Genomic DNA, 57,671 nt, shown 5'->3' on the forward strand with positions numbered 1-57,671 from the left:
GCTGGCCAGATAACGCTCCACCCCCTGACGCGTCGAGGGCAACACCGCCTCCAGGCGTTCAATGGCAAACTGACGCCCAAAACGCGGGTCGTCGCGCCAACGTCCCCACACCTCGACCGTCTCTCCGGGGCGCGTGGCCAGAATGTTGCCGACGATCGTCACCGGCATCACCCGCTCGGGCACGACCAGGTCGCAGACGGCAAACTCCCCGTCTTCGCTGGCGAAACGCACGCGCTTTAACTCGCCGCGCAGCCGCTCCAGCTCCTCCGAGTTGCCCCTCAAAACGCACCGCCACAGCAGCGATCATGCGATCGGCAGAAATGCGGGGTGAAAGAATTTTCCCCGGTGGCTGGAAGATCACTTGCTGGTACCATGTTTACTCACGTAACGGCGACGAGGTTCGCTGTCTGTCATTATTACGCCGTGAGCCATCCATGATGCTATCTCGTGCTGCATCGAGAGCACCGCAGGCTGCGTTGCAAAGCCTCGACGATGCTAAAGCATCGCCTGCGTCTGGCGCCTTGCCTGCTTTCGTCACGCTCGATCTCGCATCCATGGGCATCAGCTTCGGCTCACAGCGTAGTAAACGTTCGCGATGGTTCCGCAGTCCCCACACCTGAGTCAACCGCCTCGGTGTGGCGGCACATAAATTCTAAGGATTCTCATGAGTTCTGCATGGGCTCTAATCGAGGATCGCGGAGAGCTACTGTTTATTCGCCGCGCCTTCAAAGTGGGGCGAGGAGGCCAGTGGTGTCCTCCCGGGGGCACGATCTGGAGAAACGAATGGCCTGAGGTTGCCTGCGTCCGCGAGGCGTTTGAAGAGACCGGCCTTCGTGTCACCATTGAGCGCCCCATCGCCGTATTTGAGTCGGCGCATTATTTTGTCTGTCGGCTCAACGGCTCCCGCGATCAACTTAACCTTCGCGCCCGCGAGTGCATCGATTTTCGCTGGGTCTCCCCGACCGAGCTGTTGCGCATCGGCACCATTATGGACTTAAGGCGCATCATCCCCATCCTGGAATTGGGTGGCTTTCGCGTCCCCGATGTGCCCCGGGGGCTTGTGACGGCGATCCCCAAAAAGATCTACTGACAGGCGCTCCACCACCAACGCCGCGCTTTTTAAGCGCGGCGTTGGCGCTCTGGGCAGAGCTTTTTAAGCGCGGCGTTGGCGCTCTGGGCAGAGCTTCGGTACCGGCGCATCTCCCCGGCCGCTCAGAGCGCGCGCGGCAGAAGTTCAAGTGCAGCGCGCTCCTCCTCAGAGATCGCGCGCACCTCAAAGGTCTCATAGCCCAGCACCGCCCCCCCCTTAAGCGCCGTCTCCACCCGCCAGAGGCCATCGGGAATGTTCTTTTTGCGCGAATAAAAGCGCCATCCCTCGTCGCGTCCACCGTAGATGGTGATGGGAATGCGATCTGTGGTCACCCAGCCCTCTTCGGTGCGACGTCGCCAGCGATGCTCCAGGTTTGCGGTGGCCCGCGAAGGTGCTGATACCGCCACCACCACCGTCACCGGCTCGCCCTCAGCCCGGGAAACCACCCGCTCGCGTAGCCCCACACGCTCCAGCAAGGTGGGGCGCTCGCCAAGCACCTGGTAGCTCCCCCGGGTCTTCTCGAAGTTCAGCCCCACCACCGCGCCTTCCTGCACCAGGGGCACCGGCGGAATCAGCCCCAGCGGGTAAAGTACGGCCAGCACCAGCGCAAAACTCACTGTAGGCACCAGGGTGCGCCAGCCCCGCGCCCCCAGCATCCGGCGCGCTCCCAGCACCCACCCCATCCCCAGCACCAGGCTCAGGTAAAACCACAACGCGCGCACGCTCCCCAGGGCGTAAGGCAGGAGAAAGTTGAGCAGCATCACCGCGCTCACCCCGTAAATCCCCCACAACAACTCGAACTGCTGACGCGCGCGGCTGGAGAACTCGTTCCAGACCATGAAGCCAAAGAGCACCATCACGATGAGCATCGTGATCAACTGGCCGGCGCTACGGAAGTAAAGAACGACCAGCGCGCTGAAGAGGGCACCGAGCGCGAAGTGCAGCGCGAGGCTCGCCCCTTTGAGCACCTTGTCGTGGGTCGCGCGACCCAGCACCGCAAAGCACACGGGTATCAGCAGTACATAGACGCAGACCAGCGCCAGCGCGCGAAGATCGACCTCCCGACCCAGCGTCCAGGCATCGATGCCGAACCCGCCTACAAAGAGGCTCATCGGGGCCCAGCGCTGCACCGCATCGCTTTGCAGGGCCTGGCGCACAACTCCCAGGGGGCCAGCCGGCGCTGACGCGCCGACTGGCCCCTGCGGGTTCCCCTCACCTTCGTTCACTTCGTTCAACGCGTCCTGCTCGCTCAACCCTGGTTCATCCTCTTTGCGGACGCGCCGGCCACGGCCAACACGCCCGGCTCAGCAACGTGCCTTACAGCGATTTTTCTCGTGGGCACAGGCGCTGGCTCCCTTGCCTTTGCCTCGACCTCGACCACGTCCCCGCCCGGCACGGCCGGTCCGGCTCTCACGGCACTCATGAAAACGCGCCTGACAGCGATCTTTGCACACCTTCGGCGATTCCAAGCGCTGGTTACGACGACCTGTGTCGTCTTCAAGCACGATCGTCATGCATCCGGTCAATCCCAGCACACCGGCCACGAACATCGCCATCCACAATCGCTGCATCGCCGCTCCTTGTCTCTCCGAGGAGCTCAGCTCAGACGCTTAAGCTCCTCTTCCAACATGCCTACAAGCTCGTCCATCCGCTGCGTGACCGCACGCACCGTATCGGCCTGGCTCAAGTCGACACCGGCCTTCTGCAGTTGATTCATCGGGTGGTCATTTCCACCACTCGACAAAAGCTCCAGATAACGAGCCTGCGTGGCCTGACGCTCGGCTTCATCTTCGCTGAGCAGCCCGGCCACGATCTTCGCTGACGAAGCGTAACAGGTGGCGTACTGATAGACGTAGTACGGAGAGTTAAAGAAATGTGGAATGCGCGCCCAGGTCACCCGGTAGAGCTCGTCGATGGTGAGCGCGTCGCCGTAAAACGCCTTCATCTTCTCCATATAGAGCGCGTCGAGGCGCTCAGCGGTCATCGGCTCTCCGCGCTCCACCATGCGATGGGCTTCAAGCTCGTAGTCGGCAAAAAGCGCCTGAGAATAGAAGGTTCCGGCGATGCCGTTGATGGCCTGCTGCAGCAAGAACGCCCGCTTTTCGGGGTCGTCGGTCTGCTTGAGCAGGTAGTCGAGCAGCAGCGCTTCATTGGTCGTTGAGGCGACCTCCGCCACAAAGATCGTGTAGCTCGATGTTGCAAAGGGCTGCGCCTCACACGAGAGCACCGTGTGCAGGGTATGTCCCAGCTCATGGGTCAGCGTGAAGACGTCATCGAGCGTGTCGGTGTAGTTGAGCAGCATGTAGGGGTGCACCCCATACACCCCCGCCGAATACGCCCCGCTGCGCTTACCCTCGGTCTCGTACACATCGATCCACCCCCCACCGAGCGCCTCGCCAAGCAGGGTCTGATAGCGTTCGCCCAGAGGTGCCACCGACTCAATCAACGTGGAGCGCGCGCCCTCGTAGGTGTAGACCTCGTCGTTCTCCAGGAGCGGGATCGAGCCATCGTAGAGGTGGTACTCTTTGAGCCCCAGCACCTCTTTGCGCAGGCGATGGTAGCGGCGCAGCGGCTCGGAGCCCTCGCGCGCCGTCTCAATCAACGTCTCCAGCACCGAGACCGGCACGTTATCATCGTCAAGCGCCCCCTCAGCGGTGCTGCTGTAGTTGCGTGACTGGGCCTGGGCCCAGTCACGCTGGCAGAGGCTGTTGTAGAGCGAGGCAAAGGTGTTTCGTTTTGCCTCAAAGATCCCGTACATCGCCTCAAATGCCTTACGACGGTCGTCCTGATCGCGACGCGTATGCAGGAGGTTGGAGTACTCCCCGTAGCTCACCTTGACGTCGCTCCCATCGGAGAGCGTGATGGTGTTAAACACCACATCGGCCGTCGTCAGCGCGCGGTAAACCTCGGCCGGCGCCGAACGAAAACGACTCCCCAACGCGAGAATGCGCTCGCCACCCTCATCGAGCACATGCTCCTGGGCGCGGTAGAGCTCCATAATCGGGAAGCGATAGGGCGTAAGCGCCTCCTCATCGTCCAGCCACGTCTCCATCGTGCTCTGCTCGATCGTGAGCAGCTCCGGGGTAAACCAGGCCGAGCGCGAACCATACTCCGCGAAGAGCTGCTGCACCTGCTGCAAGCGTGCCTGCACATCATTATCGCGCTGGTCCAGGTCAAAGCTCAGCTGAGGGTAGCGGTAGAGCCTGTAGGACATCATCCCGATCGTGTCCTGGAGGCGGTAGGCCTCCAGAACGTGCTCGGCGCCCTGCGCAAGTTTGCCACGCAGCTCGACGAAGCGATCCATATGGGTGCGGATCTCCTTCATATCCGCCTCCCAGGCCTGCCAGCCGGCGTAGATGTCGTTGAGATTCCACTTAAAGCGCGCGTCGATCTGCTCACGATCGCGGGTCTTGGGGCGAGAGCCCTCAATGTCATCGTCGAAAAAGGTCGGGATCTTCAGCTCGCTCATCATCGCTCCACATGCGCTCATTCAAAGTTAAGTTAGACCGCCGCCATCGCGCCGGAACATCTCTCAGGGATATCAAAGGTCACCACTGATGTTGATGCCTACGTAATGGGTATGGCGTCCACCGTCGGTCAGCCATCTGGCGTACTGGTAACGCAGGGTCATCGGCAAGATCCACAGATAAAACTGCGCGTCGACGCTACCTCCGGCCGCTGAGTGAAGGTTACCATCATCGAGAATCGCCCCGCTGGCGAAAGCCTCCAGGTTGAGCTGCGAAAAGAAGGCCGAGGGCAACACCAGCGGACCGGAGATCACGCCCTGATCCACAATGAGCGGGTAGCGGTAGTTCATATCGCCGAGCACCGCGCGTGCTCCCGTCAAAGTCACCCCTTCAAATCCTCGCAGGGACTCCACAAATGCTACCTGAGGGGGCAGTCGATCGTCAGCAGGCAACGCGTCTTCGACCGAGGGCGAAGCAAAGAAAGGAAGCACACTCCCAAAACCACCCACGCGCAGCACGCCCTCCGAGGGGTCCACCCCCAGAAGCTGGCGGTAGCGCGCCGAGAAGCGCAGCCGATGTCGCTTCGAGAGCGGCAAAGGCGTGTGCAGCTCAAGTTGCGCACGCACATCGCCCAGGTCGAGATCGGAGCCCAGCGCCTCGCCATAATATGCCCCGGCACCGCTCAATCCGAAGAGCCACTGCGTACCGCCATAGGACGTGCCGCGCCCGGCCGCGTAGCCGGTCGCGAGGCGAGGACCAACAAGTTGACGCTCATCGCGGGGCGAGCCTTCACGATCGCTATGGTAACGAAGTCCGCTGAAACTGAGCGCAACCGGGATGTCATAAAAGCGTCGCTGCAACTGCAGGGAGACTTGCTCATTGAGCTGCTCCACACGCCGGAGATCGGTGCTACCGGGCTCAATCTGTTCGCCATAGACCTGACGATCGGAGCCCACAAAGATCGACCAGGTCAGCGGCGCGAGCTGAGTGTTCACATACGATGCGCTGCCAGCGAACCAGTCGTTCACCACATCGTAGGCCCCGCTCAGTGCCCAGTTATGAAAGCCGAGCGCATCGCGACCGCTCAACGCAAGCCCCAGCCGACCGTTGACCGGCGGCACATTCTGACGCTCCGCCTCGGGCAAGAGCGCGTTCACCGCGCCCAGCTGAACGATAGGAAGGCGAAGACGCGGCACAAAGAGCCCGTCAAACGCGCTGTAGGGTGCATCTCTGCGAATCGGTGCGGGCTCAAGCTCGCGATAACCGCGAACCTCCTCCGCTCCGGCTGCATCTTCCCAGGCCAGCGCACCACCGAGCCCTGTTGTCCTCGTACTTCGCGCGCGCTCAAGCGTCGGCGCCTCAATCCGATCCAATGACCAGCCCCAACCTTCCCGGTTCAAAAACCGAAGTCCTCCGGAAGCCCCCGGCCGCGCGCTCTGCGCGATGTAGGGAGCCTGGGTCAGCCGCACCGCCTCGCCATCAAGGGGCACCTCAAAGATATCCACTCGGTCGCCGTAGGCGGCCGACACCCACAACGTTGTCGCATCCACCCAGTACGCATCGTACACCGGGCTATGCGCCTCGCCCGTGCCCAGCGCCTGGAGCAACTCGCCGCTCTCAACGTCAAGAACACCCACCCGCCAGCGCTCATCTTCCATCAACGTCAGCGCGACCTTCTGCCCATCCGGCGAGACTCGCACATGCGCGACAAACGCCCCGGGCTCCAGTCGGAAAAGTTCGCGATCGTTCTCACCCACCAGATCGATGCGCTCAAACACCACCTGATCGCCCTCGGCGCGCGCCAGCAGGTAGGCGTCCTCACCAAGCAGATCGCCGCTGATGCCCATCACCTCATCGCGCACCACCTCAAGGCGACCGCTCTCCACATCCAGGCGCATCAACGAGCTTCGCGGGGCGTTTAGCCCCTGATGACGCACCAGCACGTAGAGCTTGCGACCATCATCGCTCAAGCGCAGCGCATCAACGCCGCTGCCGGCCACAATCGCGCGGCCAGGCAACACATCCGGAAGCTCGCGACGCAGCACACGCTCGCCAGAGGCCTCGTACACCTCAATGGCGGCACGCTCATCAAGCCCGCTGATGTAAGTCGCCCACCGCCCCGAAGAACTCACCTCCAGCTGAGCATTGCGCCCCAGCCAGCGCTCCCGCTGCTGCACCAGCGAGCGTTCGCGCGGCGGATGCTCCCTCCGCACCGCGTTGGCGAACTCCTCAAACAGACCGGGAAGCCCCGCGCCGTACACCCACCAGAATCGCGTCGTCACACCGGCCGGAAAGAGCCAGGAGCGCCCCTGAAGATCGAGGAGCTCCCAGAGCTTCTCCTCCCCGTAGCGCTCCACCAGAAAGGCCACAAAATGCGACCCCACCAGATAATGCCCGCCGTTGGCGACCTCCCGATCGAACACGCTGAGCCGCCCCCCATCAAGTCGGCCCTCATACATCCCCGCCAGAAAGACGTTTTCCCACAGGGGCGATCCATGGCGGCCCACATCATCGACGAGCTTGCTCTCGTAGTACGTCGCGATCCCCTCAAACACCCAGGAGTCCAGCCCACTATGCGGTGTCAGCCAGGTGCCGAACACACGGTTAAGCCCGCCGTAGAGCCCGTGCACCCGGGTCATATGCACCCAATGCACCATCTCATGGCACCCCACCGCGAGCATGCTCGGCGTAAATCCAAAGCCCGCAAACGCTCCGCTGGTCAGCGAGGTGGGCAAGAGCACGTGCGGATCGTTACCTGGCGAGAAGCTCACATAAGCATTGTTAAACTCCACTTCCGGCAAAAAGATCGGCACCCGCTCCCAGGGCCCCTCGCGTACCACCTTCGCGTTGAGCTCCTCCAGACACAGCTCAAGCTGCGCCGCAATGCGCTCGGTCTGCGCCTTGCGATGGGCCGGGTAATACAGGCTCAGGTTCTCGGTATCCATTCGCCGCATATCTTCGCGCGCAAACGACTGCTGCAGCTCCGGGCTAAAACGTGGCCCATTGCTCACCGCGCAGCCCCCCAGCACCAGCATCAGCACCATCACCCACGCTCGCAACACCCCTGGTCGCCAGCCCTTCTTCATCCACACACCATCCAACATCGCCTCTCACTCCCGCCCATCACCGTGCCGCCGCTTATCGCACGGTCAAATACCCTCGAATCAACGTTCGCTCCTCATCACTCAAGGGCGAGAGCGCCTCATGGGCCACCGCCTCATCAAGTGCTGCATCAAACACGGCCTCGCCCTCCAGCTCACGCGCTCCCGGCAGGCGGGCGATCGCTCGGAGCAGACGCTCGCGTCGCTCCGCCTCGATCTGGCGAAAGCTACGGTCGCGCATCAACAGCTCCATCTTTTGCGGGCTGGCCAGATATCGCTTGTTCTGTTCTTCGCGCATCTTTCTCCTTGTGCACGGCAATGGGTAGCGCAAATTTCGAGGTCGCCGACATGAAGCTGACGGCGGCGTAAAACCCTGTTAGCCTACCGTCGCCTCGCTCCGCTTAACTCACTTGAGGGATGTCAACGGAGTCGTCCCCATGAGCCGTCCTCTTAACTTGCTGGTCTACGGTCCCTGCCCCGAGCTCGATGGTCAACGCCTGAGCGTTGAGTTGATGCGTGCCGACCACGCAGACACGCGCAGTTCTCTGGAACTCAACCTCAAGCAGCAGCGCGTCGCATTGGTTGACGGCAGCCTCCCCGATGCGCTGGACCATATCAAGCTCCTTCGCACCCTTGCCCCGGGCTGCACGACGGTCTTGCTGGCCAATGCCGGCGCTCACCACCTGGTGCTCGAAGCGCTTCAGCTGGGACTGAGTGACTACCTGGTGCGCAGCGGCAACGCCGAGACAGACCGCGTCCTGCTAGAACATCTGCTCAAACGCACGTTTAACACCTGCCACATTCGCCGCCGTCTTCACGATGGCGAACGACGCTTCTGGACCCTCTTTGACTCCGCCCCGATCGGTATGCAGATCCTCGGGCTTCAGGGCCAATGCGAACACGCCAACACCGCACTTCAAGAGCTTCTGGGCTATAGCCTCGATGAACTTCGACGCATGCCTCTGGCCGAGCTCATGACCGACGATGAGGCCGACCTCTGGGGGGCACTGCTGGAGGAGCTTCGTCAGAGCCCCCGTGACCTCTACACCATCGAGCTCCGCCTGAAACACCGCGATGACGAGCCGCGCTACACCCGATTTACCCTGGCTCTGATGCGCGAGGAGAGCGGCGAACCCGCGCATATTCTGGCGATGATTGCCGACCTCACCGACAAAAAACGCATCCAGCAAAACCTCCAACACGCCGACAAGATGCAGGCCATGGGTCGACTCGCCGGCGGAGTAGCCCACGACTTCAACAACCTGCTCACCATCATCGGCAGCCACTGCTACATCATGCGTGACGCCCTGAGTGATACTGCGCGCGTTGAGTCAAGCATCGAAGCCATCCTGAGCGCCAGCGAGCGCGGCGGCGCACTCACCCGCCAGCTCCTGACCTTCGGTCGGCGCCATGTGCGCGAATCGAGCGTGCTTGACCTCAATGAGCTCCTTGATGAGATGCGCATGGTCCTGGAGAGCCTCTTCGGCTCCAGCATTCGCCTGACTCAGGAACTCTCCACCGATCTTCATGACATCGTGGCCGATCGCAGCCAGATCGAGCAGGTCATTATGAACCTGGCCATCAACGCTCGCGATGCCATGCCCCGCGGAGGCCGTTTCAGCATGCGAACGGCCAACCTGGAGATCTCCAAAGACGGCCGGGACAGCAGCATTCCTCGCGAACTTCGCCCCGGTCATTACGCTACTATTACCATCCGTGACTCCGGCCAGGGGATGCCGCCCGAGATCAAACATCAGATCTTTGAGCCTTTCTTTACCACCAAAGCGCTCGGACAGGGCACCGGCCTGGGACTCTCCACCGTCTACGGCGTGATCACCCAGGATGGTGGTCACATCAGCGTGGAGAGCGCTCCCGACCAGGGCACCACCTTCACCCTCTACCTGCCCGCCGCGCGTCAGGAGTCCACCACCCCGGCCCGCCTGCGACGCGCACGCCGCGCCACCCCCATCCCCGGCGATGAGACGATCCTTCTGGTCGAGGACGACGACGCGCTTCGCCAGCCCATCCGCATGTTGCTTGAGCGCAAGGGCTACCATGTGCTTGAAGCGGCCAACGCCGAAGAAGCTCTGGAGCTTAGCCGCACCTACGACGGCCCCGTCGATCTTCTCTTAAGCGACGTGATCATGCCCGGCCTCGACGGACTGGCCCTCTCCAAACGCATCACCTCCACCCGACCCGAGACCGCTGTCCTCCTCATGAGCGGATACACCGCCGACGCCCTGCTCGCCGCTGAGACCGGCGAGCTCCCGCGCCTGCTCCAGAAACCCTTCGGCATGGACACCCTCACCCACGCCATTCGCGCGCTCTTAAATGCCCCCTGACGCTCCGCAACGCCCTCAAATATAGCCCGCATAGCCCCTCCTTTGCGGCGACCACTCCACCGATGTTCAGACTGAACACAAGCGTAGGCGCGCACCAGAAGACGGCGAGTTATCCGGAGCATTTTTTTCAAAACACATGCTCTTCGAGAGGGCGAGCCAGGGCCCCCGCATGCCCCCCAACCCGACCGCATCCAGGGCAAAGTCCAGCAAGGAGGCAGGGATGAAGCTGTAGCAGCGCTACCGCGAATCCCTGACGACGCCGCTGGCTTTGGTCTGGGGCGGTCGGCTCGCGCGCGGGTGACTCTTAGCGCCCAGTTCCGTCTGCCCGACGTTGGCAGCCAACGCCGCATCAATCGCCTGGCGAATATCCTCGGCGCTCGTGAGGTCACTGAGTCGCTTACGCAACACCAGCTCTCCGGGCGTGCCGCGGTAGTACCAGAGCAGGTGCTTGCGGATTTCTTTGCAGGTGCGTCCCTCGCCGAAGCGCTCCAGATAAAGATCCACGTGACGCAAAAGCGTCGCGCGCTTGAGCTCGGGTGAGGGGGGCTCGGGAATGGGCTCCCCGCGCAAATCGGCGGCGATCTCCCGAAAGACCCAGGGGTTGCCCAACGCCCCGCGGGCCACCATCACCGCATCACAGCCGGTGGCCGAAAACATGCGCCGCGCGCTCACCCAGTCGCAGACATCGCCATTGCCGATCACCGGAATCCCCACCGCCTCTTTCACCGCGGCGATCACACTTAAGTCGGCATGCCCGTCGTACATCGCGCTGCGGGTACGCCCGTGAATCGTCAGAGCCGCCGCCCCACCGGCCTCCATCGCCCGGGCCACCTCCACTGCGCTGGTGTCCTCCCAGCCGGCGCGCATCTTACCGGTCACCGGCACATCCACCGCTTCGCTCATCGCGCTAAAGATCTCCTGCACTCGCCCCACATCCCGCAAGAGCGCCGCCCCGTGCCCGCTGGAGACCACCTTCTTCATCGGGCAGCCCATGTTCAGATCGACCACGTCCGCCCCCAGCTCCACCGCGATCTGCGCCGCCCGCGCCAGCTCCTCGGGACGTTTCCCGTAGATCTGCACACACACCGGCGACTCCCCCTCCACCAGATCCACCATCGACACCGCCATCGGCGCCCGGTGAATCAACCCCACCGCGCTCACCATCTCGGTGGCCACCATCCCCGCCCCCATATCCCGACACACCCGGCGAAATGGCGAGCTGGTCACCGCCGCCATCGGCGAGAGCACCACCGGCGGATCGAGCACCACCCCATGCCCCAGATCCAGCGGAGGGCGCTCCACCGGCCCCGGCACCTCACCGCCCCACCGCTTCGGCGTCAGTTTTTCAAAGGGAATTCCCATCGCTCACCTCGTCTTGGTTGCGTCACCCGGACTCGTCGCGCCTTATAGCGGCCCGCGCCCGCGAGGAAAAGCATACGCCACCCTCACCCGCACCCCACCCCAAACCCTCACGAACTCAAGAAACACCCCCGACCGCCGTACTTCACCCTTTCTTACCCAGGAATCGCACCTGTACCGCCGTACAACACCCTTTCTTACCCAGGAATCGCACCTGTACCGCCGTACAACACCCTTTCTTACCCAGGAATCGCACCTGTACCGCCGTCCGCAGCCTTTCCCCCCGCATTACCCCAGCTCCGAGTGTCCCAGGGCGGCGCCTGGCAAGGAGGCAGGGATGAAGCTGTAGCAACGCTACTGCGAATCCCTGACGACGCAGCCAGCGTCGTTCTGGGGCGCTCGGCACCCGAGTGTATTCAGGGCGGCGACTTAGCAAGGAGCCAGGATGAAGCTGTAGCAACGCTACTGCGAATCCCTGACGACGCAGCCAGCGTCGTTCTGGGGCGCTCGGCACCCGAGTGTATTCAGGGCGGCGACTTAGCAAGGAGGCAGGGATGAAGCTGTAGCAACGCTACTGCGAATCCGCAGCGACGCCGCCAGCGTCGTCCTGGGGGCGCTCGGCACTCAGGAGTTCTGAACGAACTCCCCCCGGAGTCTTGCCGGTCCAGCGTTTGATGGCGCGATTAAAGCTGGAGACCTGCTCGTAGCCCAGGCGCAGCGCGATGTCGGTAAACTCCAGCTGCGGGCTGGCGAGCATCTGGTGGGCGCGAACCTGCCGGACCTCATCGACCAACGCACGAAAGGAGGTGTTGGCCTGACGCAGGTGACGCTGCAGGTTGCGCGCGCTCATGCTCAGGCGACGCGCCACCTCCTCGAGCTGCAGCTGCGGAGCTCCCGGGGCCTCCCGGAGCATCCGACGCACGCGGGCGGCCACATAGGCCTCGCGCTCCAGCCCCACCGCCGCCGGCTCCTGCGCCCCGAGCGCTGCCAGATCCATCGAAATCAGCGACTCCCCCACTCCGAACCACAGCCGAATCAGCGCGTAGCGGTTGGCCACAGCCAGCTTGCGGTAGACCTGCGCGCTCTGGGCCGCCAGCGTCTCCAGGCTGGCCCCGAGCTCCTGGGCGATCGCGCCCTCGTCGCGCTCCCCGGCCAGCAGGCGTACCAACTGGCGCTCCTCCCGAGTCAACGCCTGCTGGCCGGGCAGCATCCCCAGCGAGCGCAGGTAACGCATCATCAAGGGGCGCACACCCTCGACCGCGGCCACCAACAACGCCGCATCGCCATAATCAAAGGGGCGCCCTCCCCGCTTGCGATCGATGCACAAAAAGAGCTCCGCGCTCTGGTAGGCCGGCATGATCACGGTGATCGCATCGGCGATGCCCAGCGCGTCGGCCAGACGCTTCGACGCCGAGTGCTCCCACTGCTGCGGGGTCACGCAGGCCGAATGCGGCACAGCCAGACAGCGCGACCCGGCCGGGACCATCTGCCGATTCACCGGGCAGCCCTCCACATCGGGCTCCGCCTCCTGCCAGGCGCGGAGGATCTGCAAGCGCCGCTCCATATCGTAGCCCGCCGAGCTAAAAAACACCGGCTCGACCGCCTCGCCATCCGCCGACCGACGCTGCGCATAACCCGCCATGCTCACGCCGTCGACCAGCTCCACCAGGCGCATGTTCACGTGCTCCCAGGCCCGCTCCAGGCTCACGCTGCTCAGCGCGTGAATCTCTCGCCAGAGCTCCGCCACTCGCCGCCACTGCTGATCACTTAAGTGTGCTCTCACTGCAATGCTCCCGTTTTTTGCCATGTCTGTGGGCCGGGAGTGTACGACCAATGGCTCTGAAGTTCACGCCCTTCTTACCTCCTTGAACCTCCCGGCGCCCGCCGCGCGCCTTTGGCGCACCGAGACAAAAAGTCTGCGCCTGCGGCAAAGACCCCGCGCGCCGCCCGGCGCTAACCTGCGCGCCGAAATGTCATGAAAGTTTGGGTGCGCGGAGGTGGGTCAATGCAATCGATGAGGACGAGATGAACCCTATGAAGAAGTGGTGGTGTGCGAGCGCGATGCTGTGGACGCTCGCGGCCTGCGGTGGTGATGACGGTCAGACGCCTCAACCGCCCGATGTGGGACCCGACGCCGAGGAGGGGATCGTGGCCTGTACGCCCGATCTCCAGCGGCTCAACGAGCCCACCGAATGCCTGAGCGACGACATGTGCCCCTGCGGCTCCTTCTGCTCGCTGGGCCTGTGCACCTACGAGTGCACCGCCGACGCCGACTGCGCCGAGGGTCAGGTCTGCGGGCGCTTCGGCACCTGCCGCGCCCCGGCCGAGGCCAACGCCATCCTGCCGGTGGCCTCCGCGCCCATCGGTAAGCTCAAGCCTCGCCAGGCCTCCCAGGTACCGGGCCCTGACGCCATCGTCGAGGTCCCGCTGATCGCCGAGACCTCGCTGGACCGCGCCCGCCTGAGCACCCGCGGCGGCGCGCAGGTGCGCTGCCCCGGCGAGGATGAGTTTGTCGACGCGTGCTCCCTCTCGGAGCTGGGCCTCCAAGCCGGGGACGAGCTCCGGGTGGCGGTGCGCGTGACCCACCCCGACGCCACCCCCGACGACGCGGTCGCCGAGCTCGTGGTGATCGCCGACAACTCCCGCTACAGCGTCTCCTTGCCCACGCTCACACAGCTCCCCGGGCACCTCTCCCAGGACGATATCGCCGCGATGGCGGCCCCCCTGCAAGGCCGCTACCGCGGCACCCTGCGCCTGGTCGACGCCGGCGCTCGCCAGGGCGAAACCCTGCGCAATACCGCGGTCATCCCCCTGACCATCGAAGTCAACGCCACCCTCTGGGAGAGCAGCGCCGGCGACGCGATCATTCAGATCGACGATCCTCTCAACGTGCTCAGCGCCGAGGCCGGTGTCATCGGCTCGCTCACCTACGACACGGCCACCGGCCGGGGTGCTGCCGCGCTGCCCATCACGCGCCTGCTCGAATCGACGGTGGCCGGACAGACCTCGGCCATCAACGTGGAGACCACCTCCGCCGAGTTCCTCACCACCGATGCCCCCCGCACCATCAGCCTGGCCATCCACCAGCAGTATATCGGTAGCGGCGCCACCGCTCCCACCGTCTCCTGGGCCCTGGACATGGTGCGCATCAACGACGTCACCGACCCCGCGCCCTCTCCTCAGGCCGACGCCACCCTGGGCTACAACCCGGCGGTGCGCCTGCTCCAGGACACCCCCTTTGAGGCCACCCTGCGCGAGATCGTAGAGCGAATCCCCACCGCCAATGGTCAGCCCACGTTTCAAACCAACATTCTTGCCCCCATCTTCACCGATGAGATGGGCTTCCCGGGCAACGCTGCTCTTCCCGGGATGTTTATCGATCAGGGATTCTCCTCAATCGTCTTCCAGGTCTTCTTCAGCTCTCTCTTTCTCGCGCCCAACCGCAACATCGGCTCCCCCTCCACCCAGGATCTGAGCATCACCCAGAACCGCTGGAACGCTCTGCTCGATGCCCACCCCGAGATCGACGCCAATGAGAGTCAGTCCCACGAGGTCTCCGGAGGCTCCTTCGATGAGAGCCTGAGCGGCAGCATCCCCTGTGAGCTCTCCAACATGGAGCTGACGTTTATGGAAAACGGCGTCACGCGCTCCAGCCCGACCTATGACGACGATTTCTGTGACACCCTGACCCGAGTCCTGGGCTGCCGGCTCGAAGATGTGGCCGTGGATTTCGATACGGGACAGCTTGATTTCACCGGCGGTGCCACAAACTCCGGCTACTTCCGGATGTCGGGCTCGGTCTCGCGCACCTGCCACTTCGCCTACACGCTCCCCTCGCCGGCTGAGACGCCCCTCTGCGCCACCCCGCCCCAGAACTACGACCAGTCCGACTGGACGCTCTTTGGCTTTGAAAACAGCCTCGACCCCGTCGCCGGCGATCTGAATTGCCGCGGCTCCGAGCTGGGCATGGCGTTTCCCATCGACCTCGACGAGGCGACCACCGGCAGCGCCATGCTGGAGGCCTGCCTCGATGAAACACTGGCCCTGGCCGGTGCCCCGGCCTCCCTCGACGGACTGGCCGATGGGGAGCTCTTCCACGCGGTGGTCGGCCCGGAGAGCGCCTGTGTCAACGTGCCGCGCGTGCTGATGGCGCTGGCGCTGCAATCCCGCGCGCTGCGCCTGGATTCCGACGTCATCGACTTCGCCATGGGCCCCGAAGGCCTGGCGCACGCCACCGCCGTCACCAATCGCCTGATGACGCGCTGGATTCAGCTTCACGCCTACTTCGCCAACGAAGCCGATCAACAGTCGGGTATGGCCGCCGCGCTCAGCGGAGGCACAAACCCGGTGGCTACCCCCTCCCCCGAAGGTCTTTACGAAGCCTCCCTTCAGGGCTGGGATCTGCTCTTCAGCCCGCATGTCATCGCGGCGTTGATGGAAACGAGCGGCGCCGCGCTCCAACAGCCTGACTACCGCGTGCATCGCTACGGCACCGAATTCGGCGCGGGCAGCGATCCGAGTGAGGCGGTGGCCAGCGCCATCCTCGATGCCCTGGCTCGCCAGGCCAAAGTCGGCCGCATCCTTCTCGAAGATCGCTACGGCGACACCGTCGAGCGCATCAACCAGCCCGTCGCCGACCTGCTGCCGCGCCTCGTCGTCGCGCAGGCCATTGCGGCCGACCTGCACCGCCGGGCCTACACCGCCAACCCTAACCTGCGCTGGAACAGCGCCTACATCGCCTCAGCCACCCGGGCCAGCGCGGCCACCACCGAGCTGCTGAACACCCGAAATGTGCTGCTCAAGGGCGACAACCCCCTGGGCATCGATGACGAAGACCTGCCCCTGTACTTCAACCCCGACGGGGCCTCCGGCCCCTCCGGACGCTTTGGCGCCATCAGCGACTTCCTCCTGGGCACCTCCATCGCCACCGACGCCTGGGCCCCGGTCGCCGTCGCCCAGGCCGAGGCCAGCCTGGCCGAGGCCCGCAACTCCTTTGTCGCGCAAAAAGATCGCGCCCTGCGTCAGGCCCATGACAACCGTGACTTCGCCCGCTGGATCGAGGACGTGCGCAATCGCTACGAAGCCACCCTGCGCGACTACTGCGGCCCCCTTGGCGAGAACTACCTGGGCGATCCGGACTTCGACCCGGAATCCTGCTTTATCGCCCCGGCCGACGAGTACCCGGCCTGCGCCATCGACTTCGATCAGTGGTACCGCTTCTGGACCGAGGACGATGTGATGGGACGCTTCTGCCTTCACACCGAGTACAACGCCAACACCCTGACCCAGGACGCCGGCTTCACCGACCTGAACGCCCGCACCTTCGCCCAGAGCTGCTTTGGCGAGAGCATCGACGAGGGGGAAAGCGCCTCGGTGGGAGCCTGCTCCGGCCAGGGCACCGTCTGCATGATCTGCGACCACGACACCTCGGTCACCGAACTCCCCTTAGAACGCGGCATTCTGGGGCTGACCACCCCCCGCTCCCTCGACGCCTTTATTGGCGACGGGCAAAACGACACCGACGCCTCCGGTGTCCGCCCGGTGATGGCCCACGCCATCAGCAGCTGCCGCGCCGACTTCCCCTCGATGAGGCTGGAAGTCCCCCTGCCCGAGAACCCCCTGGAGGAGCCCGACTGCCTCGTCGGCAGCCTTGGCGAGGCCAACCTGGAGATCGTCGCCGCCACCCGCGACCTGGAGCAGGCCCGCGAGGCCATCGCCGAGCATACCGACGCCTACGACATCGCCATGCGCTCCTGCTGGATCCTGGAGTCGGCCAACGCCCAGCTTCAGACCGCCCGCGAGAACCACCTGGCCAACATGCAGGGCCTGCGCGCAGCCAAGGCCATCTCCGACGGGATCGCCACCGCCGCCGCCGGCGTCAAAGACTGCGCCTCCACCGCCGCCAGCTCCGATAAGAGCAACCCTTTCTCGGCGATCGTCTCCGCCGGCACCATCGGCGCGGCCTGCACCGCCGGCGCCGTCGAAACCGTGGCCAACATCGTGTCCATCGGTCTGGAAACCGGCATGGAAAACGCCCAGCACGAACACGACAACCTGGTCGCCGGGCTGGAGGCCCAGGCCGAGTTTGAGATCTGCGCCAACGACGCCCGCATGGAGCTGGTGAGCCTGCGCACGGCCTCCATCGAGGTGGAGCGCGCCGTCTTCGATCTGCAGCGCGCCCACGCCACCCTCTTCGAGCTCACCCACGCCGCGCGCCGTGTCCACGAATCGGGCAACGCCTACTTAGAGCGCGTCGAAGGGGCCGAGATCCCTGACGCCTCCGGCGATGTGTGGGTCAACGAAAAGATCACGACCTACGCCCACGACTTCCAGCTCGCCAAACGCGCCGCCTACCTGGCGGTGCGCGCGGTCGAATACGAGTACCAGGCCTCGCTGGCCGTGCGGCAGGCCGTGTTTGAGGCCCAGACCCCCATGGAACTGCGCCAGAACGTGCTGGAGCCCCTCTGGGCCGACGCCAACACCCGCGGCATCAACGGCTCCATGCCCACCGAGCTCAACACCGTGGTCAGCCTGCGCGACGACATCCTCCAGCTCGGCGACGCCTCGCTCTGGCCCGAGAGCCTGGGGCCGCTCACCCCGGCCGAGCGCTTCCGCATCCTGCTGGCCGATGAGCGTTTCGCCGTCTACGAGGGCGCCACCTACCTGGGCCAGCGCCTCCCCTTTACCCTGGCCCCGCTCGGCGCGCTGGGCTTTGAAACCCGCGGCGTCCCCATCTTCTCGCAGAACGACTGCGCCGAGCGCCTCTGGGCCATCAACGCCTCGGTGCTTGGCCAGAACATCTACCAGGGCTCCGACACCCAGAACGTGCGCCTGGACCTGCTCAAGCGCAACACCTTCTTTAGCCAGTGGTGTGGCGTCCCGGCCGCCGGCCAGCCCCCCTTCCAGATGGCCACCGTCCAGCCCGCCCGCAACCTCTTCCGCGTGCCCGGCGTCGGCGCCGACTTTGGCCAGTCCCAGGGCGGCGGCCGCGGCGTCGAAGATTATAGCCGCGCCCGCATCCAGGCCTTCTTCAACGTCGATCGCGGCGAGTTTGAGGGTGCTGAATACGCCAGCGGCCAGACCGCCGAGCTGGCCGCCCGCGGCCTCTACGGCGACTACGCCCTCTTCATCCCCGCCGATGTCATCAGCCTTGAGGGCGGCAACGGTCTGAACTTCAACGGCATCGACGACATCCTGCTGCGTTTTGATTACGTGTCTGTCGCGCGCTGATCTCCCCGGGTAACTCCGGCACAAACAAGTGGCGAGCCCTTCGGGCTCGCCACTTTTTTTGTTCGGCTGGGCGACGCACCAGCCCTCCGGGCGCCCGACTGGCAAACACCCCTCAGAACGCTGTAACTTACGCGGCCGAGAGCCCCCTCCCCACTCCCATCTCCGGAGCCCCCCCATGATCACCGACCAGGACCGCCACCACCTCACCCGCTGCGTTGAACTGGCCACCGAGGCCCTCAACGAAGGCGATGCCCCCTTCGGCTCCTTGCTCGTGCACGAAGGAAAGGTGCTCCTGGAGGCCCGCAACCGCATCCAGACCCGCGACGACGCCACCCAACACCCCGAGTTCGAGATCGCCCGCTGGGCCGCCGCCCACCTCACCCCCGAGCAGCGCGCTCAGGCGGTGGTCTACACCTCTGGCGAGCACTGCCCGATGTGCGCTGCCGCCCACGGCTGGGTGGGGCTGGGCCGCATCGTCTACGCCAGCTCCACCGGCCAGCTCGTGCAGTGGCTCGACGAGCTCGGCGCCCCCGAGAACCCCCTGCACCCCCTCCCGATCACCGAGGTGATCAAAGACGCCCGGGTCGAAGGCCCCGTCGAGGGGCTCGACGCACAGGTCCGCGCGCTCCACGCGCGTCGCCACCGGGGATGAGGCCCGACGTACCTTCCCAGCCAGCGTCGGCCTGGGGCGCTCGACGACAGAACGGCGACTCAGACCCCTTAGCTCCCCTTATGTTTGCAACAGAACCGCGACTCAGACCCCTTACCTCCCCTTATGTTCGCAACAGATCGGCTACTCGGGCCCCTTAGCTGCCGTTCTGTTCGCAACAGATCGGCTACTCAGACCCCTTAGCTGGCGTTCTGTTCGCAACAGCTCGGCTACTCAGACCCCTTAGCTGGCGTTCTGTTCGCAACAGATCGGCTACTCAGGCCCCTTACCTGGCGTTCTGTTCGCGACAGATCGGCTACTCAGGCCCCTTGCTGCCCCTTTTAGCCAACCAAATCGCCAATGTTCCTTCTCCCCCCGCACACCACACACCGCCCTCACGAATCGACCCACCCCGCGCCCCTCCCAGGCCCCACAACCACACAACCACACAACCACATCGACCGCCTCCCAGGCGCACTCACAGAAAATGCCCCCCCCCCCCGAACTCACGCAAATCCGCAAATCCCAAATCCGACCCGGAGACCCACGTCACCCTTTATTCATGCGCTCTTCCGAGGAATGGCCGCCCCCGAACCCTCCTGCCATCCCTGCTTCACCCCAAAATTGCTCCCCCGCTCGTTTCGTACAGCCCGGCGCGCCTGCTACTCGCTTCAAAAAGAGGCTCACCAGGAGACTCCAGCCACTCCCGAACGCTGCCTACCTGGCAAACATCCGCCCCCCGATCCCCGCAGCCCTGCCCTGCAGCCAGAGCCCGGCCCACCTCAAATCGACGTATCGACCAGGACCAAACTTCCCCCGAATATTTAACCCAATGCTCGACTTACCTGCCCCCCCGCGACACTTCTACATATTAGCCGCAAGTCCCGGCTCACACAGGTCGGGGGCGTCGCAGCGGATCGGTGCGTGTCGCCTCAATCCGACCGTACCGCAGGGAAAGACCACCCCCTTCTTACCCGCGATCCAGCGCTCTCGTTGGCTGCCGTAGACACTGCGGAACTCACGCTCCCGCACAATTGCCGCGCGCAAAACCTCCGGATCCTTCGAGGCAAAACGCGGGCTGATACCACCTCGCGACTCCCGGGTGCGGGGCCGGCTCTTTGGGCTCGTCGCCAGCACTCGCTTAACGCCCACAAGCCGTCTTTTCTGACGACGGCGCTCTTCAGCCAGCTCATCCTCAGCGTCTTTAAGCAGCTTCTCGAAGTACGCGATGACCTCCTCAAGCGGCTTGTCCTCATAGCCCGGCGGAGGCTGCGGGGTGAACTCGATGAATTCGGGTAGGCGGTCGCTAAAAAAGGTATCCGGACGCGGCACCAGGATGGTCTGTCCCCAGTCACGCGGCAAGATCTTAAAGCCGGGCCACTCCTCGGCGCGCCCCACAAGCCCCGCCAGCACGGGATTGAGCCACACGTAGAGAAGTTTGCGCTCTTCGGCATCTCGGTCGAGCAGGACTGTGTCGCCGTACTGGCTCCCCTCCCAGAAGTGGTCCTTTCGTCCCAGATCCTGATTACGTGCCCGAGCGATGCAGCTCATCGCGTCGCGCATAAAGTCACTTCGGCGCCCCTTCTTATCGGTGACGATCAGGTGCAGATGGTTGGACATCACCATCGCCGCGTGCATCTCAATGCCGTTACTCCCGGCGTCGCGTGCGAAGCGATACGCCACAATGGCGTTGATGCGCTTATCGGGACGCATAAAGAAATATCGATCGTAGCAACGCCGCGTAAGCATAACGACCTGATCTGCGATCTGACGCCGAGGACGAGTCATGAGAGGCTCCAGGAGAGAGTGTAGACGTCTACCTGGTGATGTTATCGAGCGCCGACGAGAGGTTTTGCGTGCCGCAGCTAAAATCGATCGCGCGAATGCAGAAGATCCGGGTCGTTCTGGGATGACACAAATCGAGGATGGACCGCTTCATTACTTGTGTTTGTGCGTCTCTTGGTCACATGTGCGTCTCGCGGTCACATGTGCGTCTCGGTCACATGTGCGTCCGGTCGCTTGTACGTCCCGATCACGTTTGCGTCTGATGCGTCTCTGTGTTTGTGCGTCTCTCGGTTGTTTGTGCGGTTGTTTGTGCGTCTCTCGGTCGCAAGTGCGGTCGCGCATGTGCGGTCGTACGTTTCTCGATCACATGTGCGTCTCATGGTGTCTCACGATCGCATGTGCGTCTCAGCCGCATACGTCTCTTGTATGTCTCTCAGTCATCGATGGTTCCTCGCGCGTCTCTCGGACAGATTTCGAGCCACACGGCACACCGCAACGACGACCCCGACCTGCGCACTCCTACCCCATCAATACGCCCTCGGCCGCATAATCACTGCACTTCGCGTGTCTCTCGGACTGGTTTCGCGGTTTCGCGAGCGCTCGTACAGATTTCGCCCTCGGCCGCATAGTCACTGCACTTCGCGTGTCTCTCGGACTGGTTTCGTCCCTGGTTTCGTCCCTGGACTGGTTTCGTCCCTTCGCGCGTCTCCCGGACGAAATTTCGCCCGGTTTCGCGAGCGCTCGTACAGATTTCGCCCTCGGCCGCATAGTCACTGCACTTCGCGCGTCTCTCGGACAGATTTCGCACAGCGAGAATCATGAGCGACCGGCCGTCGCCGCCTTTTCCTGATGGCGAGAAGCGTATGTACCGCCGACGCCAGCGTCATCGCCCTGAATCTTTCGTAAACGCCCACACGAACCTCCCCACCCCCGCAAACCCCGGCGCCTCACAACCACCCAACCCCTTAACCACCTCACCACACGCTTACCCCCCACCTCCCAAAATCCCCCGACTAACCACACCACCCCTCCACCTGCATCGCCACCCACTCCGGATCATCGAGCGGCAACTCATGGCCGGCGGTTGGATGCACGTGCAGCGGCGCGCGCAGATGGCGCGCCAGCTGCCAGGCACAGCGCGGGTCAACCATCGCGTCCCCCCCGGCGCCCAGCACCAGTGCCGGCACTCGGAGCTCGCCGGGAGCTTTAAACGCAGCTGCGGCCAGGAGCTGTTTGAGGGCGTTGCGACGGCGAATCGGCGCATCCTCGGCGAAGCTGGCGGCCTGCCGGGCCACGATCTCGCGATCTTCGATCAGCGCCGAGGTGAAGCCGAGAATGCGGCGCTCCCGCTCCACCGGGTCCGGATCAACCATCGCGCGCACCATATCGGGTAGAATGCGGGCATTGAGACGCTGCAGCGGTCCGTTGAGGTTGCCGGCGCTGGAGTTGATGATGACCAGGCGAGCAAAATCGTCGGGATGAAGCTCCCCCCACTTCATGGTGACCATGCCGCCCAGCGAGACACCCAGCAGGCCCCAGCCACCCGGATGCTCCTCGCGCAGGGGCATCAGGCGCCGGCGCAGGTCGCCGACGATGCCCGCCACCGTCGTCGGGCTCTCGCGCTGACATTCGGTGCCCACCCCGGGCAGATCGAGCGTGTGCACGCGAGCACCGGGCACTTTTGCCTCAAAAATATCGACAAAAGGTCCCCAGTGGCGCTGCTCGCGGGCCAGCCCGCGCAGAATCAGCCAGTTCGTCGGACGTTCGCCTTCCTTACGCATCGCTCTTTTCCTCACTCTTCTTCGTGCGCTTTGCGCGTTTCGTCGTACCGCCCTTCGCCTTACTCGCCGCTCCCGATGCAGCCGTCTTCGATGACTTCGATGACTTCGATGACTTCGATGACTTCGATGACTTCGATGACTTCGATGACTTCGACGCGGCCGCCGCCTTCTGGCTGCTGGCCGCCTTGACCACCGGCCCGACGCCGGCCGCAGCCGGAAGATGCGTCAGCGTAAAGTCGTAGGCGTTCTTCCAGGCAAACTTCTCAAGAATCGTCTCCACCCCGATCTCGGCGATTCCGCGGGTATGCTTATGGGCCTCCAGCAGCCCCCGCAAAGCCTCGCCAAGCTGCGGCAGGTCCGCCGCGGTGGGACAGCTCTCAATGGGGTGAATAAACCCGTCAAAATCCGTTCCCAGACAGATCCGATCCCAGACCTTGAGCTTCTCCTTCTCGCTGTAACGATCGTCGAGCAGGATCACGTCGACCAGCGCAAACATCTGGCGCAGCACCACCTCCGGAACCACCTCGGCATCGAGCTTATCGCCGGGCTTCATGCCCAGAATACGACGGTCCATATTGATGCCGGCCAGCCCCTCGCTCTCAAAGATCGCACGCATATCTTCGTCGCTCAGGTTGATGCTCCAGGCATAGAAAGGCCCGCGGTGCCAGCGATCGTGCTCGCGCTCCTCCTCGGCGATCATCTGCGCCAGGGTGGGCACCCCGGCATAGCCCGAGTGGCTCATCACCACCGGAATCTTCGGGTAGCGCGCCCGGTAGGCCGCCGGCTGCGCATCGCGCCAGGCGTTATAGGGCTCGACCACCTGCGCATAATACGCCTTACGACTGCGCGCGCTCATATGCCGCACATCCAGGTGAATGCGTTTTCCGCCCCGATCGTTGAGCTCCTCATCCAGATCCAGCAGCGCCCGCACCACCGGCATCCCCCGCTCCGGGTCAAAACCCTGATTGAGCCGAAACTCCTGATCCATGATCCAGTCGGCGGCATCGACCAGGCTGTGGGCGTGGCCGCAGATCCCGTTGTCAAAGTGGTGTGCCAGCGTCAAAAAGAGCACCGGATGCTCCCAGTTTTTGAGCGCCTCAATACGCTCGAGCATCACGCTCAACTCCACCGGCTTCAGATCCCTTCCCACCGAAAAGACGTGCCCACCCTCAATGGTGAGCACCACCGCCAGATCATCCTCCCGGCGCTCCATCACCGCCTGCACATCCTCCACGCCGGCAACCACCCGATACGAGCCCTCCACGACCCGCGGCCCCTCACCGGTGGCAAACTCCGAGATATGACGCTCGCGATCGCCGCGTTTTAAAAAGTCGTACTCGAGCAGAAGCTCCTCCCAGTAATCGTAGGTGGAGCTGGAGAGGTGGGCGACGCGATCGGCGCCGTAGCCCATCACCGCCCGCTGCACGAGCTGGCGCAGCGGACCGCTGTTGCGCAAGAGTCCCAGCGCTTTCTGCGCCGCTCCGGAGACGTCACCCCGGGCCAGCTTCGAGAGCACCTGAGCAGGTCGCTCAAGGCGCAACCACGCGGCGACCTCATCCTTAAAGGGGCGCTCATCCCCGGAGCCGCTGCCGATGAAAAAGCCGCGCTCAATCGGCGTAAAGCTCGCAAAGATCAGGCGCACATCGCCGGCAATCATCCGCGAGAAGTTCGTCTGCACATAATCCGAGGCCCGCGCCCCGGCCAACTGGTGCTCCAGATGACTCTCAAGCTCCATCCAGGGATGAAACACCGAGGGGTCCTGCTCCTCAGGGGTGTTGCGCAGCCGATTAAAGGCGTAGAAGGTTGGGTGACAATGGATATCGGCAAATGCTAACGGTTTCATCGTGTCCTCAGAGCTCCCCAGATCAGCGTCCAGCGCGGCAGATAACGCCGGCGACGCTACACCAGCGCCCACGACGTTGACAACGGCCCCCCCTGCCAGAGCCGGTGCGGTGTCGCATACCGGCGCCGAAGCCCCGGCTCAGCCGCCCTCCGGCGAGGAGCTCCGGGCCAGCGCGCCCCAGCCTCACAGCCCCGATGAAAGCCAGGCCCTGGCGCTGCCTCCCCCCGGGGTGCATCGCCAGGTGGTGCGACATGGCGAGCGCCGCTTTGTGATCCTCGATCTTCCCCGGGTCGATGACGCCTCGCTTCACGCGCTGCGCGCTACCCTCCAGGATCTTCGCCCGCAGGCGCTGGCGGTGGAGCTCGACACCCAGCGCCTGGAGTGGATCGGCAACCAGGAGAGCTGGCAGGCCCTCAACCTCATCGACGTCCTCAAAGCCAGAAAAGGCACGCTGCTCAACGCGTACCTCGCGCTGCGCATCTTCCAGAAACGTTTTGGCTCTTTCGATGGCACCGAGCCCGGCGATGAGTTCCGCGTAGCCATGGAAGAGGCCGAGCGCAGCGAGGCACCGCTGCACCTGGTCGACCGCGATATGACCATCACCGGGCTGCGCGCCTGGCGGCGCTCACCGGTGTGGATGCGCCTGCTGCTCATCCTCACCATGACCTTCGGATCCTTCCGTCGCACCAAGGCTCGGCCCGCCTCCGAGCACCGCGACCGCGTCCAGCGCCGTTTAAAACGCCTGGAGCGCTCTCTGCCCGCAGCCAAAGCCGCCTTTGTCGACGAGCGCGACGCCCACCTGGCGTGCAGCATCGAGGCCATCGACGCCCCGGAGGTCGTCGCGGTGCTCAGCACCGTGCACGCCGACCGCGTCGCCACTCTGCTTCAAGCGGGCCCGCGCCCCGAGGCCTGCTCGGACGCCGTGCCTCCCAAAAGCCTCTTCTCCCGCATCTTCCCCTGGGTGATCAGCGCGGCGATCATCGCCACCTTCACTCTGGGCTTTGCCCTGGGCGACCCCTCCACGATACGCCAGGCCCTCTTGACCTGGTTTCTCGTCAACGGCGTCTGCACCGCCATCGCCACCAGCGCAGCGCTGGCTCACCCCTTGACGATCCTGGCCAGCTCGCTGAGCGCCCCCATCGTCTCGCTTAACCCGGCCGTCGGCGCCGGCATGGTCGGTGGCCTCGTGCAACTTCTCATCGCCCCCCCCAGCATCAAAGAGCTTGAGCAGGTCGGCGACGACATCGCGCGCCTCAAAGGGTGGTGGCAAAACCGCCTGGCCAAAATCGCCCTGGTCTTCATCCTGGCCAACCTCGGCAGCACCATCGGCACGGTGGTGGCTCTCCTGATGTTCCCCGACCTTTTCGGAAGTTGACCCCCCAGGTTCATCTTCACCCCGCATCCCCCCCTGCCGCACCTTTCTATGGCGCACTGCGTCAACAGATGTTGTGTCGCGCCCCTTGCGATGCAGCCTTTCCAACGAGTACGCTCGGCGCATCTGTATGAAGTGAAAACATTTTCGCTGGAGTTTTCTGTGTCCTCTCCCTCCCGCCGCTCCCTTCTCCCCGCGCTGATCATCGCCGCGCTCCTGGCCAGCACCCCGGCCTTCGCCCAGGACGCCCCCGCTTCACCCTCCGCCGACGCGCCGGCCTCCGACTCGCCGGCCTCCGACGCGCCGGCCTCCGACGTTCCGGCAGCCGACGTTCCGGCAGCCGACGACCTGGACGATGACGCGGCCCCCGACTCGACCGACTCCGCCGGGGAAGTCCCGGCCGAAGAACGCAGCGCCCCGGCTGAAGCCGAGGCCGAGCCCGACGACGCCCCCGAGCGCGATGACGTTCAGGGCAGCGAAGAGCCCGAGCAGCTCGCCGGCATCATCCCCGAGCCCGCCACGCTGCCTCCCGATGGCATCGACGCCCCCGGGATCATCGACGCCGAAGAAGACGCCGAAAAGAGCCGCGTTACCTACCAGGCCAACAGCGAGTACCGCGTGCGCTCGCTGCAAATCACCCCGATTGAGCTCAACGGTACCGCGGTGCGCGACATCGGCTGGACCGAGCAGCGCTTTCGCCTCGATGCCTCCACCGGCCTCCAGGGTGTGGGCTCGATCACCGTGCAGCTCGACGCCCTCGACGGTGTGCTCTTCGGCGACAACGGTCGCTTCCTGGGCAACCCCTCATCCAACTCCGGGGTCTCCCTGGCCACCAAACGCCCCAACCTCACCCGCTGGCAGATCGGCCTTCTGCCCGGCGGCGATCCCTTCGATCGCGAGAGCTACGGCCCGGTCCTCACAAGCGCCCCGCTCCTTGAGGTCAACTACCTCTACGCCGACGCCATGCTGCCCATCGGGCTTCTGCGCGTGGGCCGCCAGCCGCTGAACTACGGCGCCACGGTCAACGCCCACGACGGCGGCCGCCACAACCGCTGGGGGGTCAGCCAGTACTCCGACGGCGTCGACCGCATCCTTTTTGGCACCAAGCTCAACGAGATCGTCAACACGCTGCGCCACGGCGCCGATCACACCCCCGATACCTCACTGGATCGCGGCGTGATCCTGGGCATGTTTTACGACTTCATGAAGCACGACAACATCGCCCGCACCGACGACGATCTTCGTCAGATGGGCATCAACCTGCAGTGGCTCGTCGATGAGGCCGACTGGCTCGGGCTGGACTGGCAGGGCTTCCAGGCCTCGGCGACCTTTGTGCACCTGCGCAACGACCGCTTCAACAGCCGCATCTACGGCTTCCCCCTGGCCTTCCAGACCGGCGTGAACAACGTCGATCTTCGCCTGCAGTTCTCGCATCTTCGCGGCGAAACCACCGAGATCAGCGAAGGCTTCGCCGCCCTGACCAACGCCCGGGTGCAGACCCAGCAGATGCGTGGCTACGGCGGCCAGGGCGTCATCGACGTGCACCTCGGCCCGGTCACTCTGAGCCTGGAAGGCAATTACGCCAGCGGCGACGCCAACCCCCGCGCCGGCGACCCGATCACCTCCTTTAGCTTCGCGCGCGACCTCAACGTCGGCCTGCTCCTCTTCGAACACGTCCTGGCCTTCGAGTCCGCCCGCTCCGTCGGCGTCGGTCTCGAAAACCTCGCGGACGCCGACGTCGACAGCTTCCCGCTGACCGAGATCCAGAGCGATGGCCGCTTCTCCAACGCGATTGCGATCTTCCCGCAGATCTACGTCGATATGCTCAAGACCGCCGAGCATAACCTCTTTGCCCGCGCCGGCGTGCTGGCCGCCTGGTCGGCCACCCCCGAAGGCGCCGTCGACGCGGTGCAGACCGCCCTCAACGACGTCGGCGGTCCCATCGAAAACAGCGCCCTGAACTTCCACGGCGGCACCCCGGGGCGCTTTTATGGAACCGAAGTCGACCTTCAATTAGGCTATCGTCTGCGCGACAACTTCTTCTGGACCGTCGAAGGCGCCGTGCTCTTCCCCGGCGAGGCGCTGCATGATGAAAATGGCGACGCCGTCCGATCTTTTCTCGTGGAGAACCGTTTTGAGCTTCTTTTCTAAAAAAACCTCGTTCTTCGCTGGCGCTGCCATCGCGCTTACGTCGCTTTTGGGCGCCGGCTGCCAGGAGTACATCGCCCCGCCCGAGGCGCAGCTCAACCTGGGTGACAGCCGCGTGGCCGTGGCCGATGAGCCCCTGGTCTTCGAGTTCACCAAAGCCGTCGATCCGGAGACCGTCGGCGTGCGCCTGTGGCCGCGCGACCGCGGCCTGCGCCGGGTGCCCGCCTCCCCCGACGTCGAGCCCCTGGCCCCAACCTGCATGGCCTCCGAGGGCGAATGCGAGGCGCTGAGCATCGCCTTCAACGACGACGCCACCGCCGCGCTCATCACCATCGCGCCTGAGTTCGCCCGCCCCGGCTCCTCGCTCATCCTGGAGATCGTCGAGGGCTTGAGCGACCCCGACGGCTTTGATACCGGCGCGGGTTATCTCTACAACATCCAGTTCGGCGTCTCCGGCGGCGATCCCAACGCCAACATCGAGTTTCAGGACGGCATCTACATCCTCGGCGGCAGCCTCAGCGTCAGCGGGCTCAACGCCGTACTCACGCTCGTGAGTGACCTGCGCGTTCAGTCCGACGGCCGCTTCGCCCTGGCCGGTGCCAAAGGCGTCGTCGATGAGAGTCGCGCCGAAAAGACAAGCCTCGACCCCGAGGTCATCACCATCGCCGACGACGAGGAGAGCTGGGCCCTCTTTGCCCGCGGTCAGATCGTCGAGACGGACGGCACCCGCTTTCTGACCACCGAGAGCTTTGACGTCTCGGTGCCTGTGCTCGGCGTTGCCACTGTCGAGCTTAAAGACGTCGTGCTCTACGCCGACATCGTTAAAGATGAAAACGGCAACGACTTCTTCGACGGCACACTCACCTTCGGCGACTCCCAGGTGGTCTTCCCCAGCGCCAACGTCGACATTCCCGCCGGCCAGGCCGCCCTGGCCGGCGGCCTGGTCCCCGAAGAGCTCGTTCCCGAGGGCACCCCCGATATGTGCAACAACATCTGCGGCGCGGTCACCGCCGTCTGCGAACCCCCGGGCGGCTTCCCCGACCTCGACTTCTGCGAAGAAGTTCCGGCCGAAGACTAAATCCCCCGGCCTCCGAGCACCAAAAAAGGGACGCGCGATGCGCGTCCCTTTTTTCTTTTCATTTCAACACCTTAAATCACGACGGAGGTGATTAAAAAAACCTCATTTCTTCCACGACAACGCATCTTTGATCACCTCTCTGGAGCTCTCCAACTTCTCCAGAATCCCCATCGCCTTATCGCCGTACTTATCCATCAGCTGCATGATCAGATCATCATCTTCGGTGGCCTCGCCGCCCAGATCGGGCACCTTGCCATCGGGGCCGTACATGCCCTCCATGATCTTCTGCACGCTGAATTTGACCGCGCCCCGGAAGGGAATCTTGGCGATCATGCCGTACATCGCCGCCTGTCCCTCGCTCTTCAGCTCCGGGTGCGCGCGCACATGTTCCACCGCCTGCTGCAGGTCTTCCAGAAACGCCGGCACCGCCTGCAGATGGTTCGCCGTGACCGAGAGGTGAAAGCTGTTGGGGTTTTGCTGCCGATCGAGGTTCCAGCCCTTTGCGTTGAGCTGATCGACGACCGCGTAGATATCAACCTCCGGCCCATCGGCCGCCACACACACCATCGGCCCATCGGTGCTGCCGAGCACCTTGAGCCCCTCGATGCGCCGCACACCCGACTGCAGAGCCTCAACCGCCTCCATCGTCGTGCGCGTCAGCTTCAGATAACCATCCTCGCCCATCGCCTTCATCGCCGCCCAGGCTGCGGCGATCGGCCCGCCGGGGCGCGTCCCCGCCGCCGAAGGGGAGGGGTAGATGCCGCCGGGCCAGTCGGTGGAGATGTAGAACTGATGCTTCAGGTAGCTCATGTTGCGATAGAGCACCACCGAAGCCCCCTTCGCCGCGTACCCGTACTTATGCACGTCGGCCGAGATCGAGGTCACCCCGGGCACCCGGAAATCAAAGGGAGGCAGGTCGTAGCCGAGCTTCTCCATCCAGGGCAGAAAAAAGCCGCCAAAACAGGCATCGACATGAAAGGGAATGTCTTCCCGTTGCGCAAACGCCCCGATCTCCTCAATCGGATCGATCACCCCGTGGGCGTACTGCGGCGCCGACGCCGCAATCAGCGCCGTATTGCGATTGACCGCCCGCTTGAGCGCGTCGACGTCCACCCGAAAATCATCGCGCAGGGGCACATAGCGCACCTTGAGCCCGAAGTAGTGCGCCGCCTTCCCAAACGCCACATGGATCGACTCCGGCACCACAAGCTCGGGCTGCCCGTTAAAAATGAAGCGCTTTTTGCGAAAACGCTCGCGCGCCGCCTTCACCGCCATCAGGATCGACTCGGTACCTCCCGAGGTCATCGTGCCCACGACATCCCCATCACCATGAAGCATCTCGGCCGACATGCGCACGACCTCCGACTCCATGCGCCGCAGGCTCTTAAACACCATCGGGTTGAGCCCGTTCTCGCTAAAGAAGGTGTTATGCGCCTCTTTGAGAAAGTCGTAATGCTCCTCATCGGCGTAATACACCAGGCTCCAGGTGCGCCCCTCGCGCCAGTTTCCATCGGCGTCGCGAAGCTCGCGCATCTGCTCAAGCAGCATGTTCTTATCGAGTCCCTTCTCGGGGATGGTCAGGCTCTCACTCACGTCCGAACTCCGGGTCATAGCTCATCTAACTTTGAATGATAGGGCACCGGCCTCGTCTCGATAGGACGCGGTTTTCTGACCGATGCTTTTCTCGCGCGCTGGCAGGCCCTATACTCTGGGGGCTTTCACACGCTTAGGCAAGCGCGTCCTGCCTCCCGCTGCGGGGCCGGCGGGTTCCAACATGCCTCTTCACTTTTAAGGATCTTCGACGATGCGACACGCTCTCGGCACTGCTCTCCTTCTCACCTTGACCCTGGCAGCCTCCCTGGCCTCTGCCAACGACGAGAGGCTGGCCGCCGGCGAGATCCTGGTGGAAGCGCAGAACGTCAGCGGCAGCGATATCCCGCGGATGATCGTAACCGGCGTGATCGAGGCCTCGCCGGCCGAGGTCTGGAAGATCGTCAGCGACTGTGGCAGCTACAGCCGCACCATGCCGCGGATCAAAGAATCTCGGCAGATCTCACGCAATGGCGACACCGTGGTCTGCGAGACGGTCGTGGGGCTGCCCTTCCCGCTGAGCGATCTTCGCTCCACCACCACCGCTACCCACACCGTCGGTCCGGTGGAGTGGCGCCGTCAGTGGACGATGATCGAGGGCAACTACCGCTTCAACGAGGGCTACTGGAGCCTGAAGTCCTTTAACGGTCACGACAACCGCACCCTGGCGGTCTATTCGGTCTACGCCGCACCGGAGGGCTCGGTGCCCGACTGGATGCGCCGCCGCGCCCAGGAATCCTCCATGCCCGGTGTGATCGAGGCGGTGCGCGAAGCCGTCGCGAAATGATCGTTCTTTCGTAACGCTCAGGAGCTCTCACGCGCGTGGCGCAGGCGCTGGCGAAAACGCCATGTGTCGAGCCACTCGTCCAGACTCATCGGCCAGGGCTCGCGCAGCGCCAAAAAGATCAGCGCCGAGCCTATCAGGCCCCCGTTTTTCAGAAACGAGGTCAGCTCTACCTGCCGAGCCGTCGCGTCATCGATCGCCCAGAAGTTATGCATCACCAGCGTGATCGGCAGGAGCGCCATCACAATGCAGAGCACTCCGAGGAGCGGACGCAACCCCAGCGCCAGGCTCACCCCACCCATCACCAGAAGCGCACCGCTCAGCCCCACCGCCAGCGAGGGAAAAGGCACACCCTTGTCGGCCGCATAGCCACTCAACGCCTCCCAGGCTCCGAAGTGGTTGAGGCCCATGATCAGATAGAAAAACCCGGCGATCACCCGGCCCATCAAGAAGCTTCCTTTGCGCAGATCGCTCATGCAGCCTCCGATCTCTGGTGCAGCCTGGCGTCAAATCCTCCCCCCAAAGCTAAGCACCGCTCCGAGCGCCGGCGTTGGCGACCTCAGCTGCTCGGGCTCAACACTGGCGGTGCGTCCTGGTGCCACCACGCCACGTCCAGCGCGCCAAAGATCGGATAGCGCTCCTCCAACTCCACCAGAAGATCGAGATCGATGGCCCTGGAGGCGATCATCTCGCCAAGACGTTCGACATACGCCAGATGGCCGGCCTGCCGCTCCCGGGCGTAGGCGACGGTGGTGCCCGTCTTCATGATAAACGCCCAGTCGCTGGCCTGAGCTAAGAGCAGCTGCTGCCCCATCAAGCGCAGCGCGCGTCCCAGTTCAGGGTCGCCATCGAAGACGCCCTGCGCGGCATCGTTCACAAAGCCTATGACGCTGGCCTCCGCGTTGCGCAGGTGCCGATAGATCCAGGCATTCGAAGGGTCGAGCCAGACGCCAAAGTAAGACTCCTCACCCCAGGTAGAGATCCCGGGTGTGGCCTGCTGCTGCACCGGTTCTTCGGCCAGATAGTCCAGCGGGGAGACCAGCTGGAGTTCCGGATGGTGCGCAGCCTCGCGAAGTACCGCCTCCAGAAAGAGCGGCCCCTCAAACCACCAGTGCCCGAAGAGCTCCGCGTCATAGGAACAGGTCAAATGGGCGGGGCGCCTTCCCAACCTCTCAAAGAGCTCGCGCCCCTGCCCCTGGCGAGCATGCACGAAATGCGTCGCATGCTCCCGTGCGCGTTGTGCGGCAACGTCCGGCCGATAGAAGTCCTTATCGCCCAGGTCTACATCCCCCGTAATACGATGGTATTTCAGTCCGGTATGATGCCGGATGCCATCGGGATGAATGTACGGAGCGACCACCTCCATGGGCAGGTCGTAGCCCAGATCCCGATAAAACTCCCGATAGTCGTAATCTCCTGGATACCCCTCGCTTGCACTCCAGACCTGCGCGCTCGCCAGCTGATCTCGCCCGAAGAACGCGACCCCCGCCGGTGAGACCAGTGGCGCGTAGGTGCCGTAGACCGGAGGCGCATCGGCGGTGAGGATGCCCACATCTTCCAGGCACGCAAAGGCGATGCCTTCCTCGGCCAGCAGCCGATCGATACCCGGCGCGAAGGCGCACTCCGCGACCCAGATGCCGCGCGGCCGACATCCAAGATGCTGCTCAAACTCGGCGATACCCGCGCGAATCTGCGCGCGGCGACCGGCATCACTCTCCAGAAAAGGCAGAATCGGGTGGGTGCCCACACACGTCATCAACTCCAGGCGATGGCCCTGCGCGTGATGCTTAAACCTCGCAAGCACATCGCCACCGAGCTCATCGAGGTAATAAGCGCGCAGCTCGTCAAAGCGCGACTCATAGTAATCCGCCAGCTGGCGCGCATCAGGCGGCCTCTCGCTCTGCGCCCGATCGGCACGCGCCAGATCTCGCATCCGCTCAAGCTGCGCCACAAAGCGCTCGCGCAAAAGCCCGTCGGCCATCATCGCGATCAGCGGCGCGCTTAAACTCAGGGTCAGCTTTCCCCTAATCCCGTCGGCCTCCAGCCTGTCGAGGGCCTGCAAGAGGGGAAGATAGGTCTCGTGCATCGCCTCGTAGAACCACATCTCTTCGAGGTGGTAGGCGTGCTCTGGATGGCGAATAAAGGGCAGATGGGCGTGAAGCACCACGCTTAAGTAGGTCTTCATGCGTTCCCCCTGTGGAGCTCATCCCCTCGTTTCGTTTGCTCACTTCCATGGGTCGTCGAGCCCGGGCGCTCTCCGACTCCCGGAAGAAAACGCCCCAGCGTCGGGTGAGCATGTTCGGTGGGCTCCCAGCCCAGACCACGCTCGCTCAAACGCACCCGCACAAAACGCGGGGCGCCCTGGCCGGGCCCGCGCCCCGGAGCTTCGCTCACCTCCGAGCTTATATGAATATCGAAGCTGCCGTCCGGCCCCACCACACCGAGCTCGGCGCGGTAGCGCTCCCTCCCCTGGTCCACCCGCACAAATCGCCCTGAGAGCGCCTCCTCGATCCGCCAGCGCTCAAGCTCCTCATAGCGCTCGTCGGCATGGATACGCACCAGGCGCGCCCACGCTTCGCGCGGACGCACCTCCCCGACGAGCTCCCAGTACACATAGCCCACCTCCGGATCGCGCCACAGCAGCACCAGCTGTGTCTCTCCCCGTTGAGACATCCCATACCCTTCGTACGGCTGCTGCTCGCTTCCCATCGCGCTCCCGATGCCGGTGTCGCCCGCGTTCTAGGGCTCTTCGTCGTCGCCCTGCTCCTCCTGAATCGCCTCGTAGACCTCTTCGCGATAAATCGGAACGTCGCGCGGCGCGACGATGCCAATGCGAACCTGATTGCGGCGAATCTCTTTGACGACGATCTCGATCTCTTCCCCGATTCGAATCGACTCCCCGACCTTCCTGGTTAGGGTCAACATGGGCCCACTCCTTTCCATGAGTGATGATTGGGTGATCTCCGACGCACTATGCGCCCACTCCTCGATCGACGTTCCCTTCACCCGAGCCGGCCCTGACAAGACGTTTAGTCTGCGCACCATGATGGCCTTCGGCCAGCAAAAGATCGCAAAACCTGCCAGAGGGCTCTCAGAGCATAACGTTTACAGGCACTTCCAACATGCCCCGCTTGCTCCGGAGGGGAACCTCCCGATGCCGGTGTCGATCGCTTCCTTGCATGACTACCTGCACCTACATCGTGAACTCATAAGACAACAGGTTGGGGGACGGGTCAAAAAACTTAAAGATAAACTTTAAGAAAACATCTTTGAACCGCCTGTCGGCAGGACCATTCGCCCCTACCTCGCCCGTTGACGATGCCGAGTGTGCCTATCGTCACTCGGTTTCGGGTCAGGGGGAAGTTTTTCCCGAATCGGGTGGGCGATCTCAGCGTTCGTCGCTCAGATCCAGCCCCAGCGCCCGGGCCACCCGCCAGGCGTCGCGGGGCACGTCGGTGGCGAGGCTGGGCTCGGGCCGATAATCCATCAGCGCACGAAGCGCGGAGGTCAGCCTCTCAACATCGCGCTCCTGCGGCGCATCCTCCGCGGCGAGTGCCAGACGCAGCGCCTCATCGCTGACCTGCAGGCCACGAATACGCAGACGAGCGACATGATCGGCGGCAGCAATCTCGGGGAAATGCGTCGCGGCGACCACCCGATCGCCGGCGCGCTCCCGGGCCTCGATCACCGCCCGGGCAAAGCGCGCGCCTTCGGCCGGATGGGTGCCACGGCCCGGCTCATCAAGCAGCCAGAGCCGAGGCCCGGCCCCCTCCCAATGCGCCACGAGTCGTCGCACCTCTCGCCCAAAGGAGGACAACCCCTCCTCCTCAGCCGCACCTCCCTCCTCGCTGCCCACATAGATCAGCGCCTCCATCATCCCGAAGGTGCAACGCTCGGCGGGCACCGGCAACGCCGCCTGCGCGCAGAACTGAGAGAGTCCCACTAGCTTTAAGAGCGCAGACTTCCCCCCCATATTCGGACCGAGTACCACCGTCACCACGGCATCCAGCGACACATCGATGGGTTGAACCTCATCGCCGATCCGCTCGACCTGGCGAGGATCTCGCCCCTGCACCAGGTGCAGTGCCGTCCTCTCCGCACGCTCAGGCCAGCAGCCCCCGATCGCCTCGCGCAAACGCACCCGTGCCAACCCCTCATCAAAACGCGCCAGGGCATCGAGCGTTCCTTCAAGCAACGGGAGCACGTGCCGCAAAAGATCGCTCAGGCGAATTCGCAGCCGCTGCTCACAGACATCGACCGCCTCGCCAGCGCGGACCAGATCCGCCTCGGCCTCCACCACCGCCTCATCGACCAACTGCCAGGCCCCTCCCTGGTAGGCCAGGCGCTGATCGTCGAGGTTCACACCGGCCTCGGGTCGGTAGCGACCCCGCACATCAAAACGTCCGCCCCACCGCTCACAGATCTGAGCCTCGGCCACGTCTCGAACCTTACGAAGTTCACGCCCCGCGCGGCGATGCGCCTTTCGCGCACCGGCAAGCTCCCCGTCAAGCTGATCGCTCAAATGAAAACGCGCGCTGGGTTGGCTCTCAGGATGCATCGCCCCCATCGTCTCGCGCAGCACCTCACACCCCGGCTCACCGGTAGCAGGAAGACCATCGGCGCCTGCGGCAGCCTCCAGGATCGCCAGCGCGTGGTACAGGAAGCGTTTCACCTCAAAGAGCTCCGCATCACGCAGCGCCTCGCCAAGGTGCAGCCGACGAAGCGGCCGCTCCAGCGCCGGAAGCTCACGGAGCGCATCGTCGATCGGGCGTTGAACCTCGGGATGATCCTGATGCCAGAGGTCGAGCGTGCGCAGGCGCGCGACCTCCGCGTCCCAGAGCGCGGCCTCATCGCCGCGATAGATGTGCACCCGCACAGCACGCGCACGCCCCGCTTCACTTAAGGGACGCAATCTCCCGAGCATGTCGCGCGCGCCCACCACCTCCAGCGTCGTCGCGTCTCCAAAACGCCCCGTCACGCCGGGCTCCCCCTCCACCTTATATCGATCCTTCCACTCGCTCATCGGCCGGCCTCTTCTCGAAGACGGCTGCGACTATGCGCGAGCGCCCCGCATTTGGCAAAGCCGACGACCTCCCCCCCTTCTCCACAATGCTGCTCTCAGTCGGTGGTCGCCCCGCCCGGAAACACGATCGTGGAGTACGTCTCGTAGAAGCGGCGCTCAATCTCGGTGCGCGCCTCATAGAGCTCGGCCAACTCATCAAAGAGCAACGAGAGATACGCAAGGCGCACCGGGTGGTAGCGCTCTCGCGTGGCCGCCGGGAGCTCGTCCATAAAGTGGTCGAGCTGGTCGAGTACCTGCTCGGCGTAGCGCTTTAGCCCCTCGATTTCCTCGACCTCCGAGCCGAAAATACGCCGCACTCTCGGGTAAAGGTGCTCGCGCTCCCGATCGAAGGTCGCCTGCAATCGCTGGCGCAGCAGCAGCGCCCGCGGCACGATCTCGCGCAAGAGCGCGTGGACCTCACCCTCATCCTCTCGGGCGCGCTGCGCCTGCGCGATCGAGCCTCCGATCGCCTCCATCGCCGAGAAGACCTCCATATGGGTGTACGTAAGCTCCGAGAGCAGCCCCATTGCATACCTCCATGCGCGTCGCCGTTGACCGTCGTAACATGTTGAAAAACAACAACTTACTGACAACCATTCCTTGCACAGCCTGCCAAATATCAGCGCCCGGCGATCAAAAAAAAGCGGCACCCCTTCTCAGGGGTGCCGCTCAAGCGAATCGTCACACGACTCGTCTTATTTGGTCTTCTTCAGCTCGACCAGGATCTGCTTGACCACCGCTTTGAGCGTCTCGAAGACACCGGGTCCGTTGGGCGCAATCGCGCTGGCCTCAAAGTCGGGGTACTTGCCTTCAGGGTTCAGGTCAGCCCGCAGCTCTTCGAGCGGCATCGCCGTGGGCAGGTCGCGCTTGTTGTACTGGATCACAAAGGGGATCTTGTCGATGTCGTAGCCGTAGGCCACCAGGTTCTCTTTGAGATCCTCCATCGAGATGATGTTGGCCTCTTTACGAGCACGCTGGCTGTCAGCGACGAAGACCACACCGTCGGCGCCTTTCATAATCAGCTTACGGCTGGCGCTGTAGAAGAGCTGACCGGGCACCGAGTAGAGGTGCAGACGCGTTTTGAAGCCGCGAATCGCCGGCAGGCTCAGGGGCAGGAAGTCGAAGAAGAGCGTGCGTTCTTGCTTGGTCTCCAGACTTACCAGCTTTCCGCGCGCGTCCGGGTTGGTCCCCGAGTAGATGAACTTAATGTTCGTCGTCTTACCACAGAGCCCCGGCCCGTAGTAAACGATCTTGAGGATGATTTCCCGCTGGGCGTAATTGATGAACGACATAGGGACCTTCTCGTCACCGCGCGTGGCCAAGGCGTACGTACCCTGGGGCCGGGGCACGTTGCGTTAGCTGGTTCGAAGTCTCGAAATCGACATCGTCGAATAAACTCGCTGGAATGCCGCGATGAGTTATACCACGAGGCGAAATCGTGTCGAATTAAATTTTGAACATCCGCCACCCGACCTTTCGGCCCGGCGTCGAGCCTGCGTTGGTCTCCGCCAATCCTACCGGGCGAACACCTGCGAAAGCTCCCCAAAACCACATCAAAACGTCATCTGAAACAGGGTGCCTCAAGCGTGAAGACCTTATTAAAAGGCATCATTGAAGAGGCTATCGATATCGTCGTCGGTGATTTCGCCGAAGATATCCATATCTTTGTTACCGTCTTTGGCCTTCTCGGCGACCGCCGCGATAATGTCGGCCATCTCCGCGTAGGCTCGTTTTACTCGCAGACGCACAAGACCAAGGCTTGAGCGCTCATCGAAGATGACCACAAGAATCAGCGTGTCACCAATAACCGAGACATGCAGATGCTTGTTTTTTCCTTCGTGGAAGTGAACCGGAAACTCCTCCTCACCGAGCATCAGCGCCAGGCTGCCGGTGGCCGCCGTGGAGCCCGCAACCAGCGAGGCCAGACCGGTGGTGTCGATGCCAGTGGTCTCGCCCGTAGCGGTGACCAGCTGCCCGTCTTTGTCCACAATAAAGATGGCTTTTGCGAGGGCATCGCGCACAAGACGCTCACAGATCTCTGTGAGCTTCTGGTGCTCCTCTTCGTAAATCACCATCTGGGAACTGAGCATGGAGGTACTCCTCGGTTGCCTCCCTCAACGGAAGGGTCGAGTCGGCGTCAAACAGACTTTCAAGGGTCAAGCTAGCACAGTGACCCACCCCACGCAACGCCGGGGTTGGAGCATAGCGAAGGGGGGAAAACCCGCGCGCACACTACATTTCCCGCCTCTGCGAGAGCGCGCGAGAGAGCGTCACCCTGTCGGTATATTCAAGCTCTCCGCCAATCGGAACACCGCTGGCGATACGGCTGACTTTAAGCCCCAGAGGCTTGAGCAAACGCTGCAAATAAAGCGCCGTTGCCTCGCCGTCGACCGAGGGGCTGCAGGCCACGATCACCTCCTCGGGCTCCTCCATACCCTCGGGCGGGGTCTGCAGGCGAGTGAGCAGCTCGCGAAGGCGAATATCATCGGGCCCCACCCCGTCGAGCGGGCTGATAAGCCCGTGCAACACGTGGTAGAGCCCCCGAAAATCGCCCGTGCGCTCGATCGCTCGCAGATCCTGGGTGCGTTCCACCACACAGATCGTGGTGGTATCGCGCCGACGCTCGCGGCAGATCTCGCAGACATCGGCCTCGGTCAGATTGCAACAGACCTGACACAGGCCCACCCGCTCCTTGACCTCCACCAGCGCCTCGGCCAGCTCCCGGGCCATCTCCTCGCTCTCATTGAGCACGAAGAAGGCCAGGCGCGTCGCGGTACGCTCGCCAATGCCCGGCAACTTGCGAAATGCGTTGACCAGGCGAGTGATGGGATCGCGGGGCTTCATCGGGTGGGCCCGGGTCAAAAGAAGCTTAGAAGAGGCCGGGGATGTTGAGGCCGCCGGTGATCTTCTCGATCTCGGAGTTCATCATCTCGCCGGCCATCTCCATGGCCTGGTTGACAGCACCGAGCACCATCTCTTCGAGCACCTCAACATCGGAGGGATCGACGACGTCAGGGTTGATCTTGATCTGCAGGAGTTCCTGCTTGCCGTTCACCACGGCCGTGACCATGCCGCCGCCGGTGGACGCCTCAATGGTCTTGTTGCCGATCTCTTCCTGAACCTTGGTGATGCGCGATTGCATCTTCTGGGCCTGGCGGACCAGGCTGTTCATGCCGCCTTTCATCGCGAGTGCTCCTGGGTGGGCGCAACGTCATTGAATTGAGTGTGGTTCGCGCCGCCGCCGGGCGACGCGAGAGGTGAGTTATACGCACACACCCTCGAGTGCGCAACGCATCTTGGGGCACCGCCCCGGCTGCGGGCCATCAGCCAAGACCCAGCAGCGCCTCGGTGATGGCGTGCACGCCCAGCGAGAGGCAGCGCTCATCGACATCAAAGCGCGGGGTGTGCAGAGGATGCACCTCCTCGCTCTGCGGATCTTTGACGCCCAGGAAGAAGTACGCAGCCGGCACGCGGGTGGAGAAGGCCGCAAAGTCTTCGGCGCCAAGCTGGGGCAGATGCTGGACCATCACGCCCTCTCCCACCCGCTCTTCGATCAGACGCACCACGCGAGCCTCCAGCGCCGGGTCATTGGCCGTCAGACGCGCGCCGGGCACAAAGCGAACCGAGGCGCGCGCCCCCAGAGCGGCGGAGACGCCTTCCACGATCTGGCGCGCCGCGGCGCGCGCGCGCTCCATCGCCGGCGCCGAAAGACCACGAAGAATACCGGTCAACTCGGCGCGCTCAGCGATGATGTTATAAGAATTGCCCGCCTCCAACTTCCCGATCGAGAGCACCACCGCGTCGCGCGCATCGGTAATGCGGCTGACAACCTGCTGCAGCGCCACGATCACCTGAGCGGCCACGGCCACCGCGTCGACCCCTTCATGCGGATAGGCGCCGTGGCTCTTTTTGCCCTCGATCACAACTTCCACAAGCTCCGAGGCCGCCCACACCGGCCCTCCGGTGTACCCGATCTTGCCCACCTCCAGGGTGGGCATGCAGTGCAGCGCGAGAATGGCTTCAACCTCAGGCGCTTCGAGCACACCTTCCACAGCCATGCGTTCCGCACCAATCGGCTCACCTGTGGGCGATGCTTCTTCGGCGGGTTGAAAGATCATCTTCACCCTCCCCTTAAGCTCAGCGCGACGGTCCACAAGCTCACGCGCCACCCCCAGTCCCACCGTCGTGTGCACGTCATGGCCGCAGGCGTGCATCACCCCGGGACGCGTGCTGCAATACGTGCTCTGACGCAGCTCCTGAATAGGCAGCGCATCGATGTCGGCGCGAAACGCCCGTGTCGGCCCCTCAAGCTCCCCCTCGATCAGCGCGACAACCCCCGTCTCAGCCACCCGGGTGCTCTCCAGGCCCAGCTCCGCCAGGCGCTCTTCGATAAAGGCCGCGGTCTGATGCTCCTCAAACGAGAGCTCCGGATGGGCGTGAAGGTGGCGGCGCCACGCCACAAGCTCAGTGTCGAGGGTCAAAGAATCCTGGCTCATCGTGCACCTGCTCTGCCCGGTTCTCGGGCGTCGGAAAAGAGACGTCGATCACAACACGAAGCGCGACGTGCACAAAAATCGCCGCCGCGCTCGACAAACACGCCGGGAGTAGGGCAAATGCCCCCACCGCTGTCAAGATAGCCATCGCACCTGCGCGTACCACGCTCTCAAAGAGAGCTCGAGGGTGTCTTTTCTACCACCGCTGAAACCCCATCTTCTTCGACCATGAGCTGATGATGTCTTCTTCTCGCGCTTCGATCGTCTGGTTGTTGGTGGCACTCATGATCGTCTTCACCAGCGGCTGCGCCACCTCGTTGAGCAACCTCGCACCGGCCCACACCCTGGCCCCCGGCGAAGTTCAGATCACCGGCGTGGCTCAGGCCGATCTTTATACCGGAGTCTTTGACGGCAGCATCGACGCCGGGCGCGCGGTGGTCGACGCCGCCCGGCGCGATGAGGGGCCTATCAGCGAAGCGGAGCTGCGCACTCTGCTCGACGCCGTGCTCCTCTGGCAGCTCTTTTTACCCGGGGCCACCCCGGAGCTTGCGCTGCGCGTGGGTGTGAGCGATCGCCCCCTTAAAGGCCTCGACATGGGGCTTCGCTACAACGGCAACGTCGTCAAACCCGACGTGCGCCTGCAGCTCTGGGAGAGTCAGGGCGGCGATGTGGCCCTGACCGCCCACGCCGCCTACGGCTACCACCGCTCGGTGGCCAGCTCCGCGGTGGAGTGGTTGGTCATGACCGAGTTTAAACGCCACGACTTCGAAGCCGGCCTCTCCGCCGGCTGGCAGTACCACGACATCATCAAGCTCTACCTCTCGCCGCGCTACCTCTACAGCGACCTCTCAGCCACCCCTAACCTCCCCGACTGGCTCAAGGAACGCATCCCCGAGGAGTATCAGGATTACAACCCCTCGCGCTTCTTTGAGGACTCCGAGATGCACTACGTCGGCTTGAACTGGGGCGCGATGCTCGGCTACCGCTGGGTCTTCTTGCATATCGACATGACGATGATGCGTGTGCTCTTTCGCCCCACCGTGCTGGAGTCCTCCCGCAACTACGACAACTGGGTCTTTGCCCCCAGTGCGGGCCTCAGCGTACGTTTTTAAGGAGGTTCTCGCCCGCTCGGACGGGGGAGGGCCTTGCCCGCGATCGCGATCCCTGCGAAGAAAGGAGCAAGATCGGCGCGTCCCACGCGATAATGAGAGAAGCACCACGTTGCACCTCAGGTCGTGAGCGCGCGCCGACGGCGCCACACTCGCCAGCACCCGCTTAAGGGCGTGCCGGCCCTCCTCTCTCGAGCACCAGACTATGAACCTCCCGGCTCCCTTCGCGCCCATTGCGCCCTCGATCGACGCGGCGCTCCACGACGTCTTCGGTTTTGAGTCCTTTCGCACCGGCCAGCGCCGCGGCATTGAGGCGGTTGTCGAGGGTAATGACACGCTCATCGTGATGCCCACCGGCAGCGGCAAGAGCCTCTGTTATATGCTCCCGGGCTGCGTGCTCCCCGGGCTCACCCTGGCCGTCTCCCCACTCATCGCCCTGATGAAAGACCAGGCCGACGCGCTAGAATCCTTTAACATTCCAGCCACTTACATCAACTCCTCCTTGAGTTGGGATGAGCAGCGACAGCGCCTGGCAGCCATGCGCGCCGGTGCCTACAAAGTCGTGCTCGTCGCGCCAGAACGTTTTAAAAGCCAGGCCTTCCTCGACGCCCTCTCCGGCGTGCCCATCGGGCTCTTCGCCATTGATGAGGCGCACTGCATCAGCCAGTGGGGCCACGACTTCCGCCCGGATTACCTCAACCTCGGCGAGGTCCGCCAAAAGCTCGGCGCCCCGACCACTCTGGCGCTCACCGCGACGGCTACACCCGAGGTTCAGCGCGACATCGCCGCCCAGCTCGACTTCGATAATCACAGCGTCGTCGTCTCCGGTTTTGAGCGGCCCAACCTCTTCTTTGAGGTCTATCCGGCGCGAAGCCGACGCTCCAAATACGAGCGCATTGAGGCCCTGCTCGACCAGACCCCCGAGGGTAGCAAGGTCATCTACTGCGCCACCCGCAAGCAGGTCGAAGAGGTCGGGCGCAACCTTCGCGAGTCGGGCTATTATCCGGCGCTCTACCACGCCGGGCTCTCCGACCAGGAGCGCGACGAAGTCCAGGACGCCTTTATGGCCGGCGATGCCCCGCTGCTCATCGCCACCAACGCCTTTGGCATGGGCGTCGATAAGAGCGATGTGCGCGCGATCATCCACTTCAACATCCCCGGCAGCGTCGAGGCCTATTATCAGGAAGCCGGGCGCGCGGGCCGCGATGGGGAGCCGGCGCATTGCCTGCTGCTCTACAACCGCGCCGATCTGCGCATCCACGAGTTTTTCACCGAAAACTCCTTCCCGGATCGCAAGCTGGTGGAGCGGCTCTGGACGCTTTTGCAAAAGCACGGCGTGGGTATGCACACCCTCGACGCTGACATGCTCGCGGACCACCTCTCGCGCGCTGGCGACGATCGGGTGCACCCCTGGGCGGTAGGCTCGGCGCTGCGCCTGCTGGAGCGCGGCGGGCACCTGGCCTTTGGCCAGCGCGGCCCGGCCCCCTGGCTGGAAGTCTTCGACCAGGCCCGCACCCGCGATCTTCGTGTGGACTGGGACGCGCTCGATGCGCGACGCGGCGTCGATGAGAACCATCAAGAAGATATGGTGCGCTACGCCACCGGGCACACCTGCCGCCAGGTCTACCTGGTGCGCTACTTCAGCGACACCGCCAACGATATTGCCGAGTGCAAGCGTTGTGATCGCTGCTGCGGCCCTCCCTCCTACGCCCAGGCCGCCGGCCAGGTGCGCGCACCTATCATCGTACGCGAGCCAGCCCAGACCGTGCTGCGCAAGGTCTTAAGCGGCATCGCCCGCGCCCGCGGCAAATGGGGCGCCCACGTGATCGCCGCGATGTTGCGCGGCTCTCGCGCCAAAAAGATCACCGGCGCCGGCCTCGACCGGCTCTCCACCCACGGGATTCTTCGCGATCTTCGTCAGGATGATCTCGTGCGCCTGCTCGATGTCTGCTCCCAACTCGGGCTGACCACCCAGAACACCTACGGCTGCCTCTCTTTAACCGATGCAGGCACCGAGGTGATGATGGCGTCGGAGCCCCTCTCCGAGACCGTCGCCGATGTGTTGGCCCGTCATGTGCGCTCGGCCTCCGAGTTTGGCGAGCTCCCCCCGACCACACGCCCCTCCGAGAGCCGTCCCAGGCCGGCCTCCGGCGATGGCGAGCTTGGCGAGACCTACCTGCGTACCCTGATGCTGGTTCGTGAGGGCCATGATTATCGAGACATTGCAAAGGAGCGTGGGCTCACCCCCTCAAGCGTACTGCGCCATTTTATGACCCTGGCTCAACACGGCCACAGGCTCCCGCTCGACGAGCACGCCGACGGTCGCCTCCTGCCAGAGCTGCGCGAACTTGCCAGCGAGTGGTCTCCCGATGATAAGCTTGCTCCACTCAAAGAACGCCTCACCACTCCCTGCGACTACGATACGCTGAAGCTGAACCTCGCCATCGTACTTCAGGAGCGTTTTGAACACGACCAACCCCCCGAAGTCTCCTGAGAGCCTGCTTCACCGAGCGGTAAGGCACGCGCTCGCCCGTCAGGCCACGCCGATCGCGCCGGATCAGCGGGTGCTCGTCGTCATCCCCGACGCCACACGCCCTGTTGATCTTCCCGATGTGCTCGAGCCTCTGCTCACACATCTCAACAGCTTTGAGCCCGCGCATATCTCGGTGCTGGTCGCCCTGGGACTGCACCGCGCGCTGGCCCTCTCCGAGCTCCGGCCCCTCCTCGAGATCTGTCAGGCCGCCGGCGCCTCACTCACCCAGCACAACCCGCACCACCCGCGCCTCTCAATGCTCGGCGCCGACGTCGGTCTCGTTGCCGAGCCCCAGGCCGAGCCGTTGATCGGCTCGGCCCCCCCCGGTGCCGATCGCCCGCTGCCCGCGCTCCTCCACCCGATGCTCTTTCAACACGATCGCATCATCGTCGTCGGCACCGTTGAGCCGCACCAGTACGCCGGCTTCTCCGGGGGCATCAAAGCCCTGGCGATTGGCTGCGCCGGCGAAGAGACCATCGGCACCCTGCACGGCCTGGAGCTCTTACGTCACCCCGGCGTGCGCCTGGGGCGCATCGACGATAACCCCTTCCAGCAGGCCCTCTGGCGGGTGGCAAAGATGTCGGTTCCCGTCGACGCGCTACAGATTGTACCCGGCCACCCCGAGCCCCGTGCGCTTCTCTTCGGCCCGGTCCGCCCCACCTTTGAGGCCGCCTGCACCATCGCCCGTAAGGCGTTCTTCTACATCAGTGAGCCGCTGCCCTGGCTGCATCTGAAGTTGCCTCCAAGCAAATCGGACAACTTCTACCAGGCCTCGCGCGCGGCCACCTACGCCGCGCTCGTCGAGCACAGCGCCTTAATGCCCGGAGGCTGGATCGTACTGGAAGCCACCTGCCCCGAGGGCCTGGGACGCGGCGATGGTGAGCGCGCCTTCGCTCGCGCCCTGGCCCGCGGCCGCGACACCCTGCTCGCCGAGCTTCGCGGCGAGCTGCAATCGCCTGAGCCCGGCGTCGGCGGCCAGCAGCGCGCCTACGTGCTGGCCATGACTTTAGAGCGCAATCCCATCGCGCTTATCTCGCCACAACCTCTCCCGGAGCTCGACGCGGTAGGCATTCGCCAGTTCCGAAGCCTTCAGGAAGCCCACCGCGCCCTCAACCTTCCCCTGGTCACAGGTGTCTCGTTGCCCGACATCTTTACCGGACTGCCCATCCTCGACCATTGAGCCATTCTTAGCGCCGCCCCGGAACAATCCCTCGCCCACAAAAAAGCGTCCCCGCCCGAATCTCCGGCGAGGACGCTTTTTTGAGTTCTACGCCCGACCCTGGCTGGCCCACCCGTCGCGGGGCCAACATGCAGCAGGTCGGAAGTTGGCTCAGCTCGCGCTCTTCTGCTCGATGAGCTCCAACGCCTTCTCCAGCGTCATATCATCGGGGTTGGTGCCCTTGGGAAGCGAGGCGTTGACCTTGCCCAGCTTCACATAAGGCCCGTAGCGCCCGTCGAGCACGTTGATGGGCTTGCCACTATCCGGATCGGTGCCCAGCTCCTTGAGCACCTTACGGCTGCTTGCACGACGTCCCTTGGGCTGCGCCAGAAGCTCCAGCGCCTGCTCCAACGTCACCGTGAAGACCATCTCCTGCTCGGGCAGGTTGCGGTACTCCTTGAGGTGCTTGACGAAAGGCCCGTAGCGCCCGATGCCCGCCTCCACCGGCTCGCCGTCTTCGGGGTGCTTGCCCAACTCGCGCGGAAGATCGAGAAGCTGCGCGGCCTGCTCCAGGGTGACGTCTTCGGGATTCATGCCCTTGGGCACCGAAGCCGTCGGTGGCTTCTTGTTGTCTTCGGTGCGCTCACCCAGCTGGAAATACGGTCCGAAGCGACCATTCATCAAAAAGATCGGCTCGCCCTTCTCCGGGTGAAGTCCCAGCGACTCGGGGCCTTTCTCGCGCTTCTCCAGAAGCTCCAGGATCTTCTCGTAATCGAGGTCGGCCGGCGGAATGTCGTCGGGCACATCGACGGTCTTGGTTTCTCCTTCGACCTCGATCTGCACGTAGGGCCCGTAGCGCCCCACCTTCAGCGTGGCCGGGAAGTCTTCCAGGGTGACCTCGCGGGCCAGATCCGGCTCGATCTTCTCTTCACCCTCGTTGACCTTGTCGGCAAAGGCCCCTTCGCGGCGATAGAACTGGTGCAGGTACTCGACCTTGGAGCCCTTACCGGCGGCGATCTCATCGAGATCATCTTCCATGCGGGCCGTAAACTGCGTGTCGACCAGCTCCCCGAAGTGTTTCTCCAGAAACTCGGTGACGGCAAAGGCCATGTAGGTGGGCACCAGCGTGCGGCCCACCTTGCGACCGTACTTCTCGCCAGCGGTGATCTTGCTCATGATCGTGGCGTAGGTACTCGGACGGCCCACACCTTCTTCTTCGAGCACCTTAACCAGCGAGGCTTCGGTGAAGCGTGCCGGCGGCTTGGTCTCGTGACCGATGGCCTCAAGCTCGTTGCAGTCCACCTCACCCCCCTCTTTGAGGGCGGGAAGGAGCACTTCGCGATCTTCGAGGGCTGCTTCCGGATCATCGGCCCCTTCGACGTAGGCGCGCATGAAGCCCGCGAAGTCGATGCGGTTGCCGTTGGCGCGGAACACGTAGGTATGCTCGTCGTCGCTGACCTTCAGATCCACACGCACGCTGGTCTTTTTGGCGTCGGCCATCTGGCTGGCGACGGTACGCTTCCAGATCAGGTCGTAGAGCTTGCGATCCCGCCCTTTAAGGCCCGACTTATTCGGGTGCACGAAGGCGTCACCAGTGGGACGAATCGCCTCGTGCGCCTCCTGAGCGCCCTTGGCCTTCGAGGCGTAAACCCGAGGCTTATCGGCCACGTACTCCGCTCCGTAGAGCTCGCCGGCAGCCTTCCGCGCGGCGTTGAGCGCCTGCTGCGAAAGGTTCACCGAGTCGGTACGCATGTAGGTGATAAAACCGTTCTCGTAGAGTGACTGCGCAACCCGCATCGTATCGGAAGCCGACAGCCCCAGCTTACGGCTGGCCTCCTGCTGCAGCGTCGAGGTGATAAAGGGCGGCTTGGGCCGAGTGGTGTACGGGCGCTCGGTGATCTCGTTGACCGTCCAGGGGCGGCTGGCCAGCTGCTCGACCATCTTTTTGGCCTGCTTCTCATCAAGAAGCAGGACATTTTTGCCCTCGGTGATCTTGCCGGTGTTCTCATCGAAGTCCTTGCCGGTGGCAACCCGGGTGCCATCGACCTCATGAAGCACCGCATCAAAGGCGTTGCCCTTCTCGGCAAGCTGCGCTTTGAGATCCCAGTAGGAGCCCATGCGGAAACGACGACGCTCGCGCTCGCGCTCCACAAGAAGTCGCACGGCCACCGATTGCACGCGCCCGGCCGAGAGGCCGTACTTGATCTTTTTGCCGACCAGCAAGGAGAGCGGGTAGCCCACCAGGCGGTCGAGGATGCGGCGAGTCTCCTGGGCTTCCACCAGGTGATCATCGACCTCGCGGGTGTTCTCCAGAGCGCGCTCGATGGCCGACTTCGTGATCTCGTGAAAGACCATGCGATGGGTCGGACATTTGGGCTTGAGCTCTTCCAAAAGGTGCCAGCTGATCGCCTCTCCTTCACGGTCTTCGTCCGTTGCGAGGTAGAGGGCGTCGGCCTTCTTAAGCTCCGCCTTGAGCTCTTTGATGGCCTTCTTGGAGCGGGGATCTTTGACCACGTATACGGCGTCAAAGCCCTCGTCGATGTTCACGCCGAGGCTGGCCCAGGGCTCCTTTTTATACTTCGCCGGCATCTGGCCGGCGTTGTCCGGGAGGTCGCGGATGTGGCCCAGCGAGGCCTTCACCACAAACTCCTTCGGCAGGTATTTTTGAATGGTCTTCGCCTTGGAGGGCGACTCGACGATCACGAGTTTTGACATAGAAGGATTCCGCGCTTCGCTGTTCATGTATTCACAGGGCCCAACGGCTTCGAGGCTCAGATCTACGCGCTCATCACCAGGTGGCAAGGCGCATTCACTGCGCGCCCCATAAGTAGGGGCCTGTCCACCTTCACCCGTTGCCCGTGGGGGGCTTTCATAGAGAAGAGCCCGGGGGTTTGTCCAGCCTCACCGCCAACCGGGCCTGCAAAAGAGCCCCGCGTTGCCATGCAGCGCGGGGCTCCACACACTCGCCAGGTCTTTGCATCGAGCCTGACGCTTCGACCTACTCTTCGTCGATCTTCCCGGGAGAGTCGACCTCATCGCTGCCCGCATCATCGCCGGACTTCGGAGCGCCGGGACCTTTACCGGACTTCATCATCGTGTAGAAGTCGCGCATCTGCTTCTCGAGATCCTCGGCCGAGAGGTTGGAGAGATCCATCTTCTTGAGCTGCTCCTCGTCCATGTCGCCGAGCATGCTCTTGGGAAGATTTTTCATCAGCGTGGGGGCCTGCTTGATCGCCATCTCGAAGATGGGCTTAAACGCCCCGCGGATGTTGCCCGACTCATCAAAGAGCTGGTCGAGCATGCCCATGGGATTGCCTCCGGGCATCTTCGAACCGGCCTTGCCGCCCGGCCCGAAGGCATCGGCAAACGACGAGGGATCGAAGTCTTTGCCAAACATGTCAAAGATCGAGCTGTCCAGGGCGGGCATCTCCACCGAGTCGTAGGCCGGTCCCAGCAAGAACATCGGAAGCTCGGCCGGCGCGCTGGAGGCGCGCTCCAGATCTTCGCGGGCTGCCTCCTCCTCTCCGCTCATCTGCAACGCGGCGCCGCGCACCGCGTAGGCGTCGGGCAGGCTCGGATCGAGCATGACAGCGCGCTCGGCCGCCTTCATTCCGGCGCTGACCTTGCCCTCGGCCAGCTGCACATTGGCGAGCTGCACAAACGCAAAGGCTTCTTCCGGGTAGATGTTGGAAGCGCGCAGCGCATCTTCACGGGCCAGGCGATGCTCCCCGCGCGCCAGACGCAGGTGGCTGCGCATCAAGATCGCCTCCAGCGCCACATCGGTGCCCTCGCCGACGGCGATATCGAGCAGGATCAACGCCTCATCGACCTGGCCGCGCAGCATATGCAGGCGCGCCATCGCCAGGGCGTAGTCAGGATCGTCGGCGTCGAGTTCCCGGGCAGCCTTCAAGTCGCGCTCGGCCGCCTTCAGATCGCTCAAGCGCAGGTGCACCTCCCCGCGCAACGCCAGGATCTCGGCGTTCTCCGGATCAGCGGTGAGTGCGTGGGTGAGGTCGGCGCAGGCCTCCTCGTACTCCTCAAGCTCCACCGCCACCAACGCCCGACCCATCAGCATGCCCGGATCGCCCTCTTTACGCGCGATCGCCTCGTTGAAATACGCCTGCGCGGCCTCCGGCTCATCAAGCTGGTAACTCGCCCACCCGGCCACCGCCATCGTGGACGCGTCGCGCCAGCCGGCCTTCCACGCCCCCTGAGCGTCGGCCAGCGCGTCATCGACCTCTTCGAGATCGAGGTAGAGCTCGGCACGCCGGCTCAGCAGCCGACCGCGCAGAAGATCATCTTCGTTGCGCGCACCCGGCTCCTCTCCGCCCGGCCCCATCGTCTCAAGCATCGCGCTGAGCCGACCGATCGCCTGGTGCAGAGCGCCATCTTCAATCAGAGGCGAAAGCTCGGAGGTGAGCTGGGTCCACATCGCCTCATAGCTCGGACTGAGCTCCACGGGGGGTTGTTTTACGTCACTCATAATCACCGCGTCCCATCGACAGACGCCCGCTCTCCTCAAGAAAGCGGGCGTCGGTCGGATCGTCATGAATGTGGGCGGCGCGAGCGCGCCTGCGCCTCAAAAAAGCGCCTTATTTCGCCGCGCTGGCCTTCTCGAAGAGCTTCCGCAGGGGCTGCTCGCCCTGGAAGCCCATCATCACGTCGACGACGTCGTTGCCGCGCATCGCCACGACCATCGGGATGGAGCGCGCGTTGAACGCCTGCGCCAGCTCCGGCTCCTCATCGATGTTGATCTTGCCGACCTTGACCTGGCCCTCAAACTCGCCGGCGAGCTTGTCGATGACCGGGCTGAGCGCGCGGCAGGGACCGCACCAGGGCGCCCACAGGTCCACGATCACGGGTACGTCGGCGTTGACCACTTCGTCATTGAAGTTGTTCTTGTTGAAGTTATGCGTCGTCACGATGGACTCCTTCTTTAGCTCCGCGCGTATCGCGCGGCTTCATCAAACCTGGAGGTATGGCCGACCCGACACTCGAGCCTGCCGCTACCTTAGAGATTCAACACCGGCGGACAAAGTTTCAAATTCATCGCCGGCGATCGGTGTCACTCCCAGCCTTCGAGCGTGGTGCGGATATGCGCCAGAAACGCATCGGCGGTGGCCCCGTCGATCGTACGGTGGTCAAAAGACATGCAGAAGATCGCGGTGGGGCGCACCATAATGGCGTCGGTCTTCTGATCGACAACCACCCGCTTTTTGATGGCGCCGGTGCTGATGATCGCCGTCTGCGGCTGGTTGATAATCGGCACGCCGAACTCCGCACCAAAGATCCCATGGTTGGAGAGCGTAAACGTCCCCCCGCGGACCTCATCGGGCTTGAGGCGTTTTTTGCGCGCGCGCTCGGCCAGATCGTTGATGGAGCGCGCCACACCCAGCAGGCTGAGCTCATCGACGTTGCGTACCACCGGTACGATCAGCGAGGCCTCCAGCGCCACGGCCACACCCACGTTGATATCCCCGCGGTAGACGAGCTGGTCACCGTCGAGCGAGGCGTTGACCACGGGGAAGGCGCGCAGTGCGTCGGCCACCGCTTTGACCATAAACGCGGTGTAGGTGAGTTTGACGCCGCGCTCCTCAAACTCGGCCTTCATGCGCTTACGGGCTTTGAACACCGCCGAGAAGTCGATCTCGTGGATGGTGTGGGCGTGCGCGCTGGTAGCCCGCGAGCGGGTCATATGCTCGGCGATGGCCGCGCGTTGCGGCCCCAGCGGCTCGTAACGATCCCGGTCGCCCAGCGTGATGGGCGGGGCCGCTGGCGCCTGACGGGTCTGCTGCGCGGGCTGCGAGGCGATGGGTCCGGTCGAGCCGTTGGTCCCCTGGTGGGCTCCCGACTCGATAAAGGCCATGATGTCGGCTTTGGTCACCCGGCCGCTCATGCCGCTGCCCTCAATCGGCGAGAGATCGGCGATGCCGTGCTCCTGTGCGATGCGGCGCACAAGGGGGGTGGAGCGGGTGCGGCGAAGCTCCTCCCGCGACGGCACGCCGTTGCTGCTCGCGGCCGAGGTCGTGGTGGGAGCCGGCGAGGCAAGCGCGGTGGCGGAGCCACCGGAGCTCGCAGAAACCGCGCCGCTGCTGGCCGAAGCCGCCTTCGCCGGAGCCGACGCCGCCTCATGGGAGGCCGCGCTCACCTCACCGGCCTTCGCCTCGGTATCGAGCACGGCCACCACGGTGTTGATCTCCACGGTGTCGCCCACCTTCGCAAGGCGCTCCACCAACACGCCGGCCAGGGGGCTGGGCACCTCCGCGTCGACCTTATCGGTGGTGATCTCAAAGAGCGGCTCGTCGCGCTCCACAAAATCGCCGATCTCTTTGAGCCACGCGGTCACCGTCCCCTCGGTCACCGACTCTCCCATCTGCGGCATCACCACTTCGCTTCGCATCTCGCCATCCTCTCTTTCAGTCAGGAAACGTCTTGAATGAACTCTCAGCTCACATCTTCTCGCCAGTGGCGAGTTAGATGTGAATGGCGTGACCCATCGCCGCGTGCGCCGCCTCGGCCACCGCCTCGGCCAGCGTGGGGTGGGGGTGAATCGTCATCAAGAGCTCCTCGATGGTCGACTCCAACTCCATGGCCAGGGTGCCCTCGGTGATGAGCTCGGTGGCCTTCGGCCCGATGATATGCAGCCCCAGAAGTTCGTCGTACTTTTTGTCGGCCACGATCTTCACGAACCCTTCGGTCTTGTTGAGGATCGCCGCCTTGCCGATCGCGCTGAAGGGGAAGACACCCGTCTTCACGTCATAGCCCGCCTCTTTCGCCGCCTCTTCGCTCAGGCCCACCGAAGCGACCTCGGGGCTGCAGTAGGTGCACATGGGCACCAGGCGGTGGTTGATGGGACGCGGGTTTTTGCCGGCGATATGATCGACGGCCAGGATGCCTTCTTTGGAGGCCACGTGCGCAAGCCAGGCGGTGTTCACAATATCGCCGATGGCGTAGACGCCCGGCTCACCGGTGCGCAAAAACTCATCGACCTCGACCACACCACGATCGTTGATTTTGATCTTCGTGCCTTTCGCGCCGATATCCTGCGTGCGCGGGGCGCGCCCGGCGGCCACCAGCAGATGCGACGCCTCAATGGTCTGCGAGCTGGTTTTGTCGCCCTTTTTGGTCTCCACAACCAGCTTGACGCCCTTATCGTCGGCCTTGACGTCGGTGACCTTCGAGCTGGTCAGCACCGTCATGCCCTGCTTCTTAAAGGACTTCTCAGCCTCAGCGCAGACCTCGTGATCTTCGGAAGGAAGCACCCGCGGGGCCATCTCAATCAACGTGACTTTGGAGCCGTAGCGCAAAAACACGCTGGCAAACTCGGTGCCCACAGCCCCGGCGCCGATCACGACCAGGTGCTCCGGCACCTCCTCAAGCTCCAGAATCCCGTCGGAATCGAGCACCCGCGCCGGGCTCATATCGATGAAGGGAAGGTGGAAGCAGGTCGAGCCGGTGGCCAGAATCACGTTTTTGGTCGAGAGGGTCTGCGTCTTGCCGTCGGCGGCCTCTACGCTGACCTTGCCCTTGCCCGCCAGACGACCGTGGCCCAGGTGCACGTCGATCTTGTTTTTCTTCATCAGGTAGCTGACGCCGCCGGCGTTCTTCTTGACCACCTTCGCCTTGTACGCGTGCATCTTCGCCATATCGAGCGCCACATCGGAGGCCATCACCCCGATCTCGTCGCCCTTTTTGAGCGTCTCGAGCATGTCGGCGGTATGCAGCATGGCCTTGGTCGGAATGCAGCCACGCAGAAGACAGGTGCCCCCCAGGCGCTCGGTGGGCTCCCGCTCCACGATGGCCGTCTTCAGCCCGGATTGTGCGGCGTGAATGGCCGCAACATAGCCTCCCGGCCCCGATCCAATCACCACGACATCGTACTGACTCATGCCCGTCTCCTACGCCAGACGCCCCGGATTTGGGGGCGCTATCAAGGGTCGAAATTTCTCAGCTGCAACCGGCCCGTAACGTACTACGCCCCCCCTCCCTGTCAAGGTTGCCAAACGCTCCCAGGACGACGCTGGCTGTGTCGCTGCGTCGTCGCGGTAGCCCTGCTACACGCTCCTCCTTGCTCCTTGCCAGCCCCGCCCTGGATGCGTTTGGGTTGGGGGGTGTGCGCCCAGCGCGACGCTGGCAGTGTCGCTGCGGCGTCGCGGTAGCGCTGCTACACGCTCCTCCTTGCTCCTTGCCATCAGCCGCCCTGGATGCGTTTGGGTTGGGGGGTATGCGCCCAGGACGACGCTGGCTGTGTCGCTGTGTCGTCGCGGTAGCGCTGCTACACGCTCCTCCTTGCTCCTTGCCATCAGCCGCCCTGGACGCGTTTGGGTTGGGGGCGGTGCGAGTTGTGGTTGGGTGGTTAGGTGGTTGGGTGGTTGTGAGACGCCGAGGTTCGCGATGTGGGTCGATTCGTGAGGGCATAGGGAGGTTCACGGGTGCCGAGTCCGAGTTCGTCCCTAAGACCCACATCACCCGCATAAATACTGCCCCTGCACCGACCCACGGTCAGTCTCCACACGTAGCGCTGCTACAGCTCTTTCCCTGCCTTCTTGCCATCGGCCGTCCTGGACGCGTTTGGGTTGGGGGGCGTGCGAGTTGGGGTTGGGTGGTTGGGTGGTTGTGAGGCACCGAGGTTCGCGATGTGGGTCGATTCGTGAGGGCGTAGGGAGGTTCACGGGTGCCGAGTCCGAGTCCGTCCCTAAGACCCACATCACCCGCATAAACACTGCCCCTCCACCGACCCACGGTCAGTCTCCACACGGTCAGTCTCCACACGTAGCGCTGCTACAGCTCTTTCCCTGCCTTCTTGCCATCGGCCGCCCTGGATGCGTTTGGGTTGGGGGGTGTGCGAGTTGTGGTTGGGTGGTTGGGTGGTTGTGAGGCACCGAGGTTCGCGATGTGGGTCGATTCGAGTGCCCCCCCGGGCGGTTCACGGGTGCCGAGTCCGAGTCCGTCCCTAAGACCCACATCACCCGCATAAACACTGCCCCTGCACCGACCCACGGTCAGTCTCCACACGTAACGCTGCTACAACGTTATCTCTGCCTTCTTGCCATCGGCCGTCCTGGACGCGTTTGGGTTGGGAGGCGTGCGAGTTGTGGTTGGGTGGTTGGGTGGTTGTGAGGCACCGAGGTTCGCGATGTGGGTCGATTCGAGTGCCCCCCGGGCGGTTCGCGGGTGCCGAGTCCGAGTCCGTCCCTAAGACCCACATCACCCGCATAAACACTGCCCCTCCACCGACCCACGGTCAGCCTCCACGACGACCCACGGTCAGCCTCCACGACGACCCACGGTCAGCCTCCGCACCGCCAGAGACAAAAAAGCCCGGGCCTCTCGGCCCGGGCTTTTTCTCATGTCACGTGATCTCGGCGTTTTTTACAAAACGCCTTCTCAATCACGCGACGCTTTGGCTGCTTCACCCGGTGTCGATGCGTTTTTACGGCATCGACACCTTCTTATGAAGCGGCTCCGTCGAAGAAGACCTGCGTCATTTAAGACGTCATCGTTCTTTTTCGACCTGTCATATGAGACCTGCGTCCCTTAAGACGTCGACAGCCTCACACAACCTCTGGCGCTTTCGTTTCAACGTTTGCGTCACTTAAGACGTCGACACGTCAATCCGAACCCTTCAACCTCAGACGCTGCCAACTTAATAACACCATCTGAAGCCTGCGCCGCCACGAAGCGTCGTTCTCTCTTCGTGACTTAATATCAATGTGCGCACATATCTCCGACCACCAACTCTTTTCATCCTTTTCAGCCCGCAAACCTCCCCATGCCCTCACGAATCGACCCACACCGCGAACCACCGCGAACCACAACCACACAACCACACAACCACCCAACCACAACCCGCGAACCACCGCGAACCACAACCACACAACCACCTAACCACAACCCGCGAACCTCCCCACGCTCTCACGAATCACCCCACACCGCGAACCACCGCGAACCACAACCACACAACCACACAACCACCTAACCACAACCCGCGAATCTCCCCACGCCCTCACACATCGACCCGGAACGAGCCCGTCCCTAAGACCCACATCACCCGCATAAATACTGCTCCTCCACCGACCCACGGTCAGCCTCCACGACGACCCACGGTCAGCCTCCACACCGCCAGAGACAAAAAAGCCCGGGCCTCTCGGCCCGGGCTTTTTCTCATGTCACGTGATCTCGGCGTTTTTTACAAAACGCCTTCTCAATCACGCGACGCTTTTGGCTGCTTCACCCGATGTCGATGCGTTTTTAAGGCATCGACACCTTCGTATGAAGCGGCTCCGTCGAAGAAGACCTGCGTCATTTAAGACGTCATCGATCTTTTTCGACCTGTCATGCAAGACCTGCGTCACTTAAGACGTCAACAGCCTCACACAACCTCTGGCGCTTTCGTTTCAACGTTTGCGTCATTTAAGACGTCGACACGTCAATTCGAACCCTTCAACCCCAGATGCTGCTAACTTAACAACACCATCTGAAGCCTGCGCCGCCACGAAGCGTCGTCCTCTCTTCGTGACTTAATATCAATGTGCGCACATATCTCCGACCACCAACTCTTTTCATCCTTTTCAGCCCGAAAACCTCCCCACGTCCTCACGAATCGACCCACACCGCGAACCACCGCGCCACACAACAACCCAACCACACAACCACACAACCACAACCCGCAAACCTCCCCACGCCCTCACGAATCGACCCACACCGCGAACCCCCACGCCCCCTCAGCGCGGCTGAATCAGCTGCACTTCGCGCCCGGCCGCCCAGGCGTCGTAGTCCACCCTTACCTCGTCGTGCTCCACCACGCAGGGAAGCTCAACCCGGGCCCGGGCGCTGCCTACAAGCCTGAGATCTGCGGGAATCAGGGTGCTCAGGCTTCCCTGCTCCGGGGGCAACGTCGACGACGCCGGGCTGGCCTCCGAGGGGTTCAGACGCAGCGCGAAAGCTCCGGGCGATGTGCTGAAATCAAGGACGCCGGTCACGCGTCGCCCCTCCCGATGCCAGGTGGCCTCAAGGCCCGCTGCCTCATAGCGGCCCTCCACCAACACGGGGATCTCAAGGGTGGTGAGCCCCTCGTCTCCGGGGGCCTTCTGCCCCGGGCAGAGAAGCCCGGTCTGCTCCAGGCTCTGGCGCTCGCTGGCCAGCTGCACCACCAGCTCACCCAGACTCTCGGGCGAGGGGGCCTGGCCATCGCCCGGGAGCGCGTCGGACCACTGCACGATCAGACGGGCGCCGTTGACCAGCGCGATGCGTACCCCGGAGCGCTCATCGCCCAGAGGGCTTGAGCACCGGGTCCAGTCCCGGGATGCAGCGCGTGCGGCGTCGCTACGGGGAACCTGGCGAGCGTCGACGACCATGCTCTCCCGCGCGCGGACCGCGCTCCCCTCACAGGTCAACTCATAGTCAATCCGTCCGCTCAGACGCTCAAAGTTCCAGCTCTCTCGCCGCGCCACGCCCCGCTCGGCCATGAATTCCTGATGGTGCCTCTCGATGGGGCGCGCCTCGGGCACATCGTAGCTGAAGGAATCAAACACCACGTTCGACGCCGAGCCACTTGTGCGCTGCTCGGTGAGCTGACCGTGGGTCAGCTTGACCTCATGAACCACGCGCCCCTCCGGGCAGGGGCGCGCGATAAGACGCGCCTCGCGAGCCTGCAGATCGACACGGTAGACCTCCGAGAGCTCGCAGGTATCGCT

Annotated in this window: 39 protein-coding genes (2 of these 39 running past the window's edge); 11 read left to right on the forward strand and 28 right to left on the reverse strand. The window is 63.7% G+C overall.

The window, feature by feature from the left end; translation table 11 throughout:
* A protein-coding gene (recD2, locus tag EA187_RS06510) for an SF1B family DNA helicase RecD2 (protein ID WP_206524208.1) crosses the window boundary here: on the reverse strand, positions 1 to 282 show its beginning. It extends 1,902 nt beyond the left edge of the window; only the first 282 of its 2,184 coding nucleotides appear in the window; its start codon is at positions 280 to 282; its stop codon lies beyond the left edge, outside the window.
* Between the two features lie 382 nt (positions 283 to 664).
* Between recD2 and EA187_RS06515 the strand changes: the two genes are divergently transcribed.
* The gene (locus tag EA187_RS06515; RefSeq protein ID WP_115606632.1) at positions 665 to 1,090 is read left to right on the forward strand and encodes an NUDIX hydrolase; all 426 of its coding nucleotides are present in this window, start codon (positions 665 to 667) and stop codon (positions 1,088 to 1,090) included.
* Between the two features lie 122 nt (positions 1,091 to 1,212).
* On the opposite strand, the gene EA187_RS06520 is transcribed toward EA187_RS06515, so the two are convergent.
* The 4 genes from EA187_RS06520 to EA187_RS06535 form a co-directional block, all read right to left on the reverse strand.
* Positions 1,213 to 2,316, reverse strand: a complete 1,104-nt coding sequence (locus EA187_RS06520) for a DUF2914 domain-containing protein (protein ID WP_241250182.1) — start codon at positions 2,314 to 2,316, stop codon at positions 1,213 to 1,215.
* Positions 2,317 to 2,687: 371 nt separating this feature from the next.
* Complete coding sequence (gene pepF / locus EA187_RS06525) at positions 2,688 to 4,559, reverse strand: oligoendopeptidase F (RefSeq protein WP_127779636.1); 1,872 nt, start codon at positions 4,557 to 4,559, stop codon at positions 2,688 to 2,690.
* 72 nt (positions 4,560 to 4,631) lie between these two features.
* Positions 4,632 to 7,661, reverse strand: coding sequence for a M1 aminopeptidase family protein (locus tag EA187_RS06530; RefSeq protein ID WP_127779638.1), 3,030 nt, complete (start codon positions 7,659 to 7,661; stop codon positions 4,632 to 4,634).
* A gap of 34 nt (positions 7,662 to 7,695) precedes the next feature.
* Positions 7,696 to 7,956: a hypothetical protein gene (locus EA187_RS06535; RefSeq protein WP_127779640.1), complete on the reverse strand. Its 261-nt coding sequence runs from the start codon at positions 7,954 to 7,956 to the stop codon at positions 7,696 to 7,698.
* Positions 7,957 to 8,095: 139 nt separating this feature from the next.
* On the opposite strand from EA187_RS06535, the gene EA187_RS06540 reads away from it, so the two are divergent.
* A complete protein-coding gene (locus EA187_RS06540) occupies positions 8,096 to 10,000 on the forward strand; it encodes a response regulator (protein WP_127779642.1) in 1,905 nt (634 codons plus the stop codon).
* 237 nt (positions 10,001 to 10,237) lie between these two features.
* On the opposite strand, the gene dusB is transcribed toward EA187_RS06540, so the two are convergent.
* Positions 10,238 to 11,362 carry a tRNA dihydrouridine synthase DusB gene (gene dusB / locus EA187_RS06545; RefSeq protein ID WP_115606621.1) on the reverse strand — a complete coding sequence of 375 codons (1,125 nt, stop codon included), beginning with the start codon at positions 11,360 to 11,362 and terminating at the stop codon, positions 10,238 to 10,240.
* A 568-nt stretch (positions 11,363 to 11,930) separates the two neighbouring features.
* Positions 11,931 to 13,142: a helix-turn-helix domain-containing protein gene (locus EA187_RS06550; protein WP_127779643.1), complete on the reverse strand. Its 1,212-nt coding sequence runs from the start codon at positions 13,140 to 13,142 to the stop codon at positions 11,931 to 11,933.
* 242 nt (positions 13,143 to 13,384) lie between these two features.
* Here EA187_RS06550 and EA187_RS20930 point away from each other — a divergent pair, with 242 nt between their 5' ends.
* Complete coding sequence (locus EA187_RS20930; RefSeq protein ID WP_127779645.1) at positions 13,385 to 18,589, forward strand: dickkopf-related protein; 5,205 nt, start codon at positions 13,385 to 13,387, stop codon at positions 18,587 to 18,589.
* Between the two features lie 175 nt (positions 18,590 to 18,764).
* Positions 18,765 to 19,241: a nucleoside deaminase gene (locus EA187_RS06560; RefSeq protein WP_127779646.1), complete on the forward strand. Its 477-nt coding sequence runs from the start codon at positions 18,765 to 18,767 to the stop codon at positions 19,239 to 19,241.
* An 861-nt stretch (positions 19,242 to 20,102) separates the two neighbouring features.
* Here the strand turns inward: EA187_RS06560 and EA187_RS06565 are convergent.
* The 3 genes from EA187_RS06565 to EA187_RS06575 form a co-directional block, all read right to left on the reverse strand.
* On the reverse strand, positions 20,103 to 21,026 hold the full coding sequence (locus EA187_RS06565; protein WP_115606615.1) for a hypothetical protein: 924 nt from the start codon (positions 21,024 to 21,026) through the stop codon (positions 20,103 to 20,105).
* A gap of 1,010 nt (positions 21,027 to 22,036) precedes the next feature.
* Positions 22,037 to 22,804, reverse strand: a complete 768-nt coding sequence (locus tag EA187_RS06570) for an alpha/beta fold hydrolase (protein WP_115606613.1) — start codon at positions 22,802 to 22,804, stop codon at positions 22,037 to 22,039.
* The gene (locus tag EA187_RS06575) at positions 22,797 to 24,647 is read right to left on the reverse strand and encodes an amidohydrolase family protein (RefSeq protein WP_127779648.1); all 1,851 of its coding nucleotides are present in this window, start codon (positions 24,645 to 24,647) and stop codon (positions 22,797 to 22,799) included. The genes EA187_RS06570 and EA187_RS06575 overlap by 8 nt, the downstream gene beginning before the upstream one ends.
* 109 nt (positions 24,648 to 24,756) lie before the next feature.
* Between EA187_RS06575 and EA187_RS06580 the strand changes: the two genes are divergently transcribed.
* The 3 genes from EA187_RS06580 (at position 24,757) to EA187_RS06590 (ending at position 29,245) form a co-directional block, all read left to right on the forward strand.
* Positions 24,757 to 26,022, forward strand: coding sequence for a TraB family protein (locus EA187_RS06580; RefSeq protein WP_164856064.1), 1,266 nt, complete (start codon positions 24,757 to 24,759; stop codon positions 26,020 to 26,022).
* 159 nt (positions 26,023 to 26,181) lie between these two features.
* A complete protein-coding gene (locus EA187_RS06585) occupies positions 26,182 to 28,170 on the forward strand; it encodes a hypothetical protein (protein ID WP_127779651.1) in 1,989 nt (662 codons plus the stop codon).
* Positions 28,154 to 29,245: a hypothetical protein gene (locus EA187_RS06590; protein ID WP_127779653.1), complete on the forward strand. Its 1,092-nt coding sequence runs from the start codon at positions 28,154 to 28,156 to the stop codon at positions 29,243 to 29,245. The genes EA187_RS06585 and EA187_RS06590 overlap by 17 nt, the downstream gene beginning before the upstream one ends.
* A 102-nt stretch (positions 29,246 to 29,347) precedes the next feature.
* Here EA187_RS06590 and EA187_RS06595 read toward each other — a convergent pair whose 3' ends face one another.
* On the reverse strand, positions 29,348 to 30,838 hold the full coding sequence (locus EA187_RS06595) for a pyridoxal phosphate-dependent decarboxylase family protein (protein WP_206524209.1): 1,491 nt from the start codon (positions 30,836 to 30,838) through the stop codon (positions 29,348 to 29,350).
* 211 nt (positions 30,839 to 31,049) lie between these two features.
* On the opposite strand from EA187_RS06595, the gene EA187_RS06600 reads away from it, so the two are divergent.
* The gene (locus EA187_RS06600; RefSeq protein WP_115606604.1) at positions 31,050 to 31,622 is read left to right on the forward strand and encodes an SRPBCC family protein; all 573 of its coding nucleotides are present in this window, start codon (positions 31,050 to 31,052) and stop codon (positions 31,620 to 31,622) included.
* A 17-nt stretch (positions 31,623 to 31,639) separates the two neighbouring features.
* On the opposite strand, the gene EA187_RS06605 is transcribed toward EA187_RS06600, so the two are convergent.
* The 11 genes from EA187_RS06605 to EA187_RS06655 form a co-directional block, all read right to left on the reverse strand.
* Positions 31,640 to 32,095, reverse strand: coding sequence for a DoxX family protein (locus EA187_RS06605; RefSeq protein WP_115606603.1), 456 nt, complete (start codon positions 32,093 to 32,095; stop codon positions 31,640 to 31,642).
* 83 nt (positions 32,096 to 32,178) lie between these two features.
* On the reverse strand, positions 32,179 to 33,804 hold the full coding sequence (locus EA187_RS06610; RefSeq protein ID WP_115606601.1) for a glycoside hydrolase family 57 protein: 1,626 nt from the start codon (positions 33,802 to 33,804) through the stop codon (positions 32,179 to 32,181).
* Positions 33,801 to 34,292, reverse strand: a complete 492-nt coding sequence (locus EA187_RS06615; protein ID WP_164856065.1) for a DUF4912 domain-containing protein — start codon at positions 34,290 to 34,292, stop codon at positions 33,801 to 33,803. Before EA187_RS06615 ends, EA187_RS06610 begins: the two co-directional genes overlap by 4 nt.
* A 66-nt stretch (positions 34,293 to 34,358) precedes the next feature.
* Positions 34,359 to 34,544: a carbon storage regulator CsrA gene (gene csrA, locus EA187_RS06620; protein WP_115606598.1), complete on the reverse strand. Its 186-nt coding sequence runs from the start codon at positions 34,542 to 34,544 to the stop codon at positions 34,359 to 34,361.
* Between the two features lie 463 nt (positions 34,545 to 35,007).
* Complete coding sequence (locus EA187_RS06625) at positions 35,008 to 36,642, reverse strand: MutS-related protein (RefSeq protein ID WP_127779657.1); 1,635 nt, start codon at positions 36,640 to 36,642, stop codon at positions 35,008 to 35,010.
* 95 nt (positions 36,643 to 36,737) lie between these two features.
* Complete coding sequence (locus tag EA187_RS06630) at positions 36,738 to 37,208, reverse strand: hypothetical protein (protein ID WP_115606592.1); 471 nt, start codon at positions 37,206 to 37,208, stop codon at positions 36,738 to 36,740.
* A gap of 168 nt (positions 37,209 to 37,376) precedes the next feature.
* Positions 37,377 to 37,973 (reverse strand): GTP-binding protein, encoded by a 597-nt coding sequence (locus EA187_RS06635; RefSeq protein ID WP_111731164.1) that lies wholly within the window; start codon positions 37,971 to 37,973, stop codon positions 37,377 to 37,379.
* A 306-nt stretch (positions 37,974 to 38,279) separates the two neighbouring features.
* Positions 38,280 to 38,771 (reverse strand): roadblock/LC7 domain-containing protein, encoded by a 492-nt coding sequence (locus tag EA187_RS06640; protein WP_115606591.1) that lies wholly within the window; start codon positions 38,769 to 38,771, stop codon positions 38,280 to 38,282.
* A 142-nt stretch (positions 38,772 to 38,913) separates the two neighbouring features.
* On the reverse strand, positions 38,914 to 39,525 hold the full coding sequence (gene recR / locus EA187_RS06645) for a recombination mediator RecR (RefSeq protein ID WP_115606589.1): 612 nt from the start codon (positions 39,523 to 39,525) through the stop codon (positions 38,914 to 38,916).
* Between the two features lie 25 nt (positions 39,526 to 39,550).
* On the reverse strand, positions 39,551 to 39,865 hold the full coding sequence (locus EA187_RS06650) for a YbaB/EbfC family nucleoid-associated protein (RefSeq protein WP_115606588.1): 315 nt from the start codon (positions 39,863 to 39,865) through the stop codon (positions 39,551 to 39,553).
* A gap of 139 nt (positions 39,866 to 40,004) precedes the next feature.
* Positions 40,005 to 41,177 (reverse strand): M20 metallopeptidase family protein, encoded by a 1,173-nt coding sequence (locus EA187_RS06655; RefSeq protein ID WP_127779659.1) that lies wholly within the window; start codon positions 41,175 to 41,177, stop codon positions 40,005 to 40,007.
* A 236-nt stretch (positions 41,178 to 41,413) separates the two neighbouring features.
* On the opposite strand from EA187_RS06655, the gene EA187_RS06660 reads away from it, so the two are divergent.
* The 3 genes from EA187_RS06660 (at position 41,414) to EA187_RS06670 (ending at position 45,996) form a co-directional block, all read left to right on the forward strand.
* Positions 41,414 to 42,286, forward strand: coding sequence for a hypothetical protein (locus EA187_RS06660; RefSeq protein WP_127779661.1), 873 nt, complete (start codon positions 41,414 to 41,416; stop codon positions 42,284 to 42,286).
* A gap of 202 nt (positions 42,287 to 42,488) precedes the next feature.
* A complete protein-coding gene (locus tag EA187_RS06665; RefSeq protein ID WP_127779663.1) occupies positions 42,489 to 44,777 on the forward strand; it encodes a RecQ family ATP-dependent DNA helicase in 2,289 nt (762 codons plus the stop codon).
* Entirely contained in the window at positions 44,746 to 45,996 is a 1,251-nt protein-coding gene (locus tag EA187_RS06670) for a lactate racemase domain-containing protein (RefSeq protein ID WP_127779665.1), read from the forward strand. Before EA187_RS06665 ends, EA187_RS06670 begins: the two co-directional genes overlap by 32 nt.
* A 150-nt stretch (positions 45,997 to 46,146) precedes the next feature.
* Here the strand turns inward: EA187_RS06670 and topA are convergent, their stop codons facing one another.
* The 6 genes from topA to EA187_RS06700 form a co-directional block, all read right to left on the reverse strand.
* On the reverse strand, positions 46,147 to 48,690 hold the full coding sequence (gene topA / locus EA187_RS06675) for a type I DNA topoisomerase (protein WP_115606580.1): 2,544 nt from the start codon (positions 48,688 to 48,690) through the stop codon (positions 46,147 to 46,149).
* 283 nt (positions 48,691 to 48,973) lie between these two features.
* Positions 48,974 to 50,458 (reverse strand): tetratricopeptide repeat protein, encoded by a 1,485-nt coding sequence (locus tag EA187_RS06680; protein ID WP_164856066.1) that lies wholly within the window; start codon positions 50,456 to 50,458, stop codon positions 48,974 to 48,976.
* Between the two features lie 109 nt (positions 50,459 to 50,567).
* Positions 50,568 to 50,897, reverse strand: a complete 330-nt coding sequence (trxA, locus tag EA187_RS06685; protein WP_115606576.1) for a thioredoxin — start codon at positions 50,895 to 50,897, stop codon at positions 50,568 to 50,570.
* Positions 50,898 to 51,040: 143 nt separating this feature from the next.
* Positions 51,041 to 52,375 carry a dihydrolipoamide acetyltransferase family protein gene (locus EA187_RS06690; RefSeq protein ID WP_127779668.1) on the reverse strand — a complete coding sequence of 445 codons (1,335 nt, stop codon included), beginning with the start codon at positions 52,373 to 52,375 and terminating at the stop codon, positions 51,041 to 51,043.
* 73 nt (positions 52,376 to 52,448) lie between these two features.
* Positions 52,449 to 53,864 carry a dihydrolipoyl dehydrogenase gene (gene lpdA / locus EA187_RS06695; protein WP_127779670.1) on the reverse strand — a complete coding sequence of 472 codons (1,416 nt, stop codon included), beginning with the start codon at positions 53,862 to 53,864 and terminating at the stop codon, positions 52,449 to 52,451.
* Between the two features lie 2,835 nt (positions 53,865 to 56,699).
* A protein-coding gene (locus EA187_RS06700) for a hypothetical protein (RefSeq protein WP_127779672.1) crosses the window boundary here: on the reverse strand, positions 56,700 to 57,671 show its 3' portion. Its footprint extends 327 nt past the window's final position; 972 of the gene's 1,299 nt are visible here — the last part of the coding sequence; its start codon lies beyond the right edge, outside the window; its stop codon occupies positions 56,700 to 56,702.

Source organism: Lujinxingia sediminis (assembly GCF_004005565.1).
Lineage (GTDB): Bacteria > Myxococcota_A > Bradymonadia > Bradymonadales > Bradymonadaceae > Lujinxingia > Lujinxingia sediminis.

Coding starts and splice junctions, on each gene's coding strand:
- EA187_RS06575 (WP_127779648.1), bottom strand. CDS start 24,647: ATGAAACCGTTAGCATTTGCCGATATCCATTGTCACCCAACCTTCTAC.
- csrA (WP_115606598.1), bottom strand. CDS start 34,544: ATGTTGACCCTAACCAGGAAGGTCGGGGAGTCGATTCGAATCGGGGAA.
- EA187_RS06560 (WP_127779646.1), top strand. CDS start 18,765: ATGATCACCGACCAGGACCGCCACCACCTCACCCGCTGCGTTGAACTG.
- EA187_RS06640 (WP_115606591.1), bottom strand. CDS start 38,771: ATGCTCAGTTCCCAGATGGTGATTTACGAAGAGGAGCACCAGAAGCTC.
- recR (WP_115606589.1), bottom strand. CDS start 39,525: ATGAAGCCCCGCGATCCCATCACTCGCCTGGTCAACGCATTTCGCAAG.
- EA187_RS06605 (WP_115606603.1), bottom strand. CDS start 32,095: ATGAGCGATCTGCGCAAAGGAAGCTTCTTGATGGGCCGGGTGATCGCC.
- lpdA (WP_127779670.1), bottom strand. CDS start 53,864: ATGAGTCAGTACGATGTCGTGGTGATTGGATCGGGGCCGGGAGGCTAT.
- EA187_RS06615 (WP_164856065.1), bottom strand. CDS start 34,292: ATGTCTCAACGGGGAGAGACACAGCTGGTGCTGCTGTGGCGCGATCCG.
- EA187_RS06660 (WP_127779661.1), top strand. CDS start 41,414: ATGTCTTCTTCTCGCGCTTCGATCGTCTGGTTGTTGGTGGCACTCATG.
- EA187_RS20930 (WP_127779645.1), top strand. CDS start 13,385: ATGAACCCTATGAAGAAGTGGTGGTGTGCGAGCGCGATGCTGTGGACG.
- EA187_RS06600 (WP_115606604.1), top strand. CDS start 31,050: ATGCGACACGCTCTCGGCACTGCTCTCCTTCTCACCTTGACCCTGGCA.
- pepF (WP_127779636.1), bottom strand. CDS start 4,559: ATGAGCGAGCTGAAGATCCCGACCTTTTTCGACGATGACATTGAGGGC.
- dusB (WP_115606621.1), bottom strand. CDS start 11,362: ATGGGAATTCCCTTTGAAAAACTGACGCCGAAGCGGTGGGGCGGTGAG.
- EA187_RS06635 (WP_111731164.1), bottom strand. CDS start 37,973: ATGTCGTTCATCAATTACGCCCAGCGGGAAATCATCCTCAAGATCGTT.
- topA (WP_115606580.1), bottom strand. CDS start 48,690: ATGTCAAAACTCGTGATCGTCGAGTCGCCCTCCAAGGCGAAGACCATT.
- EA187_RS06535 (WP_127779640.1), bottom strand. CDS start 7,956: ATGCGCGAAGAACAGAACAAGCGATATCTGGCCAGCCCGCAAAAGATG.
- EA187_RS06665 (WP_127779663.1), top strand. CDS start 42,489: ATGAACCTCCCGGCTCCCTTCGCGCCCATTGCGCCCTCGATCGACGCG.
- EA187_RS06630 (WP_115606592.1), bottom strand. CDS start 37,208: ATGGGGCTGCTCTCGGAGCTTACGTACACCCATATGGAGGTCTTCTCG.
- EA187_RS06530 (WP_127779638.1), bottom strand. CDS start 7,661: ATGTTGGATGGTGTGTGGATGAAGAAGGGCTGGCGACCAGGGGTGTTG.
- EA187_RS06655 (WP_127779659.1), bottom strand. CDS start 41,177: ATGAGCCAGGATTCTTTGACCCTCGACACTGAGCTTGTGGCGTGGCGC.
- EA187_RS06570 (WP_115606613.1), bottom strand. CDS start 22,804: ATGCGTAAGGAAGGCGAACGTCCGACGAACTGGCTGATTCTGCGCGGG.
- EA187_RS06680 (WP_164856066.1), bottom strand. CDS start 50,458: ATGAGTGACGTAAAACAACCCCCCGTGGAGCTCAGTCCGAGCTATGAG.
- EA187_RS06515 (WP_115606632.1), top strand. CDS start 665: ATGAGTTCTGCATGGGCTCTAATCGAGGATCGCGGAGAGCTACTGTTT.
- EA187_RS06625 (WP_127779657.1), bottom strand. CDS start 36,642: ATGAGCGAGTGGAAGGATCGATATAAGGTGGAGGGGGAGCCCGGCGTG.
- EA187_RS06540 (WP_127779642.1), top strand. CDS start 8,096: ATGAGCCGTCCTCTTAACTTGCTGGTCTACGGTCCCTGCCCCGAGCTC.
- EA187_RS06650 (WP_115606588.1), bottom strand. CDS start 39,865: ATGAAAGGCGGCATGAACAGCCTGGTCCGCCAGGCCCAGAAGATGCAA.
- EA187_RS06565 (WP_115606615.1), bottom strand. CDS start 21,026: ATGACTCGTCCTCGGCGTCAGATCGCAGATCAGGTCGTTATGCTTACG.
- EA187_RS06690 (WP_127779668.1), bottom strand. CDS start 52,375: ATGCGAAGCGAAGTGGTGATGCCGCAGATGGGAGAGTCGGTGACCGAG.
- EA187_RS06610 (WP_115606601.1), bottom strand. CDS start 33,804: ATGAAGACCTACTTAAGCGTGGTGCTTCACGCCCATCTGCCCTTTATT.